Origin of the sequence: Nonomuraea sp. CA-143628 (genome assembly GCF_050942315.1) — a bacterium.
GTDB lineage: Bacteria > Actinomycetota > Actinomycetes > Streptosporangiales > Streptosporangiaceae > Nonomuraea.
The window spans coordinates 1,745,382-1,800,721 of the sequence record NZ_CP192072.1; the positions used below are offsets into that span (position 1 = coordinate 1,745,382).

Below are 55,340 nucleotides of genomic sequence, written 5' to 3' on the forward strand. Positions count from 1 at the left end.
CCGCAGTCGCGGCGGGCATCCCGGAGACGCAGCTCAAGCAGCACGAATCGGCCGCCACGTTCCCGCTCGGCGTCGCCTCGCTGAGCGCCGTGCAGAACGCCTCCGGCTTCTCCTCCTTCGCCAACGGCGGCGTCCATATGGAGGCGCACGTCGTGAAGTCGGTGACCGCCCCCGACAGCAAGAAGAACGTGATCAAGGGCGCGTCCACCCAGGTGGTCAGCGAGCAGGCCGCCGCCGACACCACGTACGCGATGCAGCAGGTCGTCAAGTACGGCACCGGCACCGCGGCCAGGCTGTACGACCGTCCGGTGGCCGGCAAGACGGGCACCACGGACAACTCCCAGGCGGTCTGGTTCAACGGCTTCACGCCGCAACTGGCCGTCGCCGTCGACATGTTCCGCGAGGACAACAAGCCGGTGGAGATCCCCGGCTACGGGGTGCAGTTCGGTGGTCAGCTGCCCGCCCAGGTCTGGCGGGCCTTCATGACCGAGGCCATGGCGGGCAAGCCGGTCATCGAGTTCCCCGAGCCGTCCGACTACGGGTACGGCGACGACTGGGGCCGTCCCGACCCGCGCCAGGACATGCCGCAGGAACCGCAGCACACCCAGGAACCCGACCCGTGGACCTCGCCCACCCCTGAGGCCACCGAGCAGCCGAGCACGGAGCAGCCCACCACGCAGGGCCCCGACACGCAGCAGGATCCGCCCCAGCAGAACGACACCGGAGGCCCGCCCACCGGTCAGCCGGACGTCCCCACGACCGGACCCGACGAGAACAACGGCCGGTGGAGCGACACCGGCCGGTCACCAGTCGGCTAGGGCTCGCCCAAGCCGATCGTCGGTCGGCTTGGGCGGTTACCCGTCGGCTAGCTCGGCCCGCAGCTCCTCTGGGGTGGTGACGGGCATCCGGCAGGTGAAGCCCCGGCACACGTACGCGGCGGGTGCGCCGCCGACCGGTCCGCGGCCTTCCAGCAGCTCGGGCCCGCCCAGCGGCACGCCTTCGCCGTCGCCCAGCGCGACCACCAGACCGGGAACGTCGGCCAGCAGCGCCTCGCGGTGCAGCGCCCGCGTACGTGGGTCGTCCATCGGCCCGACGACCGCCACCTCGACGGGGCCACTGAGCGCCGCCCGCGCCACAGCCAGCCCCCAGCCGGCGAACCGCGCGTGCCCGGTGGCCAGCACGGACACCGTGCCCAGCGCCGCGTAGGCGGCCTCACGGTGCCGTGTGGACCCCGTCAGTGCCGAGTAGGACAGCAGCGCCCCGGCGGCGGCGTACTGTCCCGACGGGGTCGCGTTGTCGGTGGGATCCTGCGGCCGCTGGAACAGCCGCTCCGCGTCGTCGGCCGTGTCGTAGAACCCGCCCTCGCCGTCCCCGAACCGGTCGAGCACGGTGTCGAGCAGCGAGCCCGCCAGCCGGTGCCAGCGCGTCTCCCCGGTCACGCCGTAGAGGGCGATCAGCCCCTCGGCCAGATTCGCGTAGTCCTCCAGGACCCCGGCGTTGCGGCCCGCCCGCCCGTCGCGCGAGGTCCGCAGCAGTCTGCCGCCGTCCATGTGCACGTCTTCGAGCAGCTCCGCCGCCTGCCGGGCGGCCGCCACCAGGTCCGGCCGGTCGAACACCGTGCCGGTCTCCGCCAGGGCGGCGATGGCCAGGCCGTTCCACGAGGCCACGACCTTGTCGTCACGACCCGGCCGGACCCGCAGCTCCCTGGCGGCGAGCAACCGCGCCCGTACGTCGTCGAACCGCGTCGCGTCATCCGCGCCAGGCTCGGTGAGCAGCTGCAGCACCGACGTGCCGTGCTCGAACGTCCCGTGCGCCTCGAAGAGCCGCGTGGCCCAGTCCCCGTCGTCCTCGCCGAGCACCTCACGCAGTTGCTCCGGCGTCCAGACGTAGAACCGGCCCTCCTCGCCCTCACTGTCGGCGTCGAGCGCCGAGGCGAACCCGCCCTCGGCGGTACGCAGCTCACGCAGCAGCCACTCGGCCGTCTCCAGCGCCACCCGCCGGGCGAGGGGCGCCCGGCTCGCCTTCCACCAGTGCGTGTAGACCCGCAGCAGCAGCGCGTTGTCGTACAGCATCTTCTCGAAGTGCGGCACCACCCAGCCCGCGTCTACGCTGTAGCGCGCGAAACCGCCGCCGAGCTGGTCGTACATCCCGCCGCGCGCCATCGACTCCAGCGTGCGGCCGCTCATCTCGGTCTCGCCGGAGCGCAGCAGGAACTCCAGCACCATCGACGGCGGGAACTTGGGCGCCCCGCCGAACCCGCCGCGGACCTTGTCGAACGACTCCCGCAGATTCCGTACGGCCAGCGCCAGCGTCTCCTCGCCGGGCAGCGGCCCGGTGGGCAGCGTCGTGTGCGCGTTGAGCGCCTCGACCACCTTCGACCCCTGCTCGGTCACGCTCGCCCGGTCACCGGCCCACGCGTCGCGCACACCACGCAGCAGCCGCTGGAACTGGAGCCGCGGGAAGTAGGTGCCGCAGTAGAACGGATGGCCCTCGGGCGTGGCGAACACCGTCATCGGCCAGCCGCCCTGGTGGATCATGGCCTGGGTGGCGCTCATGTAGACGGCGTCGACGTCGGGCCGCTCCTCGCGGTCCACTTTGACGTTGACGAAGTGCTCGTTCATCAGCCGCGCGGTGTCGGCGTCCTCGAAACTCTCGTGCGCCATCACGTGACACCAGTGGCACGCGGAGTAGCCCACGCTGATCAGCAGAGGTACGTCCCGCCTGCTCGCCTCTCGCATCGCCTCCTCCCCCCATGGCCACCAGTCAACGGGGTTGCCGGCGTGCTGTAGGAGGTAGGGGGAGGTTTCGCCACCCAACCGGTTCATAGCTTCATCCTGTCAGAACAGGACAATGCGAGTCAGGATGACCTGCTGGTCCTTCCGACTGACGCGATACTCGGCGATGCCGTGACCACGGGGGATGAGGATCTCTCGTCAGTCGGGATCGGGTCCGACCTGCTCGCTGCCCGACAAGCAGGGATCTTCGCAGATCGCGACTGTGAGAGCTGCCACGGCTGAGAACACGTCGGCTGAGACCGCTGGGTCAGCGAGAGTCTCGGCCACGATCTCGGAGGGGACGACCGGCCACAGGTCGTCATCGTCCTCGTTCACTGAGTCGCGTGCTCCTGCCGTCGGCGGGTGATCTCCTCCATGGAGGTGGTCGACAAGCTACCGTTTTCGGCCGCGGATCGGATCCAGTCGCGGTCGGGATCGGTATCGAGCATCGCGCGACCCCACCATGCGTTCAGGACACCGTCCAACTCGGGGCCCTGCTGGGCCTCTAGTAGTTCGGCGAAAAACTGAGCTCTCCGTGCACCTCGGAGCGCGTTGGAGATGCCGCCGATAGTCTTCGGCACTCTGGTCTGCCGCTGATGGATGGGCTGAGCACTCATCTCTACCGCCTTCCTCACACCAGAGAATAGGACCAGTTCTTTGATGGGGTCCGGGCATCACCTGGCACCAGTTGGCCCGCAGAGTAGCCACGACCACGCCCGGCCGGCACCGGGTCGGTGGCAACGCGTGTGGTGGGGACGGCGGGGGCGTAGGTTACGGAGCGTGGATCTGGACTTCGTGTGCACGCATGCCGGCCGCCCCGCCGCCGCCCTCACCCGCAGGGACGTGGCCCGCGCTCTGCTCGCCGTGCCCTCCGGGGTGGCGCTGGTGGCGCTGCCCGACCTGCGGCGCGCGTTGATGGCCGCGGGCAACCCGCTCTCCCTGGCGTTCTGGGAGTCGGCCAGGGCGACGCTCGGCGCGATCGAGTCGGGTGTCGCCACGGTCGGCGACGTGCAGCGCTGGGTCGAGTCGACCGGCACCGAGCCCATGCTGATGACGCCCGGTTACTTCGTCTGGCCGGAGGAGGACGAGCGCGGGCCGGTGGCCGAGGAGATGTTCTCGCTGCTCGTGCGGTATCTGGAGGAACGCGTCAGCGCGGGGGAGATCGATCCCGACGCGCTGGTCGCCGGTGACTCGGGGGCCCGCAGGACGTACGAGGAGCTTCAGGAGCGCTGGCTGAGCGAGCCGCAGCCCGACGGCCGGGTGCCCGGGTTCGCGGTCAGTGACGAGCAGGACGAGGAGCTGTTCGCCGCCTGGGACGAGGAGGAGGCGTTCGCGCTGGCCGAGCTGCGGCGGATCGTCGGCGAGCTGCCCAAGCCGCCCGAGTTGCCCGCCGAGGAGCTGCGGCGGGCCGGGGCGCTGCTGCGTGAGCTGGTCGGCCTGCCCGGCTACCCGGCGAACGTGCTGCGGGCCTGCGCCGGGCTCGACGACCGGCCGATGCCCGAGGACGACGGCGAGCTCTGGCTGTCGGTGGCGGCCGGCATCGCCGGGCCCATCTCCGATCTGTCGGAGGCCGGCGACAGCCTGGAGGAGTTCGCGGACATCGACGGCGACCTCAGCCACGAGGACACCGTGCTGGCCAACCTGTGCGCCATCCAGCACGCCGACTGGCTGGCCGCGGTGGCGGCCCTGACCAGGCTGGGTCCCGGCGTGCTCGCCTCGCCCGAGCGGCTGGCCCGGCTCATCGCCGAGTCGGAGGACATCGACATCGACGACCAGGACGCCGACGACCTCGACGCGACCGAGCGGCTGTTCGTGCCGGTGGTCACCTTGTGGGGCTATCTGGGCATCGTCGACACCGAGGACGTGCTCACCCCGCTGGGCTGGTGGGGCCTGCCCAAGGCGCTCGAACGCGCGTGGTCCCCTAGCGACTGACGCGCCCGGTCACTCAGCGGCTGAGTCGTCGACCAGGTCCTTGTACTGGGGGTGGCGCTCGATGTACTTGACGACGTACGGGCAGAGGGGCACCACCCGCAGGCCGGTGTCCCTGCTCGCGTCGAGCGCGTGCCCGACCAGCTTGCCCGCCAGGCCCTGCCCCTCATGCTCGGGCAGCACCTCGGTGTGCGTGAAAACGATCTTCGTGGGCAGCAGGCGGTAGTCGGCGAACCCGGCGACCTTGCCGTCCACGAAAATCTCGAACCGGCTCTTCGCCACGTTGTCGACTATTTCGACCGGCATCTATTCGGCCTTCTTGTCGTCGATGTCGGCCGCCCGGGGCACCTGGATCTTCGACATCTGCTTGTTCATCGATTTGATCAGGATGTACAGGGCGACCCCGATGAGGGCGACGACGACGAAGCCGAGCAGGCCCGGACTCACATCACCCGCTGCGAGAGTTATCACTCCTCCAGTCTGCCACCGGGGGGTCATGCTCCGGTCAGTGGCAGGCGGGAGGCGTGGATTCGGGTCAGTGGCAGGCGGCGGAGACCTCGTCGGCGTGGATTCCGGCGAACAGATCGTCTTCCGGCAGCTCGGTGTCGACCAGGGAGCGCGCCAGGTGGTAGTCCTCGGTCGGCCAGATCTCCTGCTGGAGCTCGCGCGGGCAGACGAACCAGAAGCCGTCGGGGTCGACCTGGGTGGCGTGCGCGAGCAGCGCCTCGTCGCGCAGCTCGAAGTAGTCGGCGCAGGGCACCCGGGTCGTCACCGGCCACTTGGCGGGCCGGTCCTCCCAGCGGGAGATCCAGTCGGAGTAGGGGGAGCCCATGCCGCGCGAGGTCATCGCGTCGTGCAGCGCCTCGAACCGCTCCTTGGTGAAGCCCATTTGGTAGTAAAGCTTCAGCGGCTGCCACGGGTCGCCGGTGCCCGGGTAGCGGTCGGGGTCGCCGGCCGCCTCGAACGCCTCCACCGAGACCCGGTTGGTCATGATGTGGTCGGGGTGCGGGTAGCCACCGTCGTCGTCGTACGTGACGATGACGTGCGGCCTGAACGCGCGCACGGCGGCGACAAGGGGCGCGGAGGCGTCTTCGAGCTTCTGCACCGCGAAGCAGCCCTCGGGCAGCTCCTCATCCTCGTTCTCCGGCAGGCCGGAGTCGACGAAGCCCATGAACTCCTGCTGAACTCCAAGAATCTCCCGCGCGCGGGCCATTTCCGCTTTGCGGACCTCGCCGATGTTGTCGACGATCTCCGGCCGGTCCATCTTGGGGTTGAGCACAGAGCCTCGCTCACCGCCCGTGAGCGTACAGACCAGCACGTCAACGCCTTCACGGACGTAGCGCGCCATCGTGGCGGCGCCCTTGCTCGACTCGTCGTCGGGGTGGGCATGGACGGCCATCAGCCTCAACGGTGCACTCACGGGCTCGATGTCTCCTCAGTTGGACCGATCACTTGCCCAGAGAGGTTAGGTTCAGCTGGGCGGTCGCGAGGGCGTGACCCCCGCAGGGAACAATTGTCTCGGATAACGCTGAGGGAGTGCAGGGAGATTCCGCCATGGCCACCGAAGATGTCGAGAGCCGTCCAGTTCTCGGCACACCCGACGACTTCCCCGATCGTCCTGAGCGCCGGGGCCGCTTCGTCGTGCACGTCGTCATCGGCGTGCTGGTGGCCATCATCGCAGGTGGCTGGGGCTACGTGATGTGGTCGATGACCGGCGGCAACACCGGGGCCATCCCCCAGGTGGTGTCGTTCCAGGCCAATCGCCCCGACGAGGCCGAGATCACCTTCGAGGTGAGCAAGCCGACCGACCGGGTCGCCGTATGCCGTATCAGGGCCACAGATGTCAACCACGCAGAAGTGGGCAGCAGGGAAGTAAGAATTCCGGCTGGTGGGGGTAGTAAGCAGCTCAAGGAGCGCCTGGACACGAGTGCCCAGGCCACGTCCGTCCACATCCAGTACTGCAATCTCGTAGAATGAGACGTTTGAGGAAGCGTACGAGCTGTTGAGTTGTTAGCCTTTCGCAATTCAACCGCACGCAACCTCAAGTGATCTCAGGGCCCCCTAGGCAAGCAAGGAGAACCCGTGGCCGACTCTCGCGATGAGAACGTCACATGGCTGACGCAGGAGGCGTACGACCGTCTCAAGGCGGAGTACGAATACCTCTCGGGCCCAGGGCGCGTCGACATCGCCAAGAAGATCGAGGCCGCCCGTGAGGAAGGTGACCTGAAGGAGAACGGCGGCTATCACGCGGCCAAGGATGAGCAGGGCAAGATGGAGGCCCGCATCTTCCACCTCCGGCAGATCATCGACAACGCCCAGGTGGGAGAGGCACCGAAGACCGAAGGGGTCGTCGGCCCCGGCATGACCGTGACGATCCGGTTCGTCCGTGACGACGACGAGGTGACCTTCCTGCTGGCGTCCCGTGAGGAGAGCGGCGCCCCGATCGACGTGTACTCGCCGAAATCGCCCCTTGGTGCGGCGATCAATGGTAAGAAGATCGGCGAAAAGGCGACCTACTCCATGCCCAACGGTCGCCAGAACACCGTCGAGATCCTCGAGGCCGTTCCGTACATCGGCAACTGACTTCCGAAGACACGACCCGCCGGGCCCACGATGGTCCGGCGGATTTTTCGCGTTCCTCCGGTATCCGGCAGGATCTCAGCTTCCTGGTCCGCTCCAGGAAGCGGCGTGACCACCACAAACTGGTCCCGTTCATCGTGGTGTCGCTCGTCGCGGTGCTGACCGCCGACCTGCTGCTGCTCGCGCAGGTGGGCCAGCGGCAGGCGGTCGGGCAGCTGCCCGCGGCCGCCGTACGGCCGCAGCACCGCCCCGCGCCCCAGCAGACCCTGGCGGCCGAGGCCGGCAAGACCGCGCAGCCGGTGAAGCCGCTCGGCCAATTACACAAGCCCAACCTCTTCGTGGTCACCCGTAAGCCGCTGACCAACGAACTGCTGCGCAAGGTGGCGCGGCTGCGCGGGGTGACCGCGCTCGAACTCGCCGACGCGGCCTCGATCATGCTCGACGACAAGCGGGTGCAGACGCTCGCGGTCGATCCCTCGACCTTCCGCGCCTACACACCCAAGGTCACGGCGGCCTCCGACGCGCTGTGGAACAACGTGGCGGCCGGCGACGTGGCGGTCTCGTTCGTGCTCGGCAGCGACGGGGGCCTCAGCCTGCACAGCCGGGTGCGCGGCCCCGCCGGGCCGCTGCGCATCGGGGCCTACGCCACGACCGGCTTCGGTGCGGTCGACGCCGTCGTCTCCCGGGAGGTCGGACGTACGCTCGGCCTGCCGCGCGACAACGCGCTGATCGTGAGCGCGCCCAAGGCCAACTCCGACAAGCTGCGCAAGGCCCTGCTCAAGGTGCTGCCCAAGGGCACGCAGACGGCCATGGTCAACCCGGTGCTGCCCCCCGCGCAGGCCAAGGTCCGCACCTGGGCGGCCGGCTCGTTCATGAGCGGCGAGCAGATCACCGTCGCGCTCAGGGCCGCCGCCACCAAACTGGGCAGGCCGTACGTGTGGGGCGCGGAAGGCCCCGACACCTTCGACTGCTCGGGCCTGGTCCAGTGGGCCTTCGCGCAGGCGGGCGTACGCATGCCGCGCGTGACGCACCAGCAATGGATGGCCGGGCCGCAGGTGCCGCTCGCGCAGATCCAGCCGGGTGACCTGATCTTCTGGCGCCTGGACCCGACCAATCCCGGCTACATCTCGCACGTGGCGATCTACTGGGGCGACGGCAAGATGGTGGTGGCCCCGCGCACCGGCGACGTGGTCAAGATCGCCCCGATGAGCACCCGGGGCCTGGCCGGAATCGTCAGGGTCAGCCCGACGATCGCGGCGCGCGTTCGCTGACGGCTTCATCGCGAAAGAGACGCTCCTTCGACGCGTGCTTTTTCTCCGCAACCGTGTAATTCTAATTACATGGCAAGTGAGGAAGCAGCGGCCCAGATCAAGGGCTGGTTCACCGGGCGGTTGCCCGAGGAATGGTTCACCGAGGCGCCGGAGATCGTCCGGGACCGCGAGGAGATCGCGGTGCTCGGCACACTGCCGGAGCCCAGCTCCGAGGGATCGGACGCCGAGCAGGCGGCCCTGATCGAGGGGCTCATCGGACGGTTCAGGGAAGAGACGCGCGAGCGCCGCATCGAGATCGCCAAGGAGGCCGAGCGGCGGTTCCGGCAGAAGGTGTCCTGGGGGGTCGTCTGCGGCGACACCACTGTGATGTTCACCACTCTTTCGGTGCCCGTCATGACACGCCTGCGACAGCAGGAACGCCAGGTGCTCGACACGCTCGTCGCCGCGGGCGTGGCCCGCAGCCGCAGCGACGCGCTGGCCTGGTGCGTACGACTGGTCGGAAAGAACACCGACACCTGGCTGTCCGAACTGCGAGACGCGCTGCAACACGTCGACCGAGTTCGCTCCGCCGGGCCGGACGTCAATTCCTGAGAGTACGCAGGAGAAACTCTCCGGCGAATGGACTAAACCTCTCGCGAAATTGGTTTAGACCAACTTCATTCGCCGGACGGTGAGCGAGTCGATTTCTTTTGAAACCGCTTCTTCGGGGTAGGCTCCCCCAATCATCGAGGCCGCAGCCTGCGGCGACGGCCGGATCCGGGCATAGGTCTATGCCAATTGGCTTTTTCGCGCCGTCGTCGTGAATGATGTTTGGGCCCTGAAGAGTGGAGGAGCCGCCGCCGTGTCCGTTTCCGTGGAAGTACCCGCCCCGACGAGCAATGCCGAATTGGTCGCCTGGGTGAACCAGATCGCCGCATTGACCCAGCCCGACCGGATCGAGTGGTGCGATGGCTCGGAGGAGGAGTGGACGCGCCTGACCAACCTGCTCGTCGAGCAGGGCACGTTCACGCGCCTGGCCAAGCGGCCCAACAGTTTCTACGCCAAGTCCGACCCGACCGACGTGGCCCGGGTCGAGGACCGCACGTTCATCTGCTCCGAGCGCGAGGAGGACGCCGGGCCGACGAACAACTGGGTCGCGCCCGCCGAGATGCGCCGGACGTTCGGCGAGCTGTTCGCCGGCAGCATGCGCGGCCGGACCATGTACGTCGTGCCGTTCTGCATGGGCCCGCTGGGCGGGGAGATCTCCCAGCTCGGCGTCGAGATCACCGACTCGCCGTACGTGGCCGTCTCCATGCGGGTCATGACCCGGATGGGGGAGCGGGCGCTGCGCCTGATCGAGGAGCGCGGCGAGTTCGTCAAGGCCGTCCACTCCGTCGGCGCCCCGCTGGCCGACGGCCAGGACGACGTGCCGTGGCCGTGCAGCTCGACCAAGTACATCAGCCACTTCCCGGAGAGCCGCGAGATCTGGTCCTACGGCTCCGGCTACGGCGGCAACGCGCTGCTCGGCAAGAAGTGCTACGCCCTGCGCATCGCCAGCGTCATGGCCCGCGACGAGGGCTGGCTGGCCGAGCACATGCTCATCCTCAAGCTGACCCCGCCCTCGGGCGAGACCCGCTACATCGCGGCCGCGTTCCCGAGCGCCTGCGGCAAGACCAACCTCGCCATGCTCCAGCCGACGATCCCCGGCTGGAAGGTCGAGACGGTCGGTGACGACATCGCCTGGATGCGGTTCGGCGACGACGGCCGCCTCCACGCCATCAACCCCGAGGCCGGCTTCTTCGGCGTCGCGCCCGGCACCGGCGAGGTCACCAACGCCAACGCGGTCAAGACGCTCTGGGGCAACAGCATCTTCACCAACGTCGCGCTGACCGACGACGGGGACGTGTGGTGGGAGGGGCTCACCGCCGAGCCGCCCGCACACCTGACCGACTGGAAGGGCCGCTCCTGGACGCCGGAGTCCGACGAGCCCGCCGCCCATCCGAACGCGCGCTTCACCACCCCCGCCGCGCAGTGCCCGACCATCGCCCCCGAATGGCAGGACCCCAAGGGCGTGCCCATCTCGGCGATCCTGTTCGGCGGCCGCCGCGCCACCGCGGTGCCGCTGGTCACCGAGTCGCTGAGCTGGGAGCACGGCGTCTTCCTCGGAGCCAACGTCGCCTCCGAGAAGACCGCCGCCGCCGAGGGCAAGGTCGGTGAGCTGCGCCACGACCCGTTCGCGATGCTGCCGTTCTGCGGCTACAACATGGGTGACTACTTCGCCCACTGGCTGGAGATCGGCCGCCGCGAGAACGCCAGGCTGCCGCGCATCTACTACGTGAACTGGTTCCGCAAGAACGCCGACGGCAAGTTCATCTGGCCCGGCTTCGGCGAGAACAGCCGCGTGCTCAAGTGGATCGTGGACCGGCTCAATGGCGAGGCCGAGGCCGTGTCCAGCCCGATCGGCCTGCTGCCGGACGCGCTCGACGTCGAGGGCCTCGACCTGGCGGAAGAGGACCTGCGTACGCTGCTCACGGTCGATCGCGAGGTGTGGCGGGAGGAGGCGGCGCTGATCCCGGCCCACTTCGACAAGTTCGGCTCGCACCTGCCCAAGGAGCTGTGGGAGGAGTACAACGCCCTCCTCGACCGGCTGAGCTGACCCACCGGCACCGACCGGCAGCCACCGGAACCAAACCGGCACCGACCGCGCCGGCCGTCATCGCGACGGGCGGCGCGGTCGCGCGTCAGGGCGGGGCGGGGTGGAGTGGTCGCCCGTCAGGGCGGGGCGGGGTGGAGTGGTCGCCCGTCAGGGCGGCCGAGGCGGTCAGCCGCGCGCGTCAGGCTGGGCGCCCGGGTGGCTGGTGCCTCTTGATCTGATATATCCAGACATCCTAGGTTTGCCGGGTGATAGTGGATGCGCACCAGCATTTCTGGAATGTCGAGACCGGCTGGTACACCTGGCTGACCCCCGACCTAGGCCCCCTGCACCGCACCTACGCCCCCGAGGACCTGCGGCCGGAGCTCGCCGCCACCGGCATAGAAGCCACGGTCCTGGTGCAGGCGGCCGACTGCTATGAGGACACCGACGCCATGCTGGCCCAGGCCGAGGCGCACGACTTCATCGCCGCGGTCGTCGGCTGGGTGCCGCTGGAGCGCCCGGAGGAGGCCGCGGCGGCCATCGACCGCTACGGGAGACATCCGAAGTTTGCCGGTGTCCGCCACCTCATCCACGACGAGCCCGACCCCGACTGGGTGGTCCAGGAGCGTGTCCTGGAGTCACTGGGACTGCTGGCCGATGCCGGTCTGACCCTCGACGTGCCGTCGCTGCTGCCCCGCCACCTCGACCACGTGGTCACCCTCGCCGAGCGGCATCCGAACCTGAAGATCGTCATCGACCACCTGTCCAAGCCGCGGATCAAGGACCACGAGTGGGAGCCGTGGGCAGCGCAGCTCACCCGGGCCGCCGCGTGCCCCAACGTGTACGCCAAGGTCTCGGGACTGGTCACCGAGGCGGACCACCAGGAGTGGACCGTGGAGGACCTCAGGCCGTACGTGGAGCACGCGGTGGAGGCGTTCGGACCCGGGCGGCTGATGTACGGCAGCGACTGGCCTGTGGCCCTGCTGGCGGCCGACTACCGGACGGTCTGGGAGGTGGCCACGGCCCTTCTCGGCGGCACCGATCGCGACCAGGTATTCGGTGGTACAGCTGGGTATTTCTACGGGTTTGCCGTGGTTTGACGGGGGATACCCTCTTGACATGGGAGGACTCCGCTGTGTTGACGGCTCATACCTGACCGTCACGCCCGTGGCGTGCACGGACAGCGTCGGCACGCCGTACGAGATCACCCTCGAACTCCGCCGCGACGGCGCGCCGTACGGGATCGTCGGCGAGCGGTGCGGCTGGTTGCTGGAACGGCTGGCGCGCGGCGTCAGCCGGGCACGCGAGGAGCAGGAGCAGGGCGAAGCGGGCAAATGGCCGGATCCTGATGACAGGTTCCCCGGCGACGAAGGCGGGAGCGAGCTGTTCTCGTTCCGATATCGCGCGAGGTCCGGCGCGGTGAACGGCGGGGAGCTACGCTGCCAGCTCAGGACCATCCCCATCTGGCTACCCGCCCAGGGCGAGTGGCGGGTGACCCGCAGGGCCTACGTCGAAGCCTGGGGCTCCAGCGGCGTGGGGATGCGGGCGGTCCTGACATCGTCCGAGTTGGCCACGTTCGTACGCGGTCTGGTCGACGAGGCGGAAGACTGCCTGGGCGGCCGGGATTCCGGTTGAGGGGGCAGGCTGGGGTGAAACGCGGTGATAATTGCCTGTTGGGTCATTCGACCATAGGCACGGCACCGATGGGGAGGACTCCGTGGGCCTGCGCGATCTGGTCTACCGGCTGTACGAGCACCGGCTGGAGACCAAGCTGTCGAAGGACAGCGTCCCCCGGCACGTGGGGGTCATCATCGACGGCAACCGGCGCTGGGCGCGGGCCATGGGCATGCGTGATGTCGCGAGTGGTCACCGCAAGGGTGCCGACAAGATAGCCGAGCTGGTCACCTGGTGCCGCGAGACCGGCGTCGAGGTGGTCACCATCTGGATGCTGTCCAACGACAACCTCAACCGGCCGAGCGAGGAGCTGGAGCCGCTCCTGCGCATCATCGAGGACGTGACGCGGGAGCTGGTGGAGGCGGGCTGGCGGATCAGCCCGGTCGGCGCGCTGGATCTGCTCCCCGACCGGACGGCGAATGTCCTTAAAAACGCAAAAGAAGTCACATCGCACCGTCCCGGCCTGATTGTGAACGTTGCAGTTGGGTATGGAGGAAGGCGTGAGATTGCCGATGCGGTGCGCTCACTCCTCCAGGAGCACGCCAGCAAGGGTGCCAGCATCGAGGACCTCGTCGAGGTACTCGATGTCGAGCACATCGCGGAGCATCTCTACACTCGCGGCCAACCCGACCCGGATCTTCTCATCCGGACCTCAGGCGAGCAACGCCTGTCGGGCTTCATGCTGTGGCAGAGCGCTCACTCAGAGTTCTACTTCCACGAGGCATACTGGCCCGACTTCCGCAGGGTGGACTTCCTGCGGGCGCTGCGCGACTACGCCGCGAGACACCGACGTTACGGTTCCTGACGGGACAACTGGGTATCCAGGACGTAACGTGATAAGTGTCCGGTCACAGGCCGGACACTCCGGAGAGGGCCCGCCTTTGCACCAACACCTGCCGCGGGGGGCCGGAATCCGGCGCCGCCGACAGGTCTTGGTCGGGGACGCGGGTCCGGTCCGGTTCCCACCTCGTCTGCAGGGTGCCCGTTTCGATGGGCGCCCGGGGGAGAACGTGTGGCAGTGTCCTCGAGCAACCCTTCGACCAACCTGGCCAAGCGCACGTACGTGCTGGACACCTCGGTCCTGCTAGCGGACCCGGCGGCCATGACCCGGTTCGCTGAGCACGACGTGGTCCTCCCGATCGTGGTCATCACCGAACTGGAGGGCAAGCGACACCACCCCGAACTCGGCTATTTCGCGAGGAAAGCTTTGCGCTACCTCGACGATCTACGAGTTCAGTACGGCCGGCTGGACGAGCCGATGCCCACGGGAGACGGCACGATCAGGGTTGAGCTCAACCACAGTGATCCATCCATCCTGCCCGTCGGGTTCCGCCTTGGCGACAATGACACCCGCATCCTGACCGTGGCGCGCTCGCTCGCCGCCGAGGGCTGCGATGTCGTGCTGGTCTCCAAGGACCTGCCCATGAGGGTCAAGGCCGCCTCGATCGGCTTGTCCGCGGAGGAATACCGCGCCGAGCTGGTGGTCGAGTCGGGCTGGACCGGGATGGCCGAGGTCCAGGTGACCACGGAAGATGTGGGGACTCTCTTCGAGCACGGCACGGCCGATCTGGAGGAGGCCAGAGACCTGCCGACGCACACGGGCCTCCGGATGCTGTCGGCCAAGGGCTCGGCCCTCGGCCGCGTGCTGCCGGACAAGTCGGTGCGGCTGGTGCGCGGCGACCGGGAGGTGTTCGGCCTGCACGGCCGCTCCGCGGAGCAGCGCATCGCGCTCGACCTGCTGATGGACCCGGAGATCGGGATCGTCTCGCTGGGCGGGCGCGCGGGCACCGGCAAGTCGGCGCTGGCACTGTGCGCGGGCCTGGAGGCCGTGCTGGAGCGCCGCCAGCACCGCAAGGTCGTCGTCTTCCGCCCCCTGTACGCCGTCGGCGGCCAGGAGCTCGGCTACCTGCCCGGCTCCGAGGGCGAGAAGATGGGCCCATGGGCCCAGGCGGTCTTCGACACCCTGGGCGCGGTCAGCTCTCCCGAGGTGATCGAGGAGGTGCTCGACCGCGGCATGCTGGAGGTGCTCCCGCTCACGCACATCCGCGGCCGGTCGCTGCACGACGCGTTCGTGATCGTGGACGAGGCGCAGTCGCTGGAGCGCGGGGTGCTGCTGACCGTGCTGAGCAGGATCGGCGCCAACTCCCGGGTGGTGCTCACCCACGACATCGCCCAGCGTGACAACCTGCGGGTCGGCCGGCACGACGGCGTCGTGGCGGTGGTGGAGAAGCTGAAGGGCCACCCGCTGTTCGCGCACGTCACGCTGACCAGGTCGGAGCGCTCGCCGATCGCCGCACTGGTGACCGAGATGCTGGAGGACATCACGCTGTAGGTCGCTGAAAGCTGTAGGTCACTTCAGGTCGCCGCAGATGAACCGTCCCTCCGTCTTGGAGGGGCGGTCGTCCGGGTACTGGTGGATGATCTTGACCTGCTCGAACGCGGCGTCCTGCTGGGCCGTACAGACGATCTGGGCCTTGGCCAGCCTGCTGAGCGTGCCCTCGCCCCTGACGAAGACGGTCAGCGTCGAGGTGCGCGGCAGCTGGACCTCGTCGCGCTGGATGGGGTTCAGCGAGTCCTCGATGCGCTCGAAGGTGAAGCCGCGCAGGGCGGTGTCCCGGTCGCCGAGCGGCATCCCGGAGGCGTCGAACAGGGCGGTGAGCAGGCTGCTGACCGTGTCGGAGTCGACGTCGGCGGGCTCCAGCGTCAGCTTGCCGTTCTTGAGCAGGTAGATGGTCTTCGAAGGCGGCGGCACCTCGATGACCGGCGGCGCGGCCCGTTCCTCGACGTCCGTGGGGGAGATGCCGCAGGCGGCCACCGCGAAGAGAGCGAGGAGCGCGGCTACGAGGGCGCGGCGCCCATCTACGCGACGCCCACCCACGCGACGCCCACCCACGCGACGCTCAGCCATGGGGCAGCCAGACCGTGAAGAGCGTGCCCGGCTCCTGCCGGCGCACCGAGATGGTGCCGCCGTGCAGGTGCACGTTGGCCCGCGCGATGGCCAGGCCGAGACCGCTGCCCTGGCTACGCGCCCGGCCCGCGCCGGCCTTGAAGAAGCGGTCGAACACATGGGGCATCGCCTCGATCGGGATGCCCTTACCGTGGTCGCGTACCTTGACCTCCAGCCCGTTCTTGGTGGCCCTGGCGTTGACCACCACCGGCGGCAGTCCGTGCTTGAGCGCGTTGCCGACGAGGTTGGCCACGATGACGTCGAACCTCCTCGGGTCGAGGTTGACCGTCAGGATGCGGGAGGTGTGCACCTCCACCTGCTCGCTCCAGCCGCGTACCTCCAGGCAGTCATGGATGGCGTCGCACACGTTGACCGGCTCCAGGTTGAGCGTCGCCGTGCCCGCGTCGAAGCGGCTGATCTCGATGAGGTGCTCGACCAGGCCGCGCAGCCGCTCGATCTCCCGCAGCACCAGGCGTACCGCCTCCGCGGGCTCGCTGGGCAGGCGCTCGGCCTCCTCGGAGAGCATGTCGGCCACGGCGGTCATCGCGGTGAGCGGGGTGCGCAGCTCGTGCGAGACGTCGGCGACGAAGCGGCGCGACAGCGCCTCCAGCGAGCGCAGCTCCGACACGCTGAGTTCCAGCGCCGCCGCCGCGTCGTTGAACCTGGAGGTGAGCTCGGCCAGCTCGTCCTGACCGTGGACGGGCAGGCGCGTGTCCAGGCGGCCCTGGCCGAGCGCCTGCGCGGCGGCGCTGAGCCGCCTGACGGGCAGCAGCACCTGCCTGGCCGACAGTAAGGCCACGACCAGGGCGATCAGCAGGATGACCGCGCCGCCCTGGGTGAGCTTGCCCCTGAGCGTGGACAGCTGGCGCTCGTCGTCGCGTAGCGGGAAGAACACGAAGGCCCGCAGGCCGGTGGCCTCGGGTCCGGCGTCGGTGCTGCGGTAGACCTCGGCGCCGACGATGAGCCACAGCTCGTCGTGGATGAGGGTGCGCTGGGTGACGACGTTCCGCTTGGCGCGGCCGTACAGCTCGTTGGGCACGTCGTTCATGTTCAGCGGGCCTTCGGCGTAGGCCAGGTTCTTGTACTCGACGACGACGCTGCGGCCGGGACCGTTGAGGGACTGGGCGACGTTCTCCAGGTTCTTGGTGGTGGGCGGGGCCTCGCCCTGCCGGAGCGTGCCGACCGGGAAGGTGATGCGGCCCAGCTCTCTGGTCACCAGGTCGACGGAGGTGTCCTCGGCCCGTTTGATGAGCGCCGACTTGGCCAGCTCGAAGCCGATGGTGGCGACGAGGAAGGAGGCGGTGACGGCGACCAGCGTGAACGTGATGACCAGGCGTGCGCGCAGCCCGGTGGGCAGCGGGATCACGGAGGGCTGAACCGGTAACCGAACCCGCGCACGGTGTGGATGAACACCGGCTCCGCCGGTCTCGGCTCGATCTTCGCGCGTACCCGCTGCACGCAGGCGTCGACCAGGCGCGAGTCGGCCACGTGCGTGTGGTCCCAGACGGCCCGCAGCAGGTAACGCCGGTTGAGCACCTGGCCGGGATGCCGTACGAGCTCCAGCAGCAGCCGCAGCTCGGTCGGCGTCAGGTGGATCTCCTTGCTGGCCAGCGTGACCTTCAGCGCGCCCCGGTCGATCATGAGGTCGCCGAAGGAGATCCGGTCGGAGGCGGCGGACTCGGCCCGGCGCAGGATGGCGCGGATGCGGGCGTCCAGGACCCGGGGTTCGACCGGTTTGACCACGTAGTCGTCGGCGCCGGCCTCCAGCCCGACCACCACGTCCAGGTCGTCGCCGCGCGCGGTGAGCAGGATGACCGGGAGCTGGTCGAGCCGGCGGATGCGCCGGCACACCTCGACCCCGTCCATGCCGGGCAGCATGACGTCGAGGATCGCGATCTCGGGGCGGCGGGACCTGACGTGGTCGAGGGCTTCCTCGCCGGTCGCGTACGACGTGACGGAGTGCCCCTGCCTGGTCAGCGCCAGCTCTAGAGCCGTGCGGACGGAGGGGTCGTCTTCGACGAGGAGGATGCCAGCCACGCGGACATTATTCTTCCCAGCTGCGACTATCTGCGTTCTGTCATGAAACTGTGACATGGCGCGCACAAGACCCAAAACAACGCCAGGCACGCTAGAAGCGGCCCTCCCTTCGGTGACGGGCGCCCGAAGGGCGGGCCGGCTGATGTGATGAAAATCACACCGCTGGTAAATCTGGGCGCCAACCAGCCCGTTAGTAAATGTGGCGCCAATCGGATATCCCGTTTCGGTTGCGGACCACCCCCCATGACAGGGCAAGCTCATGGGTCGTGAGCCCTGGTCCGCAGTTGAGTGAGCGCCCCGCGCCGGAAACCCCCCGCTCGGCACGTCGACCGGCCCGTTCGTCCTCGCGGACAGTGAAGCGCGTGGTGGTCATCGGGTTGTCCGTCGTGGTCGTCTGTGGCGGCGGTGCCTTCGTCGCCTACCGAGCGATCCAGAACGCCAACACGCCGCCCACGCCGATCTCGGCGGAGGACTTCGGCCGGATCGCCAGCGGCGACCTCTACGCGCCCGACCCCGAGAGCGACGCGCTCAAAGAGGCGGGGGTCAAGGCCTACCAGGCGCGCAAGCTCAAGGAGAGCCGCGAGGGCGGCAAGACCGACGACCTCGACTGGATCGTGGTCAAGAAGAAGTCACCGGGCGGTGACGGGTTCCCGCCCGCCGACTTCCCGCCGGGCAGCAACCCCTCGCCGGGCAGCAACAAGGCCGTCGCCAAGCAGATGCTGTCCGGGGCGGGCTTCGGCGCCGACCAGTGGGGCTGCCTGGAGCGGCTCTGGCAGAAGGAGAGCGGCTGGAACGAGCGGGCCATGAACCGCTACTCCGGCGCCTACGGCATCCCGCAGTCCCTGCCCGGCAGCAAGATGGCCAGCGCGGGCGGCGACTGGCAGACCAACGCGGCCACGCAGATCAAGTGGGGTCTCGGCTACATCAAGGGCCGCTACGGCACGCCCTGCGGCGCCTGGGGGCACTCGCAGGCCAGTGGATGGTATTAACGAGCCATCTTTTCTTCTGCAATCGGCAAGCCGTCGCGCCCCATGAGATAGGTCGGCGCACGCTGACCACATGGGTGTGAAGGTCAGTGTGATCGTTAATGTCCACAACCCGGGAAGCCGCGCCGACGCGTGCATCCGCTCCGTCCTGGAGCAGAGCATGCCCGCGGACGACTATGAAGTGATCTTCGTGGACGACGGTTCCATGGACGGGATCGCGGAGCGGCTCGACACGGTCGCCGCAGTTCGCAGGAACGTCCGGGTGCTGCACCTGCCCCACACCGGCTCACCGATGCGGGGACGCAACGTCGGCATGGCCGCCGCCAAGGGCGACTACATCTACCTGATGGACCAGGGCGACCGGCTGGAGCGCGGCACCCTGCTGAGCATGCACGACCGGGCCGTGGAGACCGACGCCGACGTGCTGGTCGGCCGCCTGGTGCGGGACGTGGGGCCGCCGGTGACCGCGTTCGTGCGCAGCCGGGGGCGCGCCGATCTCCTGCGCGACCGGCTGCTCAGCCTGCTCACCCCGCACAAGCTCTACCGCCGCGCCTTCCTGGAGGAGCACGAGCTGGGCTTCGCCGTGCCCGGCGGGCAGGTGGCCGAGCAGGCGTTCGCCGTACGGGCCTACCTGCAGGCCAAGATCGTCGCCGTGCTGGCCGATCAGATCTGCTGCCACGTCGGCGAGCGCGAGGAGGTCGTGGAGGACCCGCGCACCACCGTGGCCGAGCTGCGGATCCTGCTCGCCGACATCGACGCCTACGTGAGCGACGGGCGCCAGCGCGACCGCATGTACGGCCACTGGCTCCGCACCACCGTGCTCAAGCCGTTGCTGAGCAGCCGGTTCGTCGCCTCGTCCGTGGACCGGGGCATGCACTTCAGGTTGATCAGGCAGCTCGTGCTCGACAGCTTCCCCGAGCGCCTCGACCGCTACCTGCCGGTCCAGCTGCGGGCCGTGGCCACCTTCGTCCGCACCGGGCGGCTGGACCAGCTCATCGTCCTGGCCAACTCCTCCGGGCGGGCCGGGCTGCGGGCGGACCTGAGCGAAGTCCGCTGGGACGCGCAGGTGCTGGTGCTCGGCCTGTCCGTGGAGGTCCTGGGCGGTGACGGGTGGCCCACCAGGTTCCGTACGGACGGTGACCGGCTGCTCTGGCAGCCACCCCGATCGGTCGACACCAGGCTGCTGCCCGACAGCGTCCTGGACGTCACCGCCGCCATCGAGCGGGCCCGCATCGAGGTGTACGTACGGCACAGCGAGACGAGCGTCATCCACTACCTGCCGGTCGCCTACCAGGTCGAACAGGTCCAGGACGGGCGCCGTCATGTCCGCGTACGGATCGTCGGCGAGGCCAGGGTCGACGTGACGGCGGCGGCGCACGGCGAGCCGCTCAAGGCCGGCCAGTGGGAGGTGCACGTCCGCATGTTCGGCGGCGCGCACCAGGCCAGGAGCCGGGTCCGCCGTCCGGACGGCCCGCTGAACTGCCTCGGCGTGCTCGCCCAGCGGCCCAGGATGCGCCTGGTGGTGCCCTGCTGGAGCGACGCGGGCGAGCTCGGGCTGGCCGTCGAGCCGCGCTCGTTCTCGGAGTCGATCGCGCTGGTGTCGCCCGGCGTGATCATCCGGCGGCAGGAGGGGCACCTGTACGTCGTGCTGCCCGTGCCGTACGTGCCGCCGAGCGGCGGTCCCGCGCTGGAGCTGGTGCTGCGCAACACCGCGCGGCGGCCACGCGAGGTGAGCGCGCCCGCGCTGGTCGAGCCGGGGGTGCCGGGCAAGATCGCCGGCCAGTTGGTGGCCAAGGTGCCGGTCAAGCGGATGATGCCGGGAAAGGACAGCCTCGGTCCCGGGGCCTGGCTCTCGTCGCTGCGTACCGACGACGACGAGATCGGCCTGCGGTTCGGGCTGGAGGTGCGCAGGGGCAGGATCGAGGTGCGGCCGTCGGCCGCCGTGGACCCCGAGCGGCGCTCGGCGATGGGCACGGACACGCTGCTGCACCGGATCGGCCGCCGCCTGCCCGGCGCGCGGCACATCGTCCGGCTGGCGCGCGCGGGCAGGCATCGCTACCTCAGGGACTGACCCAGTCCTCCAGCTCGGTGAAGGAGTCTCTGAAGACCGGCAGCATCGGCTTCAGCTTGCCGGGGTAGACGTCCACCAGGCTGTCGAGGTGATTGCCGCCCTCGACCCGGTGATAGCGGAACGGCCGGTGCGGGCCGACCATCTTGGCGTAGACGTCGGAGTCACGCGAGATCGGCAGCAGCGAGTCGAGTGTGCCGTGGATGGTGATGAGCGGCTTGGTGATCCGACCGGTCAGCGCGATCTTGGCGACGGCCGCGTACGGCTTGCGCGCGTCGTAGTCGTAGTCCGCCGGGGCGCCCTCGTAGGAGGGGTCGAGCTCCTTCTGGTAGAGCCGCTGGGTGAGCTCCCAGTAGTACTGGCGGTGGAAAGGCCACAGGAACTCCGAACCCGCGGCGAAGCCGGCCTGCTCCGGAGACCCCTTCAGCGCATGGGGCAGGAAATTGAGCAGGTTGTCGCCCTTGACCCGCCAGAGTGTGCCTTCCCAGTCGACGCCGCCGTCGTAGAGCCAACCGCGGTTCTCCAGCTGCCAGCGGACGAGGTAGCCGCCGTTGGAGATGCCGGCCATGAACGTGCGCCGGGGCTGGCGGCCATACCGCTGCCTGACGACGGCCTTGGCGGCGACCGTGAGCTGGGTGACACGCTCGTTCCACTCGGCGATCGCGTCTCCGGGGCGGTGGCCGTCGGCGTAGAACTCCAGGCCGGTGTTGCCCTTGTCCGTGGCGGCGAACGCGTAGCCCTTCGACAGGACCCAGTCGGAGATCGTGAAGTCGTTGGCGTACTGCTCCCTGTTGCCCGGGGTGCCGGTGACGACCAGGCCGCCGTTCCACTTCTCGGGGAGTCTGATGACGAACTGGGAGTCGTGGTTCCAGCCGTGGTTGGTGTTGGTGGCCGAGGTGTCGGGGAAGTAGCCGTCGATCTGGACGCCGGGGACGCCGGTGGGGTTGACGATGGCCGCCGAGTGCAGCCCGGCCCAGTCGGCCGGGTCGGTGTGGCCCGTCCCGACGGTGCCCGCCGTGGTCAGGTCGTCGAGCCGGGCGCTGATCGTGTGCTCGGCGCCCGGCACGGTGATCCCGCCTTGGGCGGGTGTCAGCAGGCCGGCCACCAGGGTTAACGCGACTAACATCAGGACTCCGCGAGATGGTCGGCCAGCAGGCGCTGGAAGTCGGCGGGACGCTCCAGGTGCGGGCTGTGGCCGCACTCCGTCAGCACGGCCTCCCGGTAGCGGCCGTAGCGGTCGAGCACGGCCCTGGTCTGGGTCACCATGGGTTGCGCGGTGGTGCCGGGTGAGCCGGGCACCACGCCCAACCGGCCGAGGTGGGCCAGGTCGAACAGCGAGGCGTCGGAGACGATCACGTCGTCGGCGCCCCTGATCCACAGGATGGGCGGCTTGGGGTCGATCTCGTGCAGGTCGTCGAGCCGGAAATGGGTGGGGGCCAGGGCGTTGAGCACGCCGTGCTTGCCCGGCGCCACGCCCGGCCACTGCGCCGAGCCGACGGGGTCACCCGGGTAGTGGGCCTCGCCGACGCGGGTGGTGAGCATGGCGCGGACGTAGAAGTCCTCGTCGGGGACCGGGTGCTTCACGTACGTGCTCCGGAACACCGAGCGAGGGGACGTGGGGGATTCGTCCGACATGTCGCCCGCCTTGAGGCGGGACACGAAGTCGGGGTTGGCGGCTCCGGCGCCCGCTCCCGTGCCGTCGGCGTGGGTGAGGCGGCCGTCCGCGCCCTCCGTGCCGCCGTAGCCGTACGGCGAGACGGGGTTGACCAGCGTGACGCTCCTGACCAGGCCGGGACGGTCGCGCAGCAGCCGCAGGACGATGCCGCCGCCCATGCTCCAGCCGACCAGGTGGACCCGCTCCAGGCCCAGCCGGTCGATCAGCTCGCTCAGGTCGTCGGAGTAGTCGCGCAGGCCCCGCGTGGCGTCCACCGGCTCGGGGTCGGTCTCGCCGAACCCGCGCAGATCCACCGCGAGCGGCCGGTACGCCTCGGGCAGCGCGGCCATGGTGTCCCGCCAGAACGCGCCGGAGGAGACGTTGCCGTGCACGAACAGCACGGGCTCGCCGCTGTCCCGGCCCGCCACGGTCAGGACGTGCTGGGTGAGCCGGGGCGTGGTGACCTTCACGCGTTCACCTTCTCCGCCAGGTCGCGGCCCTGGGTCTCCCTGGCGGCATAGACGGCGACCAGGGTGAGGACGGCCGCCAGGCCGAGGTAGACGGAGATCGGCAGGCCGCTGCCGTAGCTCTTCAGCAGCGCGACCGCGATGATCGGGGCCAGCGCCCCGGCCACGATGGCCGACAGCTGGGCGCCGATCGACACCCCGGTGTAGCGCATCCTGGTGCCGAACAGTTCGGCGAAGAAAGCCGCCTGCGGGCCATACATCATGCCGTGGAAGAGCAGGCCCACGGTGATGGCCAGCGTGATCGCCAGGAAGTTGCCGGTGCCGACGAGCGGGAAGAACGCGAAGATCCACAGCCCGATGCCGGCGGCCCCGGCCAGGTACATCGGGCGGCGGCCGATCCGGTCCGACAGCGCGCCCCACATCGGGATCGTGACGAAGTGGATGGCCGAGGCGATCAGCACGGCGTTGAGCACGGTGGTGTTCTCGATCTTGTTCGCCTTCGCGTAGGTGATGACGAAGACCGTGAGCAGGTAGAACGAGATGTTCTCGGCCAGCCGCGCGCCGATCGCGACGACGACGTCACGCCAGTGGTGGCGCAGCACCCCGATGATCGGCGCGGTCTCCTCCGGCTCGGCCTGCTGGAACACCGGCGACTCGGTGATCGACAGCCGGATCCACAGGCCGATCAGCACCAGCACGCCCGACAGCAGGAACGGCACCCGCCAGCCCCACGCCAGGAACGCCTCGTCCGACTGCGCGGCGGCCAGCACCGCCAGCACGCCGGTGGCCAGCAGGTTGCCGCCCGGCGCGCCGGCCTGCGGCCAGGAGGCCCAGAAGCCGCGCCGCGCCGCGTCGCCGTGCTCGGAGACGATCAGCACCGCGCCGCCCCACTCGCCGCCCAGCGCGAAGCCCTGCACCAGCCGGAGCAGGGTCAGCAGCAGCGGCGCGGCGGCGCCCACGCCCGCGTACGTCGGCAGGCAGCCGATCAGGAACGTGGCGGCGCCCATCAGCAGCAGGCTGACCACCAGCAGCCGCTTGCGGCCGAGCCGGTCGCCGAAGTGGCCGAAGATCAGGCCGCCGAGCGGGCGGGCGACGAACCCGACGGCGTAGGTGAGGAACGCCAGGAGCGTCCCGGTCAGGGGGTCGGCGGTGGGGAAGAAGAGCTTGTTGAAGACGAGGGCGGCTGCCGAGCCGTACAGGAAGAAGTCGTACCACTCGATGGTGGTGCCGATCAGGCTCGCGGCGACGATCTTCTTGATGGAAGTGGCCATGCCGTCACGCTAGGGAGTGACCGGCGTCACTCATATGGCGTCGCAACCCACAGTCTGTGGCGCTGATGTGTGGCCGAGCCGGTGCAGGCGGAGGGCGAGCTGGATCTCCAGCGCCCGCTCCGGCTCCAGCCAGCCGTCGCCCAGGAGCTTGCCGACGCGGTCGAGCCGTTGGGTGACGGTGTTGACGTGGATGTGCATGGCCTCGGCCGTACGGGAGGGCGAGCCGCCCGAGCCGAAGTAGGCGGCGAGCGTGTCGGCCAGGACGGTGCCCCGGCGGGCGTCGTACTCGACCACCGGGCCGAGCACCGAGCCGACGAAGCCGCGCACGTCGCGGCCGTCGCCGACCAGCAGGCCGACGAAGCCCAGCTCGCTCGCGCTCGCGCCGTCACCCGCCCGGCCCAGCGCGATGAGCGCCTCCGCGCAGCGCCTGGCCTCCTGGTAGGCCGCGGCCACATCGCTCTTGCGCGAGGCTCCGGCCGTGGCGGGCGTGTGCAGCGACGTGCTCAGCTCGGCCGCGACGCGCTGCGCGATGGCGCCCGCGTCGCCGCCGGGAAGCAGCAGCACGACCTCATCGGCCCGCCCCGCCGCCAGCCCATGGCGTACGGCAGCCTGCGACGACGCCCAGAACGCAGCCCGCTCGCGCTGCCCGTCATGCCGGACCACGACCACGACGTGCGGCGCGGTCAGGTCCACGCCCAGCCGGCGGGCCCGGTCGGCCAGGCCGGGGGAGCCGGGCCTGGAGATCAGGTCGTCGAGCAGCTCGCCCCGCACCCGGCCCTCCGCCTCGGCGACGCTCCTGCGGAACAGCAGCAGCAGCGCGCAGACCAGCGCCGCCCGCTCCAGGATGCGCTCGTCGGCGTCGTCACTGCGCAGGATCAGCGTGCAGAGCGGCTCACCGCCGACGTCCACCGACGCGATCAGCAGATCCGCCCTGCGCACGGTACGGCCCAGCGCCCTGGACGCCTGCGCGGCCTCGAACACGCCCGCGTCCAGCTCACCGACGTCTCCGGTGATCGGCCGGCCCAGGTCGTCGAGCACGGCCAGTGAACCGCCGAGCACGTCCGTCACCACGGCGGCCACGTCCTCGATGCCGCCGCCGCGCAGCACCAGCGAGGTCATCCGGTCGTGGGCCAGCGCGGCCCGCTCGACGGCCTGGCCGTGCTCCCTGACGGTGCGGTGCGCGGTGGACAGCTCTTCGAGGGCGTTCCTGGTCTCCTGCAGCAGCCTGGCGTTGTCGATCGCGACGGCCGCGTGCGCCGCCAGGCTCGCCAGCAGCGACACCTCTTCCTGGAGGAACGGCCGGCGGCTGCGGTTGGCCGCGAACAGCACGCCGATCACCCGCTGTCCCAGCCGCAGCGGCACACCGAGGATCGCGACCAGGCCCTCCTCGGTGACGGCCTCGTCGATGTGGTTCTTGTGGTGGAAGCGGGCGTCGTCGAAATAGTCGGCGGTCGCGTACGGCGTGGCGCTCTGCGCCACCAGCCCGCCGAGCCCCGCCCCCATCGCCAGCCTGAGCGCCCGGAACTTCGCCGAGATCGAGCCGTCGGTCACCTGCATGTAGGTGTCGCCGCGGGCCGGATCGTGCAGCGTGAGGTAGGCGGTGTCGGTCGCGAGCAGCTGCCTGGCCCGGTGCACGATCGCCTCCAGCACCGCGTCGAGGTCGCGCAGCGCGGCCAGGTCGTTGGCGGTGTCGTAGAGGGCCGACAGTTCGGCTTCCCGCCTGGCCCGGCGTTTGAGGAGGGCGCGCACCTTGAGGGCGTCGACCTTGGCCAGCTCCAGCTCCTCGACCGTGGCCGCGTCAGCACCGGCGGCCCTGGCCTGGATGATCGGCCCCTCGAACTCGACCGCCGACGCCTCCCTGGCCAGCAGTTCAAGGAAGCGCCTGCTCACTAGCGGGCTGTCCAGCCGCCGTCGAGGGGCAAGGAGACCCCGGTGATGAACGATCCGGCCGGGCCGCACAGGTAGGCGACCAGTTCGGCCACCTCGTCGGGCTCGATCAACCGCTTGATCGCGGCGGGCTGCAGCATGATGTCCTCGACGACCTCGCCCGGGTCGATGCCGTGCATCTTCGCCTGGTCGGCGATCTGGCCCTCGACCAGCCCGGTCCGTACGTAGGCGGGACACACGCAGGTGGAGGTCACCCCATGGGGCGCCCCTTCGAGCGCGAGGGCCTTGGAGAACCCCTCCAGCCCATGCTTGGCCGCCGTGTACGCCGACTTGTACGGCGAAGCCCGCAACCCGTGCACCGAGGAGATGTTGACGAACCGCCCCCAGCTCCGCGCGTACATGCCTGGCAGCACGTGCCGCGCGATCCGGAACGGCGCCTCGACCATGACCCGCAGCATCGAGGCGAGCACCTCGGGCGGGAACTCCTCGATCGGCGCCATGTGCTGGAACCCCGCGTTGTTGACCACGATGTCGACGGGCCCGTCCGGCAGCACGCCGACGAACTCCGGATCGCTCAGGTCGGCCACCACCGGCACCCCGCCGACCTCGGCGGCCACCTTCTCCGCCGACTCCGCGCTCCGGTCGACGACCAGCACCTTCGCCCCGCCGGCGGCCAGCCGTCTCGCGCATGCGGCCCCGATGCCGGCTCCGCCCCCCGTGACCAGCGCCGTCCGCCCCGTCAGCTCGTTCGCCATGTCTCCGAGCCTAAGCGCTCGCGGGCCGGGGGCGGCATGGGTGTTCACGACATAGATCGCCGACCCCTTATGTGGTGTGTCCCGGCGGCCATGGCACCCGCGTGCCTGGTACGGTTTCTCCCATGCACGCGTATTCGTACTCCTGGTGGCCCGCCTTCTAGGCGGTCCTCCTAGCGCATACGCACCCCGGCCGCCTCGACGAGGCGGCCGTCGTCATGTCAGGACCCCCTTGTCGAGCACCTCAGACGAAAGGGCGTCCAGTGACAACCTGGCCAGCGCTGCTCAGCACCCTCCTCGATGGCACCTCGCTCACCTCGGGCCAGGCCGCCTGGGCCATGGACCAGATCATGTCCGGCGCCGCCACGGACGCCCAGATCGCCGCGTTCGCCATCGCCATGCGCGCCAAGGGCGAGACCGTGGCGGAGGTGTCGGGCCTGGCCGACGGCATGCTCGCCAGATCGGCGGCCATCAGGATCCCCGGCGACCCGGTCGACCTGGTCGGCACCGGCGGCGACCGGGCCAACACGGTCAACGTCTCGACCATGGCGGCCATCGTGGCGGCGGCGGCCGGGGCCAAGGTCGTCAAGCACGGCGGCCGGGCCGCCTCCTCGACCACCGGAGCCGCCGACCTGCTGGAGGAGCTCGGCGTGGTCATCGACCTGTCACCGGCCGGCGTCGCACGGGTCGTGGAGGAGGTCGGCATCACGTTCTGCTTCGCGCCCACCTTCCATCCGGCGCTGAGACGCACCTCGGGGGCGCGGCGGGAGCTGGGGGTGCCCACGGTCTTCAACTTCCTCGGCCCCCTCACCAACCCCGCCCTGCCGGCCGCCCAGGCGGTCGGCGTCTTCCACCCGGACCTGGCGCCGGTCATCGCGGGCGTCCTCGCGGAGCGCGGCGGCTCCTCGCTCGTCTTCCGCGGCGACGACGGCCTCGACGAGCTGACCACCTCCGGCCCCTCGGCCATCTGGCTCGTCCGCAAGGGCACGGTCACCCGGACCCGCTTCGACCCGGCGGACCTGTCGATCCCACGAGCCCGCCCATCGGACCTGGCCGGCGGCGACGCGGCGCACAACGCGGCGGTGGCACGGGCGGTCCTGGCGGGCGAGCGGGGGCCGGTCCGCGACATCGTCCTGCTGAACGCGGCCGCCGCCCTGGTCGCGGCCGACGGCACACCGCCCGCCGCCGACCTCACCGGGGCTCTGGCCCACGCCTACAAGCGGGCGGGGGACGCCGTCGACTCAGGGGCCGCCGCGACCCTGCTCACCCGCTGGGCCCAGGCCACCCACAGGGCGGCCTGAGGCCCGTCGTCACTTCGGCGGGTGGTCTTGGGGCCCGTCGTCACTCGGCGGGCGTTTCGAGGTTGTCGTCACTCGGCGGGCCGGGTCATGGAGAGTACGTCCAGCAGGGCATCGAGTTGCTCTTCCGTGAGCCGGCCGGCCGACACGTGGCCGCGTTCGATGACCACCTCGCGGATCGTCTTGCGCTCGGCCAACGCCTGCTTGGCGATCTTCGCCGCCTCCTCATAGCCGACGTACCGGTTCAACGGCGTGACGATCGACGGCGACGACTCCGCGTACTCCCGCAGCCGTGGCACGTTCGCCGTGATCCCCGACACGCACCGGTCGGCCAGCAGTCGCGAGACGTTGGCCAGCAGGCGGATCGACTCCAGGATGTTCCGCGCGATGACCGGCAGCTGCACGTTCAGCTCGAAGCTGCCCGACGCGCCCGCGAACGTGATCGCGGCGTCGTTGCCGATCACCTGCGCCGCGACCATGGCCGTCGCCTCGGGGATCACCGGGTTGACCTTGCCGGGCATGATGGACGAGCCCGGCTGCAGGTCCGGCAGGTTGATCTCGCCCAGCCCGGCGCGCGGCCCGGAGCCCATCCACCGCAGATCGTTGGCGATCTTGTTGAGCGAGACCGCGACCACCTTCAGCTGCCCCGACAGCTCGACGATGGAGTCCTGCGCGCCCTGCGCCTCGAAGTGGTCCATCGCCTCCCTGAACGGGATCCCCGTCGCCTCGCGCAGCTTCTCGATCGCCTGCTTCGCGAAGCCCGGCGGGGTGTTGATGCCGGTGCCCACCGCCGTACCGCCCAGCGGCAGCTCCAGTACGTGGCCGAGCGCCGTCTTCACCCGTACGGAGCCGTGCTCGATCTGCGTGGCGTAGCCACCGAACTCCTGCCCCAGCGTCACAGGCGTGGCGTCCATGAGGTGCGTCCGCCCGGACTTCACCACCTGGTCGAACTGGATCGCCTTGGCCCGCAGCGCCGCCGCCAGGTGTTCCAGGGAGGGCAGCAGGTGGTAGGTCACCTCCGTCGCCGCCGCCACGTGGATCGAGGTCGGGAACACGTCATTGGACGACTGCGAGGCGTTGACGTGGTCGTTCGGGTGTACGGGACGGCCCAGTCGCTCCTCGGCCAGCGTCGCGACGACCTCGTTGGCGTTCATGTTGGAGGAGGTGCCGGAACCGGTCTGGAAGACGTCGATCGGGAAGTGATCGTCGTGCTCGTTCTCCGCGACGTCGGCAGCGGCCTGGGCGATGGCCTCGGACATGTCCTTCTCCAGCACGCCGAGCTCTCCGTTGACCTCGGCGGCGACCGCCTTGATCAGGCCGAGCGCGGCGATGTGCGACGGCTCCAGCGGCCGTCCGGACACCGGGAAGTTCTCCACCGCCCGCTGCGTCTGCGCGCGCCACCTGGCTCCGACCGGAACGCGCACCTCACCCATGGAGTCATGTTCAATGCGGAACTCGCTCATGCCTCCCAGTCTGGCTCACGCATCCCGGAACAGCCCGAAAGGGCGCCACGACGAGGCCGTGCCAGCTTGGCTCGACAGGACGCGGCCGTCTCGGCTCAGCTGGACAGCAGCGCCACGATGAGGACGGCGATCACCACGGCGGCGGCCGCGGCCACGGCCATCAGGACCAGCATCCCGTTGCGGTTGCCCGTGGGGCCCTGCTCGGGCTCCTTCGCGATGGCGAACAGGTCCGTTCCCAGCCCCTGCCCGGCCTGGCGCTCCTGCCCCGGCTGCCCCGCCGGGCGCGGCGGGCCCGCGTGCGGGCCGGTCGGCGGCCCCTGCTGCGGCCCCATCGGCCCCATGGGGGGTCCGGCCTGCGGTCCCATGTACGGCGGCCCTGCCTGCGGCCCACCGGGCGGCGGTCCGGGCTGGGGGCCGCGCGGGTTCTGCTGGGGCGGGGGCACCGGGTAGACCTGCTGCCCCGGAGGGTGGTGGATGCGGGTGGTGACGGTGCTCTGCTCGTCGGAGCCACGCCGCGACGGGTCCTGGGGCATGGGGGTCTTCGGCCGCGCCACGCTGATGGTCCGCTCGGGGTCGTACGCGCCGCTCGGGCGAGGCCCGGTCGGCGCACCGGGCCCTCCGGCACCACGCTGAGGTCCACCGGGTCCGGACGGGCCGCCCACAGGGCCGGACGGCGTGCCCGTGGATCCAGGAGCTCCGTGAGGGGTGCCTGCGGGCCCGGATGGCGCACCCGCAGGTCCGTGTGGCCGCGCTCCGGTCGCCCCGTCTGTCCGTGCGGCCTGTGCTCCTGCCTGGGGGCCCTGCGGGGGCGTGCCGAACGCGTTCGGACCGGGCCCGGGGCCCTGCGGCCCGCCCATCGGCCCCTGCCCGCGCGGACCGGCTTGCCCGCCGGGACCGAACGCCCCGCCCGGCTGCCCGCCGGGACCGAACGCCCCGCCCGGAGCCTGCCCGCTCGGGCCCGCGCTGCCCGGCGTCATTCCGCCCGGCCCTGCCGCGGCGTGCGGAGCCCCCGCACCACGACCGGCCGGAGCCTGCGCTCCACGGCCGGGGGCGGCGGGTGGGGGACCCCACGTCCCGGCCGCCTTGGGGGGTTGTACGGCGGGCGCCGTGTCGTTCGAGTCGGGCACGCCGGCCTCCTGGGCGATCAGGGCCTCCGCCGTGATCGCCGGCATCTCGCTCGTGGGCGTGTCGGCGATCATCCTGAGCAAGGTCTCCGCCTTGGCCGCCGACAGTCGCCGCTTGTGGTCCTTGTCCAGCAGCCCGGTCAGCACCGGCCGCAACTGCCCGGCCTGGGTCGGCGGGTCGGCGTTCTCGCTCAGCAGCGCGGCGAGCGTCTCCGCGATCGTGGACCGCTCGTACGCGGGACGGCCCTCGACCGCGAAGTAGAGCGTCGCGCCCAGCGACCAGACGTCGGACTCGGGGCCGGTGTATTCGCCCCTGGCCCGCTCCGGCGCGGTGTATCCGGGCGAGCCGATGACCATGCCGGTCTTGGTGAGCCGGGAGTCGCCCTCGGCCTTGGCGATGCCGAAGTCGGTCAGCACCACCCGGCCGTTCTCGGTGATGAGCACGTTGCCCGGCTTGACGTCGCGATGCGTGATGCCCTGGGAGTGCGCCGCGCGCAGCGCGCCGAGCAGGTCGACGCCGATCTCCGCCACCAGCCGGGGCGGCAGCGGGCCCTCTTCGTCGATCACCTGCTCCAGGGAGCGGGCCTCGATGAGCTCCATGATGATCCACGGGCTGCTGTCGTGGATGAGCACGTCGTGGATGGCGGCGACGGACGGGTGCTGGATCCGGGCGGCGATGCGCCCCTCCCGGACCATGCGCTCGCGCAGCTCAGACCGCTGTTCCTCGGTGAGACCCGGGTCCTGGCGGATTTCCTTGACCGCCACCTCGCGCCCGAGCGCGCGGTCGCGGGCGCGCCATACGGTGCCCATGGTCCCTCGGCCGAGGGGCGCGATGAGCTCGTAGCGCTCCGCGAGCAGGCGTGTCTGCTGTTCCGGCATGAGAAGAAGATATCGATTCTCGCTTGGGAAGTGCTTTACCCTCGCTTGCGAAGTTCTCTTGGCCAGAACCGTCGAGGAAGGCACAACTTTATCACCGTCGCTTTGAAACGGGCATAAGCGGATGGTGTAGGTCGGGGTTCGACCCGTTTCCGATGGGACCCTTCACCCGGTTTACGTTCCTGACGTGGTGGCGGGACCGCCAAAGCGGCCGCGGTGGCCTCTGCTCGGTGCAGTCCGCGGTGTGCGGGCCTGCGCGCGAAAGAGGGAGTGGTGATCACCGGTGCCGGCCGTACCGATCTGGTCGGGGCCAGCGGCTCCTCGGCGGAGCCGCCCGCCGCGACCCTGGCCAGCATCAACGAGGCGCGTACGGAGTCGAGCCTGGTCTGCGGGTCGATGCGCAGCAGCGCGTCGAGAACCGGCGCCAGCGGCCCGGCCTTCGTCATCGGGATCGGCTCGCCGCTGGTGAGCGCGGCCAGCGCGGCGGCGGCAGTGCGGCGCCCGTGCAAACCCCGGCCCTCGACGGCGGTGTAGAGGGTCGCGCCGAGCGACCACAGATCACCGGCCGGACTGGCCTTCGACCCCAGCACCCGCTCTGGAGCGATGTATCCCGCGGAGCCCAGCACGATGCCCGCCTGGGTAATAGAAACGTCACCTTCCAGTGCGGCCAGCCCGAAGTCCGTCAGGACCGCGCGGTCCTCCATCACCAGCACGTTGCTGGGCTTCACGTCGCGGTGCAGGATCCCCTTGGCGTGTACGGCCCGCAGCGCCCCGAGGATCTGCCGCCCGATCTCGGCCGCCTTGCGGGGATGGAGCGGTCCGCCCTCAAGGATCAGCTGCTCAAGAGACTTGGCATGGAGCAGCTCCATCACGATCCACGGCCGGTCGTCCTCGGTGACCACGTCGAACACGGTGATGACCGACGGATGCGCGACCATCGCGGTCGCCCTGCCCTCGCGCTCGGTGCGGGCGCACAGCTCGGCCCGCAGCTCCTCGTCGAGCACGGCCGGCAGTCGGACCTCCTTGACCGCCACGTGCCGGTCGAGCAGCTCATCGTGCGCTCGCCAAACGGTACCCATGCCGCCGCGGCCGACCGGCTCCAGAAGCCGGTAGCGCGCGGCTAGTAGGTAACCGGAGGGCGCACGCATGGCAGGCAGCTTACCTATTTGTCTAAACCGACCAGTAGAGGCGGGGCCGATAAAATGTTGCGAAGTTAAGTCAACTGGTCTGACTCGTGACGTCAGCAAACCTGCCGTCCACATCGGTCCGGTTGATAAGGAGTAGGCGTGCTCCCGGGCATCGAACACCAGCGGCGATCCCATGATGGTGGTAAACACGCTCGATGGCCAGCCGTTCACCCAGAGGCTCCCGGCCCCCCCGCACCCCCGGCCCTGAACCTCGGCTTGGCACCCTGACAGCGCCGCGCACCGCCCTCCGCTTGGGAACGCGCCAAGATCCACGGCCACCGAACCCGCCCTAGGGCCTCGGCAGGGTGCCCGTCCGAATCTGTCTCTGGCCGCTGACCTGCGGATATGGCATCTGGCCCAAGTTGGTCACCAGGATTGTGCGCGATGCCCCGCAAGAAGCTCGCGGGCGTTCGGCAGAGTTGCTCATAGGGGCTGACCCAGCCGTAAGCGAGTTGTAAGGGTGTGGTAAGGGCCGAGGGGCAGAGTGAAGTTAAGGGGATCGGATGAACCCGGAGGCGGCCGAAACTGTCAGTGGCGGCGGTCACACTGGGGACAAACGCCCTGGTGCTTACCGGAACCAATAACCGAGACGAGTTCGTTGAGGGACGTGATGAGGATGTGCCAGAGTCAGGTTCGTCGCCGACCGGCAAAGAGGCCGGTCGCACCCGCACTGGACCTTCGCACGCCGTCGGGGCGACAGCTGCCCTTTTGAAACCCATACAGGAGCGCCACCTGAGAGGTGCACGATGTGCAGTCACTACCCGCTTTGTCCCACCGCCGACTCACCCGACCGTGAGGCTTCACACGTGATCTCGGCTCACCCTGATCAGGGCTGGAGCCTGCTGTGCAATGGCGTGGTGCTGTTCGAGGACACCGGGTTGCTCCTTCCAGACGGCTCCGTCGTCGCGCCCCACCGCGGCCTCGTGGCCGCTTGAGTCGTCAATTACCAGTCTGAGCCTCACCTGACGGGTGCCGCCTGAGCGTCATCCGACCGCCGGTGCCGAGCGGCCGGAGACGGCTCACCCGGCACCCTTTCGGCGACCGGTTCGCGAGAGTGTCAGCGGCGGCCGATCGACAGGACCGGCCCGGTGCGATCGGTGAAGAAGTCGTCACCCTTGTCGTCGACGACGATGAACGCGGGGAAGTCGACCACCTCGATCTTCCACACCGCCTCCATCCCCAGCTCCGGATATTCCAGGACCTCCACCTTCTTGATGCAGTCCTGGGCCAGCCTGGCCGCGGGCCCGCCGATGGACCCCAGGTAGAAGCCTCCGTGCTCCCTGCAGGCGTCGGTCACCTGCTTCGACCGGTTGCCCTTGGCCAGCATCACCATCGAGCCGCCGGCGGCCTGGAAGCGCTCCACGTAGGAGTCCATCCGCCCCGCGGTCGTGGGGCCGAACGAACCCGACGCGTAACCCTCCGGCGTCTTGGCCGGGCCCGCGTAGTAGACGGCGTGATCCTTCAGGTATTGCGGCATCTCGCCGCCCTCGTCGAGCAGCTCGGCGATCTTGGCGTGCGCGATGTCGCGGGCGACCACGAGCGGGCCGGTCAGCGAGAGCCGCGTCTTCACCGGATATTTCGACAGCTCGGCCAGGACCTCCGGCATGGGCCGGTTGAGGTTGATGGTGACGACGTCGTCCGAGAGGTGCTCGTCGGTGGTCTCCGGCAGGAAGCGGGCCGGATCGGTCTCCAGCTGCTCCAGGAAGACGCCCTCCGGCGTGATCTTGGCCAGGGCCTGCCGGTCGGCCGAGCAGGACACCGCGATGGCCACCGGGCAGGACGCGCCGTGCCGGGGCAGCCGGATCACGCGGACGTCGTGGCAGAAGTATTTACCGCCGAACTGGGCGCCGATGCCGAGCTTCTGCGTCAGCTCGAAGACCTTGGCCTCCAGCTCCAGGTCACGGAAGCCGTGCGCGGAAGGGGAGCCCGAGGTGGGGATCGAGTCGAGGTAGCGGGCGCTGGCGTACTTGGCCGTCTTCAGCGCGTACTCGGCCGACGTGCCGCCGACCACGATCGCCAGATGGTACGGCGGGCAGGCCGCGGTGCCGAGCGAGCGGATCTTCTCCTCCAGGAAGGCCAGCATCCGCTTCTCGTTGAGCACGGCCTTGGTCTCCTGGTACAGGAACGACTTGTTGGCCGATCCGCCGCCCTTGGCCATGAACAGCAGTTTGTACTCGTCCGCGTGTCCGTAGGGGTCCTCGGCGTACAGCTCGATCTGGGCGGGCAGGTTGCTGCCGGTGTTCTTCTCCTCCCACATGCTCAGCGGCGCCATCTGCGAGTAGCGCAGGTTGAGGCGCGTGTAGGCGTCGTAGACGCCGCGCGAGATGTGCTCGGCGTCGCGCCCGTCGGTGAGGACGTGGCGGCCGCGCTTGCCCATGACGATGGCGGTGCCGGTGTCCTGGCACATGGGCAGGACGCCGCCGGCCGAGATGGAGGCGTTCTTCAGCAGGTCGAGGGCGACGAACCGGTCGTTGCCGCTGGACTCGGGGTCGTCGACGATCTTCCGCAGCTGGGCGAGGTGCGAAGGACGGAGGAAGTGGGAGATGTCGTGGATCGCGGTCTCGGTGAGCAGCCGCAGGGCCTCGGGCTCCACTTCGAGGAAGCTGCGCCCGGCGGCCTCGACCCGCCGCACGCCGTCCGGCGTGATGAGCCGGTATTGCGTCTCGTCGGCGCCCAGCGGCAGCAACTCGCTGTAATCGAACTCGCCCATGATCCTCCCCATTCGCCGCACAGAGCCTATCTGTTCTACCAGTCTCTTTTACGGCTGGCCCGGTGGAGGTGGCTGGGCGCCGTCGCACACGGCCTTCAGGCTCTTCACGCTCTTTTACGGCCGGCTCGGTGGGCCCCACCCGCCGACCGTGGCCGGGCCCTGTCCAGGGACACGCTCCTCCGGTGGAGGTGGCCGACCGCCGTGACGTGCGCGACGTCGGCCATCTGGGTGGTCTGTGCGGCGGCGTTGGCCGTCTGGGTGGTCTGTGAGACGGAGCCGGCTGTCAGGAGACGGAGACCGGTTCCCGCTTCCGTGTGGTGGTCAGCCCGATCAGGATGCCCGCGATCACCAATGAGGCGCCCAGTAGGTCGAAGACCGTTGGGGTGGCGATGCCCAGCGCGAGCCCGGTGGTGATCGCGCCGACCGGGATGAGCCCGGCGAACAGCCCGGCGTGACCGGGGCCGAGCTTGGGCAGCGCGGTGTACCAGAGGAAGAAGGCCAGCACGGTCACCACGGTCGCCAGGTAGGCCAGCCCGAGCGCCTGCGCCGGGCTCGGCGTCTGGAGCATGCCGGTGCCCTCCTTGACCAGGCCGATCGTGGCCAGCATGGGGACGGCCAGCACCGCCGAGTACGCCGACAGCCGGATCGCCCCCAGCTTCGGCAGCAGGGGGATGGCCAGCATCGAGAAGCTGATCTCGCCCACCAACGCGCCCAGCGCCCACAGCAGGCCGGGCAGGTCGCCGCTGCCGAGCCCGGTCGCCAGCGTCGCGCCCGCCACCACGACCACCGCGCCGGTCAGCAGCCGGGGCGCGGGGCGGCCGCCGAGCAGCGCCAGGGCGAGCGGCACGGTGCCGAGCACCGTCCCGACCAGCGCGGGGCCGGAGGTGCGGGTCGACTCGATCACGCACATGTTGAACAGCACCAGCCCGAGCAGCGTCAGGCCGACGAGCAACAGCGTCTCGCGCCGCGTCAGCCGGACGAACCGCAGGCCGAGCGCCCGGATCACGACGAGCCAGATCACCGCCGCGACCAGGTAGCGCACCGCCTGCCCGCCGTACACGGGGTAGTCCTGGATCAGGCCGGACACGCCCGCCAGCGTCCCCACGAGGAACATGGCGGCGGCGGCCCCGGCGACTCCGCTTCTCATGGAAAGGAGACTAGGGACACAATGGCTCATAGCAGCAGTCCAATGTCCCGCTAAAAGGATGGACCAATGTGGCTGACCTACATGTCCCGATAAATCGTGATCAAGGGGGCATTGCCGGGCAGATCGCGGCGGAGATTCGCGCGTCCATCCGGCATGGCCGCCTCGCTCCGGGCACCCGGCTGCCCGCCAGCCGCGACCTGGCCGCCGACCTCCAGGTCTCGCGGGGCGTCGTGGTCGAAGCGTACGAGCAGCTGGTGGCCGAGGGGTTCCTGATCTCCCGCGTCGGCGCGGGCACCCAGGTGGCCCCCACCTCGGCCCGCTCGGCAATGGACGTGGTCCCCGCGAGTGGCCCGGTCTACAGCCCTCACTACGGCCACCGCCCCACCTCTCCCGACCTCGGCTGCTTTCCCCGGGAGCGCTGGCTGGCCTCCGTACGCCATGTGCTCACCACGATGCCCTCGGACGTGTTCGACTACGGCGACCCCGGCGGCGTCCCGGAGTTGCGCGACGAATTGGCCGGTTACCTGCGGCGGGTCCGGGCGGCGGACGTACGCGCCGACAACCTGGTGATCGTCGGCGGGGTGGCCCAGGGGATCAGCCTGGCGGTCCAGGTGCTCACCCAGAGGAGCCGCCGCCTGCGCCTGGCCGTGGAGGACCCGAACAGCCACCGCCAGGTTCCCCTCCTCCTGCGGGCGGGCGCCGAGCTCGTCCCCGTCCCGGTGGACGACCAGGGCCTCGTCGTGACGGAGCTGCGGGCGCGCGGCGCGGACGCGGTCCTGATCACCCCCGCCCACCAGTACCCCACCGGCGTCGTGCTCTCCCCGGCCCGGCGGGCCGCCCTCATGGAGTGGGCGGCCGAGACCGGCGGGGTCGTGCTGGAGGACGACTACGACGCCGAGTTCCGCTTCGACCGTGATCCCGTCGGCTGCCTTCAGGGCCTCGCCCCCGCCCGGGTGATCCTCTCCGGCAGCGTCAGCAAGGCCCTGGCTCCCGGGCTGCGGCTCGGCTGGGTGGCGGCCCCCGCCGAGCTGGCCGAGTCCATGCGGCAGGCGAGAGGCGAGCTGGACCTGGGCTCGCCGGTCATCGACCAGTACGCCCTGGCCCACTTCCTGCGTACCGGCGGCTACGACAAGCACCTGCGCCGGATGCGCCGGGAGTACCGGCGCCGCAGGGACGCCCTGGTCAAGGCGGTGGCCGAGCACCTGCCCGAGGTGCGCGTCCGGGGCATCGCGGCGGGCCTGCACGCCTACCTGGACCTGCCGCCGGGCTCGGACGAGGACGCCTTCGTACGGCCGGCGCGCGAGCTGGGCCTGGCCGCCGACCCGGTCGGCCCGACGCGCCTCACGCCTGGACCGCCCGGGGTCGTGGTCGGCTTCGCCCGCCTCCCGGCTCACCGTGCCGCAGAGGTCATCCAAGGCTTAAAGGTCAGAATGTCAGGACAAAATATTGACTGATGGAGAAGGTCGCGCTTAGAAAGAAATCCCCACTTCATTGGAGGCGCCATGCGCGTGGGACTGCTGGGCTTGGGCAGGATCGGCGCGTTTCACGCGGCCACCCTGGCCGCACATCCGCTGGTGGACGAGCTGATCGTCTCGGATCCCGTACGTGAGTCGCCGTACGGCAGGCCGGGCGACCCCTTCGAGGCGGACGTGCTGGTCATCGCCTCGCCGACCAGCACGCACGCCGAGCTCCTGCTGAAGGCATGCGGGCTGGGCATCCCGGTGTTCTGCGAGAAACCGGTCGCGGGGAGCGTCAAGGAGACCGTGGAGGTGCTCGCGGCCAGCCGGGGCAACCGGGTGCAGATCGGCTTCCAGCGCAGGTTCGACCCCGGTTACATCGACGCGGCGATGGCGCTGCGCGGGGGTGAGCTGGGGGAGTTGCACCGGGTTCACCTCATCACCGCGGATCCGGCGCCGCCGCCCGCCGAGTACATCCCGCTGTCCGGCGGTCTCTACCGCGACTGCCACATCCACGACTTCGACATCCTGCGCTGGGTGACAGGACGCGAGGTGGTGTCCGTGTACGCGACCGGCGCGAACCGGGGCGCCGCCTTCTTCGGCGCGGCGGGCGACGTCGACACCAGCGCCGCGCTGCTCACGCTCGACGACGGCACGCTGGCCACGCTGCAGGGCTCCCGCTACAACGGCGCCGGCTACGACGTGCGCATGGAGCTGGCCGGTACGAAGGGCACCCGGGCCGTCGGCCTCGGGCCGCGCGCGCCCCTGACCAGCTCGGAGGGTCTGCAACCGCCCGGGGAGCCGTGGCCCGACTTCGTCACCCGCTTCGCCGACGCGTACGCGGCCGAGATCGACTGCTTCCTCCGCAGCGACGTGAGCCTGTGCACCATCGAAGACGCACTGGCGGCCCTGTACGTCGCCGAGGCCGCCGAGCTCTCCCGCCGCGAACACCGTCCGGTCGAGGTCGCCGAGGTGACGCCATGAACCTGGCTATCGATTTGGAGGTAGCGCCATGAACCTGGCTGGAGCGCCCATCTCGTGGGGCGTGTGCGAGGTGCCCGGCTGGGGCTTCCAGCTTCCGCCCGAGCGGGTGCTCGCCGAGATGCGCGACCTCGGCCTCACCGCGACCGAGCTGGGCCCGGACGGCTTCCTGACGCCCGCCCTCATCGAGGAGTACGGCCTGAGCGTCGCGGGCGGGTTCGTGCCCGTGGTGCTGCACGATCCGGGCCACGACCCGCTCCCCGGGCTGCCTTCCGACCCGCCGGGCATGCTCGTGCTGGCGGCGGCCACCGGCGCCGACGGTTACGACACCAGGCCGGTCCTCGACGAGAAGGGCTGGGCGACGCTGCTGGCCAACCTCGACCGGATCGCCGCGGCGTACGGCCGTGGAGTGTCTCTCCACCCGCACGTCGGCACCATGATCGAGACCCGCGAGGAGGTCGGCCGGGTGCTCGGCGGCAGCTCGATCCCGCTCTGCCTGGACACCGGGCACCTGCTGATCGGCGGCACCGACCCGGCCGCCCTGGCCGCGGCCGAACCCGGCCGCGTCGCGCACGTCCACCTCAAGGACGTCGACGCGTCGCTCGCCCGGCAGGTCGCCCGCGGCGAGCTCACGTACACGCAGGCCGTGCGCGCGGGCGTCTACCGGCCGCTCGGGCAGGGCGACGTGGACATCGCGGGCATCGTCTCCGGCCTCGAGAGCAGCGGCTACCAGGGCTGGTACGTCATGGAGCAGGACGTGGTCCTGTCCGGGCCGGGGGACGAGCCGGTCCACGACGTAGGGCGGAGCCTCGCCTATCTAGGGGTCATGCGATCTCTTTGACCCGTCGCGGCTCGAATCCCCTGGCCAGGACGATGATCACGGCGGACAGCACCAACGGCGCGGCGAACGCCACCTGCATGTCACTGGCACTGGCGATGCCACCGACCAGCGCCGCGCCCACGATGAAGCCGACGTAGTTGAACATGTTGACCCGCGCGATGGCCACCCCCGTCCCCGCCGGGTCGAGCCGCCCCGCCGCCGAGAACGACTGCGGCGCGATCACCGACAGCCCCACCCCGGTCAGGCCGAACGCCAGGATGGCCAGCGGCTGACTGGGCGCCAGGACGATGCCCAGGAAGCCGAGGGCGGCGATCCCGCCGCCGATCCTGACGATCGCCGCCGGTCCGTACTTCCTGACGGCGACGTCGCCGCCGAGCCTGATCAGCAGCGTGGTGGCCTGGTAGGCGGCGTAGGCCAGCGGGACGACCGCGGGGCTCGCGGCCAGCACCTGCTGCATGTAGACGGTGCTGAAGTTGGAGACCGAGGCGTCCCCGACGTACAGGAAGGCCATCGCCAGGCAGAGCGGGATGATCGGCTTCCACGGGAACCCGCCGGTGGCCGTCGCGGTGGTCTCCTCGACCTTCTCCTCCTCGACGGTGCACAGCTGCGGCCCGGCGTACAGGGAGCCCGCCACCGCCACGACCATCGGAACGGTCATCGTGACGATCAAGGGAAGCTCGGCCGCGACCGATGCCCACAGCGCCCCGGCCGTGCTGAACACGCTCCACATGCAGTGGAAACCGTTCAGCACGGCCCGCCCGTAACGACGTTCGACCGCCACGCCCTGCATGTTGATGCCCGCGTCGACCGCGCCGAGCCCGAGGCCGAACAGCAGCAACGCGAGCACCAGCAGCGGCACGCTCGGCGCGAGGGCGATGAGCACCACGGCGGCGGCCACGACCGGCTGCGCGATGCGGAGCAGCGGCTTGCTGCCCCGGCGCGAGGCGAACCAGCCGGCGCCCGCGCTGCCCATCCCGGCGAAGACCGGCACGATGAGCAGCAGGATCGTCAGGGCGCCCTCGTCGAGCCGGTGTTTGGTCTGCAGGTTCGCGACCTGGGCGAGCAACGTGATGAACGAGAGGCCCTGCACCGCGTACACGACGAACGTGGCTATGCGGGCCTGGCGATCACGAGGAGTCGGCACGGCGGCCTCCTGATGGGGGGAACGTGAGGCGGGGTCAGGTTAGCCGCTTGGCCAGCCCTTTCGCCACCATCCCACGGCCCTGTCGCGGATCAGCCCAGCGCTCGCCGTACGAGATCGTCACTGAGCTCGCGCAACCGCTTGCGCGCCGCGAGGTCGTACGCCTGGGCGTCGGCCCGGCTCTCCCGCAGCCCGTCGAAGTAACGCCCGCTCACGCCGTCGAGCCCGTCGATCAACTGCCGCGTCGCCGCCACGCCCTCGTCGACCGTGCTCATCACCGGCGCGCCCGCCTCACGGACCATCGTGGTGTCCATGTACGTGGCCGGATGCAGGGCGTTGACCGTCACGCCGCGCCCGGCCAGTTCCTCGGCCAGGTCGAAGGTGAACATGATCTGCGCGAGCTTGCTCTGGTTGTACGCGCGCCGACGCTCGTAGCCGCGGGTCAGCATCGGGTCGGCGAAGTCGATCGCCTGTTGTCCGATCGAGGCGACGTTCACCACCTTCGACGGCGCCGACCGGACGAGCAGCGGGAGCAGCCGCCGGGTCAGGTGGTATCCGGCCAGGTAGTTGACCGCGAAGCGGAGCTCGACGCCGTCTTGGCTCTCCGCGCGGCCGGAGCCAGGCGGACCGCCGCCCACCCCGGCGTTGTTGACCAGCACGTCGAGCCGGTCGAACCGATCGAGCACCTCGTCGGCCAGCCGATCCACCTGGCGCAGATCGGCCAGATCGGCCAGAACGCCCTCGGTAGTGCCACCCGAGTCAGCCCTGGCCCGCTCCGGGTCGGCCCGCTCTGCGCCGGCCCGTGTCCGCTTCGGGTCGGCCCGCGTCTGCTCCGGATCGGTCCCCTCTGCGTCGGCCCGCGCCCGCCGTACCCGCTCCGGGTCGCGTCCGTGCACGATGACGCGGTCGCCGGCGGCGGCGAGCCGTCGCGCCAGCTCCCGCCCGAGCCCGTCCGTCGCGCCGGTGATCAGGATCGTCCTCATGCCTTCAGCCTGCCCCCTCCGTCGACGGTCAGCACCGTTCCGGTGACGAAGGAGTTGCCCACCACGTAGGCGATCGTCGCCGCCACGTCCTCCGGCCGGCCCACCCGGCCGACCGGCGAGCTCCCCGCCGCGTGGGCGAACAGGGCCTCCCGCGCCTCGTCGGGGAGCCCGGACCACCACTCGGTGTCGATCACGCCGGGGGAGACGGCGTTCACCCGGATCGGGCCGAGTTCGACCGCCAGGCCGGGCACCGCGGCCTCGATCGCGCCGTTCACCGCCGCCAGAGCGGACACGCCGGGGAAGGCCGAGCCCGCCGACGCCGCGGTCACGAACGTGATCGAACCCTTGGGATCGAGTACGTCCAGAACGGCCTGCGCGGTCAGCAGGTGCGGGATCAGCTTGTTCTGTACGGCCTCGACCAGCGCCTCCCGCGTCAGTGAGCGCAGCGGCCCGGCGGGCCCGCGGCCGGTCACGGTGATGATCAGGTGGTCGATGGCACCGGTACGGGCGAAGAGATCGCGCATCGCCTCGGTGTCACGGGCGTCCACGGCCTCGCCCGAGGCCCGGTCGCCGAGCAGCTTCACCGCGGCCGCCACCCGCTCGGGGGACCGGCCGGTGATGACCACCTCGGCGCCGTCGGCCGCCAGTCGGGCCGCCGTCGCCAGCCCGATGCCCGTGGTGCCGCCAATGATCACGACTCGCATCGTGTTTCCTCCTAATTCAAGACATCTTGCCTCGAAACTATATCGAGGCATAGTGTCTTGTAAAGTGGCGGGCATGGTAGGCAGACCGCGTAGCGAGGTGGCCAGGAAGGCGATCCTCAAGGCCGCGCTCGACCTGTGCGAGCGCGACGGATACCCGAACGTCACCCTGAAGGGCGTCGCCGCCGTGGCGGGCGTCGGCAGGCAGACCCTCTACCGCTGGTGGCCGACCAAGCGCGAGGTGCTGCTGGAGGCGATGACCGACCTGGTGGGGGCCGAGATGCAGCCACCGCCCGTCAGCGGGGACGCGGGGGCGGACCTGGTCGTGTTCCTGCGCGAGACGTTCGCGGTGGCCCATGGCGTGGCCGGGCGGGTGGTCGTGGGCCTCATGGCCGACGCCCAGGCCGACCCCCGGTTCGCCGAGGAGCTGCGGGCCAGGCTCATCGGCCCGCGCCGGCAGGCATTGAGGTCGGTGCTGGAGCGCGGCGCGCTCCCGGCCGACGTGGACGTGGAGCTCGCGGTCGATCTGATCTTCGGCGCCATGTGGTACCGCCTGCTCAACCGCCACGCCGAAGTCGACGAGAGGCTCGCGGAGGAGATAGCGGCCCTGGTCGCGCGGCTCGGCTGACGCTCGGCTGATTCTCGGCTGACTTTCGGGGCACTTTCGGCTGGCGCGGCGACCGAGGCGCGAGCGAAGTGGCCGACTGCCGGATATCGTCAGAAGTGTGAATGAACGCCCGGGATCCTGGTTGCCACGCCTGCAAGAGGTCGGAGAACGGCTGGCCGAGGAATGGGTCTCGGCACGCCGCCCCAAAGAGGATGACAGCGCCCCGCGCCCGGCCGAACTACGCGCCTCCGACGACGATCGCGAGCGGTTCGTCCAGGTGCTCCAGGACGCCCACGCCGACGGCCGCCTCATGCTCGACGAGCTGGAGGAACGGCTCGGCGTCGTCTACGCGGCCCGGACGCTGGGCGAGCTCGCCGCGGTGACGGCCGACCTGCTGCCGGCGGAGCAGCAACCGCTGAACCTCGACGGCAGGCCGGTGTCGGCGTTCTTCAAACAGGAGCAGCGCGGCGGACGCTGGGTGGTGCCCGCCGAGCTGAGCGTGACCGCCATGTTCGGCACCACCAAGCTGGACCTCCGCGAAGCCATCCTGCAGAACCGGCGCGTCATCATCAACGCGACGCTGGTCTTCGGCGGCCTGGAGATCCACGTGCCCGAGGGCCTTGAGGTGATCCGCGTCGCCAAGGGCAGCACGGTCCGGCTGACCAAGCAGCCGACCGAGCCCGAAGCACCGGTGGTGGAGGTGCGCACCACGAACTTCGCGGGCGAGGTCAAGGTCAAAGAGCCGCCCCGCCGCAAGCGCCGCCGCTGATCCTTATCCCTATCCGGTCCCTATCCAGCCGTGTCGAAGTTGATCGCGCTGTAGGCGCGCAGCTTCGTGAGCTGGTGCTCGCTGTCCACCTTGCGGATGGTGCCGGAACGCCCGCGCATCACCAGCGAGTGCGTCAGCGCAACCCCGCCCCTGAACCGTACGCCCTGCATGAGCTCGCCCTGCGTGATGCCCGTCGCCGCGAAGAACACGTCCTCCGAACGCACCAGGTCGTTCGTGGTCAGCACCTGGCCGAGGTCGAGCCCGGCGTCGAGCGCCTTGCGCCGCTCGGCGTCGTCGCGCGGCCACAGCTTGCCCTGGATGACGCCGCCCAGGCACTTGAGCGCGCACGCGGCCACGATGCCCTCGGGCGTGCCGCCGATGCCCAGCATCAGGTCGATGCCGGTGTCGGCGCGGGCCGCCATGATCGCACCCGCCACGTCGCCGTCGACGATGAACTTGATCCGCGCCCCGGTCTCCCTGATCTCCTTGACCATCTGCTCGTGCCGTGGGCGATCGAGTACGACGACCGTCACGTCGGAGGACGAACAGCCCTTCGCCCTGGCGACCGCCTGGATGTTCGTGGCCACCGGAGCCTCGATGTCGACCACGTCAGCGGCGTCGGGGCCGGTGACCAGCTTCTCCATGTAGAACACGGCCGACGGGTCGTACATCGAGCCGCGCTCGCTCACCGCGATCACCGACACCGCGTCCGGCATGCCGAGCGCCGTCAGCCGGGTGCCGTCGATCGGATCCACGGCCACGTCGCAGTCGGCGCCGCTGCCGTCGCCGACGCGCTCGCCGTTGAACAGCATCGGGGCGTGGTCCTTCTCGCCCTCCCCGATGACCACCACCCCGTTCATCGACACGGTGTTGATCAGCTGGCGCATCGCGTTGACCGCGGCGCCGTCCGCGCCGTTCTTGTCGCCCCTGCCCACCCAGCGGGCCGCCGCCATCGCGGCCGCCTCGGTGACGCGTACGAGTTCCAGGGCCAGGTTGCGATCAGGGGCGCGCTCTCCCGTGGCCAGCGCTGCGGGTACGGACGTCTGATCGGACATGATGAAGGGCCTCCTCGTGGACAAACTGTCTCGATCGTAGTTGTCCCTGTATCCCCGGTCACCGGAGGATAATGTGCCTGCCATGAGCAGCGATGTGGAACAACCGGCGACAGCCCGCACCTCCGGGCGAGGCGCGGCCACGCGCAGCGCGCTACTCAAGGCCGCCAGAGACGTCTTCGTCTCCAAGGGTTTCGCCGAGGCCGGAGTGACCGATGTGGTGGCCAAGGCCGATGCCAGCGTGGGCAGTCTCTACCACCACTTCTCCGGCAAGGCCGACCTCTACCTCACGCTGTTCGAGGAGTGGCAGGGCAGGCAGGCCCAGCGGACCAAGCAGGCCGCCCGCGAGGCTCGCGCCGAAGGAGAGAACGACCCGATGCGGGTCTTCATCCGCGCCGCCCGCGCCTACCTCGACGGGTGCATCGAGGAACGCGAGCTCGCCGCGCTGTTCCTGCGCGGCGACGGGCCGCCCGGCTTCGAGCTCGTCATGCGCGCCCGCCTGCGCAAATGGGCCGAGCGCAACGCCGCGCTCTTCGAGGACCAGGAGGCGCTGGTGGTCGTCCTCACGGGCGCGCTCGCGGCCGCCGTCTCCGAGGTGGTGCTGTCGGACGACCCCGGGCTGGCCGAGGACGTGCTCGCCATCATCGGCCAGATCCGCCCGGCCGCTTCGTCGAGCGGCGGGTAGATCCGCCCGCCCGTTCGGTCGGGCGGCGGGTAGATCCGCCTGGCCGCTTCGTCGGGCGGCACCACCAGCGGGTAATCTCGCCAGTTGTGCGACGGTTCACGGAAGGTTTCTACGGCTACGCGGTAGCCCTGCTCGTCTGTCTCGTGGGGATAGGGCTTTTCCTGCTGGTCACGCCGCAGAGCCGGGAGGAGCACATCCCCAAGCTCGACTACTCCATCACCGTCGCCAACTTCGGGCATGACGTGCCCTACCAGGTGTGGGCGCCCGCGAAGGACCCTGCGGGCTGGATCCCCAACAGCAACAAGATCGCCAAGGGGTCCGGCGGGGCCAAGGTCCTCTACCTGGGCTATGCGACGGCCAAGAGGCAGCACGCCATGTTCGCGCAGAGCGACGAGAAGCCGGCCGCCGGGTTCGCCGACCGGATGGCCAACTCCAACCGGGCCGTGGGCACCCAGCAGGTGGCCGGGCAGCCCTGGGAGCAGCGCTTCCGCGAGGACAAGAACCAACGCTCGCTGATCCGGGTGCTGCCGGAGGTCACACTGGTCGTCACCGGCACGGCCGACTGGACCGAACTGGGCGAACTGGCCGCCATCCTCCAGCAGCGACCGAAGCCGACAAGCTGACCCGCGCCTCCGACCTGGAGGTGATGGGCCGACGACCCGCACCTTCGGCCGGGAGTCGGTGGCCGGAGGCGAGAGGCTGAGCCGCTCCTCGCCGCGGCTCCTCGGCGGGCCAGGGCGCGGGATGTCGGTGCCTGACTCTAGGGTGGTGCCCGTGGCAGAAGAGAAGGCACCCTCATACGAGCAGGCCCGCGAGGAGCTGACCGAGGTGGTGCGCCGCCTGGAGACGGGCGGGCTCACCCTGGAGCAGTCGATCGAGCTGTGGGAGCGCGGCGAGAAGCTGGCCGCCATCTGCGAGGAGTGGCTACAGGGCGCCAGGGTGAAGCTCGCCGCCGCCATGGCCCGCCGCGCCGACCCCACCACCAACCAGTCAGACGACGCCCCGTTCTAGCCGCCCGCAGCCGGACAACGCCCCGCAGTTGGACGATGCCCGCCAGCCGGTCGACGCTCGTTCTGGCCGCTGGTGCCCGTCAGGCGGCGCGGTGGAGGGCCACCACCGGGATGCGGCGGGTGGTCTTCTCCTGATACTCCGCGAAACCCGGGGCGATCGTGACCACGTGGGCATAGAGCCTGTCGCGCTCTTCCTCGCCCACGACCTCGGCCGTGAGCTCGTACGTCTCCGTCCCGATCTCGGCGGTCACCTCGGGGTTGGCCACCAGGTTGTGGTACCACGCCGGGTGGCGGTCCGCGCCGGCGTACGAGGCGATGACGATGTAGCGGCCACCGTCCTCGAAGTACATCACCGGGCTGGTCGTGCGCTTGCCGCTCTTGGCGCCCGTGGTCGTCAGAAGCACCAGGTTGGCACCCTCGAACGGGCCGCCGACCTTGCCCTTGTTGGCGCGGAACTCGGCGATGATCTGCTCGTTGAAGTCGTTCGCCATGATCGCTCCTCGAATCGGAAATTTCTCCATTTATGGCAGCCAAAGCCTAGCCGGAGAAATTTCCGTTTACCACGTTTATGCTCAGTCTGTGTGCGAGCGTCGATCCCTGCCGATCATCGGGCAGCCCCAGCCCGAACGGGCTGACGCGGCCCGCAACAGGCAGAAGATCATCGAAGTGGCCGCCAAGATGGTCGCCGACGGGTGTATCGGCCGGCTCTCCCTCGACGAGGTCGCCCGTGAGGCGTGCGTGGGGGTCGGCACCGTCTACCGTCGCTTCGGGGATCGGGCGGGGCTGGTGCTGGCGCTGATCGACGATCGCGAGCGGCGCTTCCAAGAGGACTTCCTGCGCGGCCCGCCGCCGATCGGGCCGGGCGCGCCTCCTGCCGAGCGGATCAGGGCGTTCCTGCACGCGCTGATCGATCGGGTGGTGGAGCAGATGGATCTGTTCCTGCTGCTCGGGCCGCCGACCGCGCAGCTCAGTGGGGCGTACAGGGCGCATCACACCCACCTGGCTGGCCTCCTCGCCCAGGTACGCCCGGAAGGCGCGAGTTTCCTGGCCGACGCGCTGCTGGCGCCGATCAACGCCCATCTGCTCCAGTACCAGCGGGACGGACGCGGCATGTCGATCGAGGAGATCAAGGCCGGATTCGACACCCTGACCCAGGCGATCAGGACCTGAGGCAGAGCAGGTCGCCCTCGGAGTTCGGTCCGGGCGGTTTCGAAAGCAGGCCGGCCTGGTAGGCGGTCTCGAGGGCGGATCTCCTAGGAGGTGTTCGAGAGCAGGCCGTCTTTGAAAGCCGGTTCAGGAGGCGGTTTCGTCGGAAGCCTTCTTGCGGGTGGTCTTGCGGGGTTTGGCGGGGTCTTCCGTACGGACGGTCAGGCGGTCGTCGCTGAGCCGGATCGTCAGCAGGGAGCCGGGGGCCACGTCCTTGGCCAGCCGGACGACCTCCCCGGACGGATCCTGGACGATGGCGTAGCCCCGTTCGAGCGTGGCGGCGGGTGAGAGGGCGACGAGCCGGGCGCGGAGATGCGACAGTGAGTCCTCCGCGCGGTCGAGTGAGCCGCCCAGCGAGCGCCTGGTCCGGTCGCGGAGCGCCTCGACCTGCTCGGCCCGGCGTTCGAGCTCGCGCACCGGGTCGGCCAGCGAGGGCCGGGAGCGCGCCGACGTCAGCCAGGACATCTCCCGGTCGAGCCAGCCGCCGAGCACCCTGCGACCCCTGTCACGCAGCTGGCGCACCAGCGTGAGCTGCTCGCCCACGTCGGGCACCACCTTCTTGGCGGCGTCGGTCGGCGTCGAGGCCCGTACGTCGGCCACCAGGTCGAGCAGGGGACTGTCCTGCTCGTGGCCGATCGCGCTCACGACAGGAGTGCGGCAGGCGGCCACGGAGCGCACCAGTGTCTCGTCGGAGAACGGCAGGAGGTCTTCCAGGGAGCCGCCGCCACGGGCGATGACGATCACGTCGATCTCGGCGTCCGCGTCGAACTTGCGCAGCGCCTCGGTGACCTCGCCCACGGCGTACGGGCCCTGGACGGCCACCTCCTCGACCTTGAACCGCACGGCCGGCCAGCGGCGCCTGGAGTTTTCCAGCACGTCACGCTCCGCCGCCGAGTCGCGGCCACAGATCAGCCCGACCGTGCCGGGCAGAAACGGCAGCCGCCGCTTCCTGTCGGCGTTGAACAGGCCCTCGGCGGCCAGCAGCTGGCGCAGTCGTTCGAGCCGCGCGAGCAGCTCGCCCACGCCGATCGGCCTGATCTCCAGCGCGGTGAAGGCGAACGAGCCCTTGTTGACCCAGAAGTCGGGCTTGACGTGCACCACGACCCGCGCGCCGTCGGCCGGGCGGGGCATGGTCGCTTCGTAGACGCCGCGCGGGGCGGTGACCCGGGCCGACACGTTGGCCACCGGGTCGCGCAGCGTCATGAACACCGTGCCGCCACGCGCGCTCAGATCGGTGATCTGGCCCTCGACCCAGACCGTGCCCAGCTTGCCGATCCAGCCGCCCACCATCTGCAGGACGGTGCGGATCGGCAGCGGAGACTCGGGCGAGGTCTTCGAGGTCATGGCGGAAGACTACGGTGCCAGGACGACTTATTCCCCGGCCTGCAGCTTGACCAGGCGGTTCTCGAACATCCGGACGACCTCGGGCCGCCCGCTCGTTGCCTTCTCGTACGCGATGAGCTCGGTGATCTGCTCGGCCGACTTGCCGCGCATCCTGGCGCGCAGGGAGGCGACAGTCAGCTCGGAGTAGCCGGGCAGCGGCTCGTCCAGGTCGGTGGCGGCCTTCGTGTCGGTGGCGGCCGCTGCCTCGGCGGTGGCCTTCGCCTTGGGGCTGGCCTCCGCCTCGGTGGTCGCCTTTGTCTCGTCGGCGGTCACCGTCTCCGTGGCGGCCTTGGCCTTGGGGGCGGCCTTCGGCTTGGCGGCGGCCCGGGGCTTGGCAGGGGTGCGCGGCTTGGTGGCCCGCGCGGGCTTGACCTCGACGGGCTCCGGCGCGACGACCGGCTCCGCCCCGGCCACCGGCTCGACGGCGACAGCGGGCTCGACGGTGGCGACTTCAGGCTCGGTGGCGACTTCAGGCTCAGGGGCGACCGCAGGCTCGACGATGGCGGCCTCGGGCTCGGGCGCGATCTTGGGCTCAGGGACGGCGACGGGTTCGGGCGCGACAGCGGGCTCAACGGTCGCGGCCTCGGACGTGGCAACCGGTTCGGTCGCGGCCACCGGCTCGGGGGCGGCGGTCGGCTCGGGGGTGGTCACCGGGGCGGGCGCGGCGGCAGCGGTCTCGGTGGTGGTTGCCTCGGGCTTCGGCTTGGCCGCCGGGGCGAAGATGACCGGGTCCGGCTTGGTCTTGGGGGAGCCGTTGGACGCGGGAGTGTCGGACGGCGTGGGACGCGGCGCGAAGATGACCGGCTCCTTGCGAGCGGGCTTCGCCACCTCTTCATCCGCAGAAGCAGGCGTCACCTGGTCGGCGGCGGACGGGCGGGAGTCGTGGTCCGCCTCCTTGTCCTCCTTGCCGCCGATCCCCTTGATCGAGTTCTTCATCCGGTCGACGAGCAGCAGCGCCTGACCAGCCGCGCTCAAAGTGGTCTGGATCACGAGGAGGGGAAGGTCTTTGGCCTTCTCCTTCAGCTCGTCCTTGTTGGTGATGGTCTTCGTGATGTTGCGTATCACGTCGCTGAAGGACATGACGTCTCCCTGGGAGGTCTGTATTGGACGGCTAGTCTGGCACGGCGGGCAACCACGCACGCGCGGGCCTGCTGGCCGCTCCACGTAGCATAAGAAGTATGGAGCCCCAGACCCCCACTTCCCGCCGAGTACTCGTTGCCCGGCCACGCGGCTACTGCGCCGGAGTCGATCGAGCCGTGGTGGCGGTCGAGAAAGCCCTGGAACAGTACGGTGCGCCCGTCTACGTGCGTAAGCAGATCGTCCACAACACGCACGTGGTCAAGACGCTGGAGGCCAGAGGCGCGATCTTCGTCGAGGAGACCGAAGAAGTGCCCGAGGGCGAGATCGTGGTGTTCTCGGCCCACGGTGTCTCACCCGCGGTGCACGACGAGGCCAGGCAACGCGGATTGCGCACGATCGACGCTACCTGCCCGCTGGTCACCAAGGTGCATAACGAGGCAAAGAGGTTCGCGGGTCAGGAATACGACATCCTGCTGATCGGACACGAGGGGCACGAAGAGGTCGAAGGCACCGCCGGTGAGGCGCCCGACCACATCCAGCTCGTCGACGGCCTCGACTCCGTCGACCGGATCCAGGTCAAGGACCCGTCCAAGCTGGTCTGGCTGTCGCAGACCACGCTCTCGGTCGACGAGACCAACGAGACGGTGGCCAAGCTCAAGGAACGCTTCCCCACGCTGATCGACCCGCCTAGCGACGACATCTGCTACGCGACGCAGAACCGCCAGGTCGCGGTCAAGGAGATCGCCGCCGAGTCGCAGCTGGTCATCGTGGTCGGGTCGGAAAACTCCTCCAACTCCAAGCGCCTGGTCGAGGTGGCCAAGGACTACGGCGCCGACGCCTCCTACCTGGTCGACAACGCCGCCTTCATCCGTGACGAGTGGCTGGAGGGCGTGACCACGGTCGGCGTGACCAGTGGCGCCTCGGTGCCGGAGGAGCTGGTCGCCGAGGTGCTGGCCCGGCTGGCCGAGCACGGGTTCGACGACGTCGCGGAGGTCGAGCCGGTCCACGAGAGCGTGCGCTTCGCACTGCCGCACGAGCTCCGCAAGGACCTCCGAGCCTCCTGACCTCGGGCGCGCGTAGCCTCGTCAGCGTCCCCGGGGCGTCACCGGCGCCCCGGGCCTGGTCAGGCTCTCGGCGTTCCCGGCGGCCGGGTCACTCCTCGGTGCGCGCCGTGCCGTACACCTTGGGCTCGAAGTAGCCCTCCGGCTCCGGTACGAACGACTGGCGCGGGCGTGGCGCTTCGGTGTCCGCCCGCAGCTCCTCGCGCAGATCCCGTACGTTGTCGCGCAGCCCGCGACGCCAGGCGACGACCAGCACGATCGCCGAGCCCGCGAACAGCCAGGGCGCCCCGCGTGACAACGAGCTGAACAGGCCGACCAGGAGCGACTGCATGATCGACAGCGCGCCGAACGCCCTGCCCAGCTCGACGAAGAACGTCGCGACGAAGAACACCAGCGGCGGCGTCACCACCAGCGACAGCAGCTCGCGCGGGTTGACCAGGAGCACGCCGAGCAGGCTCGCCACCACGAACACCGGCCCGACCACGATCGGCAGGTTGATCACGGCGGCCACGACATAGGCCGCCAGTGTGGCGATCAAGGCGAGCGCGATGGCACCGCGAGCGGTCAGCCTGACGGCTGATCGCTTGCCTCTCTCACTCATTGGCCCCCGCCCCCTTACTGCGACCCGTTGGCCAACTTACCGTTCGCGTGCGAGATCAGAGACGAGGTTTCCAGCAGTTCGGGCGAGGCCAGCGGCCTGGGCAGGCCGTCCAGCATCTCCGGAGCGTCGAGTTCGCGGTCGACGACGCCCAGATCGTGCAGCTTGCGCGCGCTGACCAGCACGCGGCTTTCGAGCGATCCCACAGTCTTGTTGTACGCCTCGACGGCCCGGGTCAGGGACTTGCCCAGGGACTCGACATTCCTTCCCAGCGACGAGAGCCGCTCGTACAACTCCTTGCCCAGCTCGAACACCGCGCGCGCGTTCTCGCTCAGCGCGGCCTGCTGCCAGGCGTATTGGGCGGTGCGCAGCATCGTGATCAGCGTGGTCGGGGTGGCGATGTGCACGCGCCGCGTCATCGCGTACTCCAGCAGCGCCGGATCCCGCTCCAGCGCGGGCGCCAGGAACGCCTCGCCGGGGATGAACAGCACCACGAACTCCGGCGACGGGTTGAACCCCTGCCAGTACGACTTGGCGGCCAGCCGGTCGACGTGCTCGCGTACGTGCCTGGCGTGCGCGTCCAGCCGCACGGTGGCCAGCGACTCGTCGGACGCCTCCGCGGCCTCCAGGTAGGCGGCCAGGGACACCTTGGAGTCGATCACGATGTTCTTGCCGCCGGCCAGCCGCACGATCATGTCGGGCCGCATGGCGCCCTCGGTGACCTGCTCGTCGAAGTCGCAGTAGCGCTGCATCCCGGCGATCTCGGCGACCCTGCGCAGCTGCAGCTCGCCCCAGCGGCCACGGGCCTCGGGCCGTTGCAGCGCCCGGACCAGCGCCGTGGTCTGCGAACGCAGCTCCGCGCTGCTCTGCCGGACGAACTCCATCTGCTTGGCCAGCTCGGCCCGGCCGGCGCGCTGGGCCGACTCGGTGTCGCGCAGCTGGGCCTCCACCCGCGTGAGCGCGTCCTTCAGTGGTTCGACCAGGTGCTCGACCGCCTGCCTGCGCTGGTCGAGGTCGCCGCTGGCCTCGGCGCGGCTGGCCGCCAGCCGGGTCTCGGCCAGCTCCAGGAAGCGGAGGTTGTTGACGTCGAGCGCGCGGGTGGACAGTGCCTGGAAGCGCTCGGCGAGCTGCTCCTCGACGTAGACGAGCTTGTCGGCGGCCGATCTGGCCTTGGCGTCGGACTCGGCCAGCCGCACCGCCGCCCGGGTGCGGGCGATCATGAACCCGATGGCCAACCCAACGGCGAGGCCGATGAGAAGCGAGACGACATCCACTCCTTCGCTGTCCACTCCAACGATGATTGCAGGTCATCGATCGCGGATCTCTCCGACACGCTTGGGCATTCCGCTTGTGCGCCTCATCGTCGGTCACTCACAGTACTTGTATGATTACCCGATGGCGGCCGACGCTGTCGCTCGTGGCGGCGCTCGCCGTGGCGGCCGGCGTGGTCGCGCTGGCGGTGGTGGTCGTCCGCGCCGGCTCCCCACGCCCCGTCGCCGCCCTGAACCCCCGGCCGGCGCTGCGGTGGGAGGCCGGCGCGTGCGTACGCCGATCCGCCGAACGCTACGACCTGACGCCCTGCAACGGCGGCGACTCCGAGGTGGTGGCCGTGTCCGCCGACCCGCCGGGGGCGGGCGCCTGCCCCGATGACGTGGACGACGTCCTGCTCATCGGCGGAGGGCGGGCCGCCTGCGTACGCAACTTCCTCGAACCGCACCCTGGCGCGCCGGGCGGTGGCGGGGGAGTGCTCAGACCGGGCGACTGCGTCGCGCTCGACGGCCGCGAGCGGCCGTGTTCGGGATCAGGCTGGTACGGCAGAGCCGTCGCCCTCGTCCGTTCACCGTCGAGTTGCCCCGCGACCACGCTCGACACGCTGACTTCGGCCGGTCCGGCACCCGGCACACCGTCCGGCGACGCCGTGATCTGCCTGGGCCGCGGCGGCAAGGTGCTCGGCCGGGGGATGTGCGTGGCCGAGCCGGGCCCCGGCCCGGTGAGCAGGTCGGCGATCGACCGGGTCGCCTGCGCGTCGCCGAGGGCCTGGGCGCGGGTGACCGCGTTCGCCGAGTCCGGCGCGAGCTGCCCGGGCAGCTCCGAACGCTACCTGGAGGCACGGGGCGCCTATCGGCCCGTGACCTGCCTGAGTCTTGTGAGCAAGTAAACTCGGCGAACGTGAGCCTCTCCATCGGCATTGTCGGTCTGCCCAACGTCGGCAAGTCCACGCTGTTCAACGCGTTGACCAAGACCGGCAACGCCCTAGCCGCGAACTACCCGTTCGCCACCATCGAGCCCAACGTGGGCATCGTGGGCGTGCCCGACGACCGGCTGCCCAAGCTGGCCGAGATCTTCTCCTCGGCGAAGGTGCTGCCCGCCAAGGTGGAGTTCGTCGACATCGCCGGCCTGGTCAAGGGCGCCTCGGAGGGGCAGGGGCGGGGCAACCAGTTCCTCGCCAACATCCGCGACACCGACGCGATCTGCCAGGTGATCCGGGTCTTCACCGACCCCGACGTCACGCACGTCGACGGCGAGATCTCCCCCAAGCGCGACATCGAGACCATCAACACCGAGTTGATCATGGCCGATCTGCAGACGGTCGAGAAGGCCGTGCCGCGCCTGCAGAAGGAGGCGCGCCACAACAAGGACAAGAAGGCCGCTCTGGAGGCCGCGGAGGCCGCTCTGGCCGTGCTCGAGACCGGCAAGACCATCTTCGAGAGCGGCCTCGACCGCGAGGAGCTGCGCGAGCTCCACCTGCTGACGGCCAAGCCGTTCCTCTACGTCTTCAACCTCGACGCCGACGAGCTGATCGACTCCGCGCTCAGGGAGCAGCTGTCCACCCTGGTCGCCCCGGCCGAGGCGGTCTTCCTCGACGCCAAGATCGAGTCGGAGCTGGTCGAGCTCGATGACGAGGAGGCGCTGGAGCTGCTGCAGTCGGTGGGTCAGGAGGAGTCCGGCCTGTCGCAGCTGGCGAGGGTGGGCTTCGAGACGCTCGGCCTGCAGACCTACCTGACGGCCGGGCCCAAGGAGACCAGGGCCTGGACGATCCGTAAGGGCGCCACCGCGCCCGAGGCCGCC

General features: G+C 70.2%; 55 protein-coding genes (2 of these 55 cut by a window edge). 27 read left to right on the plus strand and 28 right to left on the minus strand.

The window, feature by feature from the left end; genetic code table 11:
* Positions 1 to 818, plus strand: the end of a protein-coding gene (locus ACQP2T_RS08150) for a transglycosylase domain-containing protein (RefSeq protein WP_433515570.1). The gene continues 1,300 nt to the left of window position 1, outside the view; the window shows 818 of its 2,118 coding nt (coding positions 1,301-2,118); its start codon lies off the left edge, out of view; its stop codon occupies positions 816 to 818.
* A 36-nt stretch (positions 819 to 854) separates the two neighbouring features.
* On the opposite strand, the gene ACQP2T_RS08155 is transcribed toward ACQP2T_RS08150, so the two are convergent.
* The 3 genes from ACQP2T_RS08155 to ACQP2T_RS08165 all read right to left on the minus strand — a co-directional run bounded on the left by ACQP2T_RS08155 (position 855) and on the right by ACQP2T_RS08165 (position 3,391).
* Entirely contained in the window at positions 855 to 2,825 is a 1,971-nt protein-coding gene (locus tag ACQP2T_RS08155) for a thioredoxin domain-containing protein (RefSeq protein ID WP_433515571.1), read from the minus strand.
* Between the two features lie 108 nt (positions 2,826 to 2,933).
* A complete protein-coding gene (locus tag ACQP2T_RS08160; RefSeq protein WP_433515572.1) occupies positions 2,934 to 3,110 on the minus strand; it encodes a hypothetical protein in 177 nt (58 codons plus the stop codon).
* Positions 3,107 to 3,391, minus strand: a complete 285-nt coding sequence (locus ACQP2T_RS08165) for a hypothetical protein (protein WP_433515573.1) — start codon at positions 3,389 to 3,391, stop codon at positions 3,107 to 3,109. Before ACQP2T_RS08165 ends, ACQP2T_RS08160 begins: the two co-directional genes overlap by 4 nt.
* A 163-nt stretch (positions 3,392 to 3,554) precedes the next feature.
* Here ACQP2T_RS08165 and ACQP2T_RS08170 point away from each other — a divergent pair, with 163 nt between their 5' ends.
* Complete coding sequence (locus ACQP2T_RS08170; protein WP_433515574.1) at positions 3,555 to 4,706, plus strand: hypothetical protein; 1,152 nt, start codon at positions 3,555 to 3,557, stop codon at positions 4,704 to 4,706.
* A 9-nt stretch (positions 4,707 to 4,715) separates the two neighbouring features.
* On the opposite strand, the gene ACQP2T_RS08175 is transcribed toward ACQP2T_RS08170, so the two are convergent.
* From ACQP2T_RS08175 to mca, 3 genes are all read right to left on the minus strand, one after another.
* Positions 4,716 to 5,009 carry a GNAT family N-acetyltransferase gene (locus tag ACQP2T_RS08175; RefSeq protein WP_433515575.1) on the minus strand — a complete coding sequence of 98 codons (294 nt, stop codon included), beginning with the start codon at positions 5,007 to 5,009 and terminating at the stop codon, positions 4,716 to 4,718.
* Positions 5,010 to 5,174 carry a hypothetical protein gene (locus ACQP2T_RS08180; RefSeq protein WP_358448767.1) on the minus strand — a complete coding sequence of 55 codons (165 nt, stop codon included), beginning with the start codon at positions 5,172 to 5,174 and terminating at the stop codon, positions 5,010 to 5,012.
* 64 nt (positions 5,175 to 5,238) lie between these two features.
* Complete coding sequence (gene mca, locus ACQP2T_RS08185; protein WP_433515576.1) at positions 5,239 to 6,123, minus strand: mycothiol conjugate amidase Mca; 885 nt, start codon at positions 6,121 to 6,123, stop codon at positions 5,239 to 5,241.
* A 134-nt stretch (positions 6,124 to 6,257) separates the two neighbouring features.
* Between mca and ACQP2T_RS08190 the strand changes: the two genes are divergently transcribed.
* From ACQP2T_RS08190 to ACQP2T_RS08230, 9 genes are all read left to right on the plus strand, one after another.
* Entirely contained in the window at positions 6,258 to 6,680 is a 423-nt protein-coding gene (locus ACQP2T_RS08190; protein WP_433515577.1) for a DUF4307 domain-containing protein, read from the plus strand.
* Between the two features lie 105 nt (positions 6,681 to 6,785).
* The gene (greA, locus tag ACQP2T_RS08195) at positions 6,786 to 7,286 is read left to right on the plus strand and encodes a transcription elongation factor GreA (RefSeq protein WP_225296428.1); all 501 of its coding nucleotides are present in this window, start codon (positions 6,786 to 6,788) and stop codon (positions 7,284 to 7,286) included.
* Positions 7,287 to 7,423: 137 nt separating this feature from the next.
* Entirely contained in the window at positions 7,424 to 8,554 is a 1,131-nt protein-coding gene (locus ACQP2T_RS08200; RefSeq protein WP_433515578.1) for a C40 family peptidase, read from the plus strand.
* Between the two features lie 69 nt (positions 8,555 to 8,623).
* Positions 8,624 to 9,145, plus strand: a complete 522-nt coding sequence (locus ACQP2T_RS08205) for a hypothetical protein (RefSeq protein ID WP_433515579.1) — start codon at positions 8,624 to 8,626, stop codon at positions 9,143 to 9,145.
* A 250-nt stretch (positions 9,146 to 9,395) separates the two neighbouring features.
* Positions 9,396 to 11,189 carry a phosphoenolpyruvate carboxykinase (GTP) gene (locus ACQP2T_RS08210; protein WP_433515580.1) on the plus strand — a complete coding sequence of 598 codons (1,794 nt, stop codon included), beginning with the start codon at positions 9,396 to 9,398 and terminating at the stop codon, positions 11,187 to 11,189.
* Between the two features lie 245 nt (positions 11,190 to 11,434).
* A complete protein-coding gene (locus ACQP2T_RS08215) occupies positions 11,435 to 12,268 on the plus strand; it encodes an amidohydrolase family protein (protein ID WP_433515581.1) in 834 nt (277 codons plus the stop codon).
* A gap of 19 nt (positions 12,269 to 12,287) precedes the next feature.
* Positions 12,288 to 12,803, plus strand: coding sequence for a hypothetical protein (locus ACQP2T_RS08220; protein WP_433515582.1), 516 nt, complete (start codon positions 12,288 to 12,290; stop codon positions 12,801 to 12,803).
* A gap of 82 nt (positions 12,804 to 12,885) precedes the next feature.
* On the plus strand, positions 12,886 to 13,647 hold the full coding sequence (locus ACQP2T_RS08225; RefSeq protein ID WP_214639665.1) for an isoprenyl transferase: 762 nt from the start codon (positions 12,886 to 12,888) through the stop codon (positions 13,645 to 13,647).
* A gap of 297 nt (positions 13,648 to 13,944) precedes the next feature.
* Positions 13,945 to 15,174 (plus strand): PhoH family protein, encoded by a 1,230-nt coding sequence (locus ACQP2T_RS08230; protein ID WP_433519736.1) that lies wholly within the window; start codon positions 13,945 to 13,947, stop codon positions 15,172 to 15,174.
* Positions 15,175 to 15,192: 18 nt separating this feature from the next.
* Here the strand turns inward: ACQP2T_RS08230 and ACQP2T_RS08235 are convergent, their stop codons facing one another.
* From ACQP2T_RS08235 to ACQP2T_RS08245, 3 genes are read right to left on the minus strand one after another with little or no spacing between them, the layout of a single operon-like run.
* Complete coding sequence (locus tag ACQP2T_RS08235) at positions 15,193 to 15,720, minus strand: hypothetical protein (RefSeq protein ID WP_433515583.1); 528 nt, start codon at positions 15,718 to 15,720, stop codon at positions 15,193 to 15,195.
* Between the two features lie 22 nt (positions 15,721 to 15,742).
* On the minus strand, positions 15,743 to 17,155 hold the full coding sequence (locus tag ACQP2T_RS08240) for an ATP-binding protein (RefSeq protein WP_433515584.1): 1,413 nt from the start codon (positions 17,153 to 17,155) through the stop codon (positions 15,743 to 15,745).
* Positions 17,152 to 17,826: a response regulator transcription factor gene (locus ACQP2T_RS08245; protein WP_358448785.1), complete on the minus strand. Its 675-nt coding sequence runs from the start codon at positions 17,824 to 17,826 to the stop codon at positions 17,152 to 17,154. Before ACQP2T_RS08245 ends, ACQP2T_RS08240 begins: the two co-directional genes overlap by 4 nt.
* 362 nt (positions 17,827 to 18,188) lie before the next feature.
* Here ACQP2T_RS08245 and ACQP2T_RS08250 point away from each other — a divergent pair, with 362 nt between their 5' ends.
* Together ACQP2T_RS08250 and ACQP2T_RS08255 are read left to right on the plus strand one after the other, a co-directional pair.
* Positions 18,189 to 18,815 (plus strand): lytic transglycosylase domain-containing protein, encoded by a 627-nt coding sequence (locus ACQP2T_RS08250; protein ID WP_433515585.1) that lies wholly within the window; start codon positions 18,189 to 18,191, stop codon positions 18,813 to 18,815.
* A gap of 70 nt (positions 18,816 to 18,885) precedes the next feature.
* Positions 18,886 to 20,883 (plus strand): glycosyltransferase family 2 protein, encoded by a 1,998-nt coding sequence (locus ACQP2T_RS08255; RefSeq protein WP_433515586.1) that lies wholly within the window; start codon positions 18,886 to 18,888, stop codon positions 20,881 to 20,883.
* On the opposite strand, the gene ACQP2T_RS08260 is transcribed toward ACQP2T_RS08255, so the two are convergent.
* Genes ACQP2T_RS08260 through ACQP2T_RS08280 form a run of 5 tightly spaced genes read right to left on the minus strand, consistent with a single transcriptional unit; the run spans position 20,873 to position 26,914 of the window.
* Positions 20,873 to 22,006 (minus strand): alpha/beta hydrolase family protein, encoded by a 1,134-nt coding sequence (locus ACQP2T_RS08260; protein WP_433515587.1) that lies wholly within the window; start codon positions 22,004 to 22,006, stop codon positions 20,873 to 20,875. The two genes, ACQP2T_RS08255 and ACQP2T_RS08260, sit on opposite strands and share 11 nt — an antisense overlap.
* The gene (locus ACQP2T_RS08265) at positions 22,006 to 23,004 is read right to left on the minus strand and encodes an alpha/beta fold hydrolase (RefSeq protein ID WP_433515588.1); all 999 of its coding nucleotides are present in this window, start codon (positions 23,002 to 23,004) and stop codon (positions 22,006 to 22,008) included. Before ACQP2T_RS08265 ends, ACQP2T_RS08260 begins: the two co-directional genes overlap by 1 nt.
* On the minus strand, positions 23,001 to 24,272 hold the full coding sequence (locus ACQP2T_RS08270) for an MFS transporter (protein ID WP_433515589.1): 1,272 nt from the start codon (positions 24,270 to 24,272) through the stop codon (positions 23,001 to 23,003). Before ACQP2T_RS08270 ends, ACQP2T_RS08265 begins: the two co-directional genes overlap by 4 nt.
* 30 nt (positions 24,273 to 24,302) lie before the next feature.
* A complete protein-coding gene (locus ACQP2T_RS08275; protein ID WP_433515590.1) occupies positions 24,303 to 26,162 on the minus strand; it encodes a helix-turn-helix domain-containing protein in 1,860 nt (619 codons plus the stop codon).
* Positions 26,162 to 26,914: an SDR family NAD(P)-dependent oxidoreductase gene (locus tag ACQP2T_RS08280; RefSeq protein ID WP_433515591.1), complete on the minus strand. Its 753-nt coding sequence runs from the start codon at positions 26,912 to 26,914 to the stop codon at positions 26,162 to 26,164. Before ACQP2T_RS08280 ends, ACQP2T_RS08275 begins: the two co-directional genes overlap by 1 nt.
* A gap of 260 nt (positions 26,915 to 27,174) precedes the next feature.
* Here ACQP2T_RS08280 and trpD point away from each other — a divergent pair, with 260 nt between their 5' ends.
* Positions 27,175 to 28,212, plus strand: a complete 1,038-nt coding sequence (trpD, locus tag ACQP2T_RS08285) for an anthranilate phosphoribosyltransferase (protein WP_433515592.1) — start codon at positions 27,175 to 27,177, stop codon at positions 28,210 to 28,212.
* Between the two features lie 68 nt (positions 28,213 to 28,280).
* On the opposite strand, the gene ACQP2T_RS08290 is transcribed toward trpD, so the two are convergent.
* From ACQP2T_RS08290 to ACQP2T_RS08300, 3 genes are all read right to left on the minus strand, one after another.
* Positions 28,281 to 29,672 carry a class II fumarate hydratase gene (locus ACQP2T_RS08290; RefSeq protein WP_433515593.1) on the minus strand — a complete coding sequence of 464 codons (1,392 nt, stop codon included), beginning with the start codon at positions 29,670 to 29,672 and terminating at the stop codon, positions 28,281 to 28,283.
* Between the two features lie 95 nt (positions 29,673 to 29,767).
* Entirely contained in the window at positions 29,768 to 31,675 is a 1,908-nt protein-coding gene (locus tag ACQP2T_RS08295; RefSeq protein ID WP_433515594.1) for a protein kinase domain-containing protein, read from the minus strand.
* Between the two features lie 35 nt (positions 31,676 to 31,710).
* Entirely contained in the window at positions 31,711 to 32,820 is a 1,110-nt protein-coding gene (locus tag ACQP2T_RS08300) for a protein kinase domain-containing protein (RefSeq protein WP_433515595.1), read from the minus strand.
* Positions 32,821 to 33,605: 785 nt separating this feature from the next.
* Here ACQP2T_RS08300 and ACQP2T_RS08305 point away from each other — a divergent pair.
* A complete protein-coding gene (locus ACQP2T_RS08305) occupies positions 33,606 to 33,794 on the plus strand; it encodes a DUF5999 family protein (RefSeq protein WP_214639679.1) in 189 nt (62 codons plus the stop codon).
* A gap of 122 nt (positions 33,795 to 33,916) precedes the next feature.
* On the opposite strand, the gene ACQP2T_RS08310 is transcribed toward ACQP2T_RS08305, so the two are convergent.
* A complete protein-coding gene (locus ACQP2T_RS08310; protein WP_433515596.1) occupies positions 33,917 to 35,569 on the minus strand; it encodes a fumarate hydratase in 1,653 nt (550 codons plus the stop codon).
* A gap of 283 nt (positions 35,570 to 35,852) precedes the next feature.
* Positions 35,853 to 36,716 carry a DMT family transporter gene (locus tag ACQP2T_RS08315; RefSeq protein ID WP_433515597.1) on the minus strand — a complete coding sequence of 288 codons (864 nt, stop codon included), beginning with the start codon at positions 36,714 to 36,716 and terminating at the stop codon, positions 35,853 to 35,855.
* 68 nt (positions 36,717 to 36,784) lie between these two features.
* Here ACQP2T_RS08315 and ACQP2T_RS08320 point away from each other — a divergent pair, with 68 nt between their 5' ends.
* Genes ACQP2T_RS08320 through ACQP2T_RS08330 form a run of 3 tightly spaced genes read left to right on the plus strand, consistent with a single transcriptional unit; the run spans position 36,785 to position 39,995 of the window.
* Complete coding sequence (locus ACQP2T_RS08320) at positions 36,785 to 38,170, plus strand: PLP-dependent aminotransferase family protein (RefSeq protein WP_433515598.1); 1,386 nt, start codon at positions 36,785 to 36,787, stop codon at positions 38,168 to 38,170.
* Positions 38,171 to 38,218: 48 nt separating this feature from the next.
* A complete protein-coding gene (locus ACQP2T_RS08325) occupies positions 38,219 to 39,157 on the plus strand; it encodes a Gfo/Idh/MocA family protein (protein ID WP_433515599.1) in 939 nt (312 codons plus the stop codon).
* A gap of 28 nt (positions 39,158 to 39,185) precedes the next feature.
* The gene (locus ACQP2T_RS08330) at positions 39,186 to 39,995 is read left to right on the plus strand and encodes a TIM barrel protein (protein ID WP_433515600.1); all 810 of its coding nucleotides are present in this window, start codon (positions 39,186 to 39,188) and stop codon (positions 39,993 to 39,995) included.
* On the opposite strand, the gene ACQP2T_RS08335 is transcribed toward ACQP2T_RS08330, so the two are convergent.
* The 3 genes from ACQP2T_RS08335 to ACQP2T_RS08345 all read right to left on the minus strand — a co-directional run bounded on the left by ACQP2T_RS08335 (position 39,979) and on the right by ACQP2T_RS08345 (position 42,823).
* Positions 39,979 to 41,139: an MFS transporter gene (locus ACQP2T_RS08335; protein WP_433515601.1), complete on the minus strand. Its 1,161-nt coding sequence runs from the start codon at positions 41,137 to 41,139 to the stop codon at positions 39,979 to 39,981. The genes ACQP2T_RS08330 and ACQP2T_RS08335 overlap by 17 nt on opposite strands.
* Before the next feature lie 89 nt (positions 41,140 to 41,228).
* Positions 41,229 to 42,119 carry an SDR family NAD(P)-dependent oxidoreductase gene (locus tag ACQP2T_RS08340; protein WP_433515602.1) on the minus strand — a complete coding sequence of 297 codons (891 nt, stop codon included), beginning with the start codon at positions 42,117 to 42,119 and terminating at the stop codon, positions 41,229 to 41,231.
* Positions 42,116 to 42,823 carry an SDR family oxidoreductase gene (locus ACQP2T_RS08345; protein ID WP_433515603.1) on the minus strand — a complete coding sequence of 236 codons (708 nt, stop codon included), beginning with the start codon at positions 42,821 to 42,823 and terminating at the stop codon, positions 42,116 to 42,118. Before ACQP2T_RS08345 ends, ACQP2T_RS08340 begins: the two co-directional genes overlap by 4 nt.
* Before the next feature lie 73 nt (positions 42,824 to 42,896).
* Here ACQP2T_RS08345 and ACQP2T_RS08350 point away from each other — a divergent pair, with 73 nt between their 5' ends.
* Positions 42,897 to 43,448 (plus strand): TetR/AcrR family transcriptional regulator, encoded by a 552-nt coding sequence (locus ACQP2T_RS08350; protein WP_433515604.1) that lies wholly within the window; start codon positions 42,897 to 42,899, stop codon positions 43,446 to 43,448.
* 97 nt (positions 43,449 to 43,545) lie between these two features.
* Positions 43,546 to 44,196, plus strand: a complete 651-nt coding sequence (locus ACQP2T_RS08355; protein ID WP_433515605.1) for a DUF1707 SHOCT-like domain-containing protein — start codon at positions 43,546 to 43,548, stop codon at positions 44,194 to 44,196.
* A 20-nt stretch (positions 44,197 to 44,216) separates the two neighbouring features.
* Here the strand turns inward: ACQP2T_RS08355 and glpX are convergent, their stop codons facing one another.
* Positions 44,217 to 45,251 carry a class II fructose-bisphosphatase gene (gene glpX, locus ACQP2T_RS08360; RefSeq protein ID WP_433515606.1) on the minus strand — a complete coding sequence of 345 codons (1,035 nt, stop codon included), beginning with the start codon at positions 45,249 to 45,251 and terminating at the stop codon, positions 44,217 to 44,219.
* Between the two features lie 82 nt (positions 45,252 to 45,333).
* On the opposite strand from glpX, the gene ACQP2T_RS08365 reads away from it, so the two are divergent.
* From ACQP2T_RS08365 to ACQP2T_RS08375, 3 genes are all read left to right on the plus strand, one after another.
* The gene (locus tag ACQP2T_RS08365; protein ID WP_433515607.1) at positions 45,334 to 45,933 is read left to right on the plus strand and encodes a TetR/AcrR family transcriptional regulator; all 600 of its coding nucleotides are present in this window, start codon (positions 45,334 to 45,336) and stop codon (positions 45,931 to 45,933) included.
* 86 nt (positions 45,934 to 46,019) lie between these two features.
* Entirely contained in the window at positions 46,020 to 46,556 is a 537-nt protein-coding gene (locus ACQP2T_RS08370; protein ID WP_433515608.1) for a DUF4245 domain-containing protein, read from the plus strand.
* 121 nt (positions 46,557 to 46,677) lie between these two features.
* The gene (locus ACQP2T_RS08375; RefSeq protein ID WP_225296495.1) at positions 46,678 to 46,944 is read left to right on the plus strand and encodes an exodeoxyribonuclease VII small subunit; all 267 of its coding nucleotides are present in this window, start codon (positions 46,678 to 46,680) and stop codon (positions 46,942 to 46,944) included.
* A gap of 79 nt (positions 46,945 to 47,023) precedes the next feature.
* Here ACQP2T_RS08375 and ACQP2T_RS08380 read toward each other — a convergent pair whose 3' ends face one another.
* Positions 47,024 to 47,434 (minus strand): nitroreductase family deazaflavin-dependent oxidoreductase, encoded by a 411-nt coding sequence (locus tag ACQP2T_RS08380; RefSeq protein WP_433515609.1) that lies wholly within the window; start codon positions 47,432 to 47,434, stop codon positions 47,024 to 47,026.
* An 88-nt stretch (positions 47,435 to 47,522) separates the two neighbouring features.
* Here ACQP2T_RS08380 and ACQP2T_RS08385 point away from each other — a divergent pair, with 88 nt between their 5' ends.
* The gene (locus ACQP2T_RS08385) at positions 47,523 to 48,113 is read left to right on the plus strand and encodes a TetR/AcrR family transcriptional regulator (protein ID WP_433515610.1); all 591 of its coding nucleotides are present in this window, start codon (positions 47,523 to 47,525) and stop codon (positions 48,111 to 48,113) included.
* 123 nt (positions 48,114 to 48,236) lie between these two features.
* On the opposite strand, the gene xseA is transcribed toward ACQP2T_RS08385, so the two are convergent.
* Both xseA and ACQP2T_RS08395 read right to left on the minus strand, forming a co-directional pair.
* The gene (xseA, locus tag ACQP2T_RS08390; RefSeq protein ID WP_433515611.1) at positions 48,237 to 49,493 is read right to left on the minus strand and encodes an exodeoxyribonuclease VII large subunit; all 1,257 of its coding nucleotides are present in this window, start codon (positions 49,491 to 49,493) and stop codon (positions 48,237 to 48,239) included.
* 27 nt (positions 49,494 to 49,520) lie between these two features.
* Complete coding sequence (locus tag ACQP2T_RS08395) at positions 49,521 to 50,612, minus strand: hypothetical protein (protein WP_433515612.1); 1,092 nt, start codon at positions 50,610 to 50,612, stop codon at positions 49,521 to 49,523.
* A gap of 98 nt (positions 50,613 to 50,710) precedes the next feature.
* On the opposite strand from ACQP2T_RS08395, the gene ACQP2T_RS08400 reads away from it, so the two are divergent.
* Positions 50,711 to 51,676 carry a 4-hydroxy-3-methylbut-2-enyl diphosphate reductase gene (locus ACQP2T_RS08400; RefSeq protein ID WP_433515613.1) on the plus strand — a complete coding sequence of 322 codons (966 nt, stop codon included), beginning with the start codon at positions 50,711 to 50,713 and terminating at the stop codon, positions 51,674 to 51,676.
* An 88-nt stretch (positions 51,677 to 51,764) separates the two neighbouring features.
* Here ACQP2T_RS08400 and ACQP2T_RS08405 read toward each other — a convergent pair whose 3' ends face one another.
* The gene (locus ACQP2T_RS08405; protein WP_433515614.1) at positions 51,765 to 52,274 is read right to left on the minus strand and encodes a DUF6542 domain-containing protein; all 510 of its coding nucleotides are present in this window, start codon (positions 52,272 to 52,274) and stop codon (positions 51,765 to 51,767) included.
* A 14-nt stretch (positions 52,275 to 52,288) separates the two neighbouring features.
* Complete coding sequence (locus ACQP2T_RS08410) at positions 52,289 to 53,491, minus strand: DNA recombination protein RmuC (RefSeq protein ID WP_433519737.1); 1,203 nt, start codon at positions 53,489 to 53,491, stop codon at positions 52,289 to 52,291.
* Positions 53,492 to 53,655: 164 nt separating this feature from the next.
* On the opposite strand from ACQP2T_RS08410, the gene ACQP2T_RS08415 reads away from it, so the two are divergent.
* Positions 53,656 to 54,429: a hypothetical protein gene (locus ACQP2T_RS08415; protein ID WP_433515615.1), complete on the plus strand. Its 774-nt coding sequence runs from the start codon at positions 53,656 to 53,658 to the stop codon at positions 54,427 to 54,429.
* A gap of 11 nt (positions 54,430 to 54,440) precedes the next feature.
* A protein-coding gene (gene ychF / locus ACQP2T_RS08420) for a redox-regulated ATPase YchF (RefSeq protein WP_357944103.1) crosses the window boundary here: on the plus strand, positions 54,441 to 55,340 show its 5' portion. The gene runs 177 nt beyond the window's last position; 900 of the gene's 1,077 nt are visible here — the first part of the coding sequence; its start codon is at positions 54,441 to 54,443; its stop codon lies beyond the right edge, outside the window.

Coding starts and splice junctions, on each gene's coding strand:
- ACQP2T_RS08155 (WP_433515571.1), bottom strand. CDS start 2,825: ATGAACCGGTTGGGTGGCGAAACCTCCCCCTACCTCCTACAGCACGCC.
- ACQP2T_RS08165 (WP_433515573.1), bottom strand. CDS start 3,391: ATGAGTGCTCAGCCCATCCATCAGCGGCAGACCAGAGTGCCGAAGACT.
- ACQP2T_RS08175 (WP_433515575.1), bottom strand. CDS start 5,009: ATGCCGGTCGAAATAGTCGACAACGTGGCGAAGAGCCGGTTCGAGATT.
- ACQP2T_RS08190 (WP_433515577.1), top strand. CDS start 6,258: ATGGCCACCGAAGATGTCGAGAGCCGTCCAGTTCTCGGCACACCCGAC.
- ACQP2T_RS08205 (WP_433515579.1), top strand. CDS start 8,624: ATGGCAAGTGAGGAAGCAGCGGCCCAGATCAAGGGCTGGTTCACCGGG.
- ACQP2T_RS08220 (WP_433515582.1), top strand. CDS start 12,288: ATGGGAGGACTCCGCTGTGTTGACGGCTCATACCTGACCGTCACGCCC.
- ACQP2T_RS08230 (WP_433519736.1), top strand. CDS start 13,945: ATGACCCGGTTCGCTGAGCACGACGTGGTCCTCCCGATCGTGGTCATC.
- ACQP2T_RS08255 (WP_433515586.1), top strand. CDS start 18,886: ATGGGTGTGAAGGTCAGTGTGATCGTTAATGTCCACAACCCGGGAAGC.
- ACQP2T_RS08260 (WP_433515587.1), bottom strand. CDS start 22,006: ATGTTAGTCGCGTTAACCCTGGTGGCCGGCCTGCTGACACCCGCCCAA.
- ACQP2T_RS08270 (WP_433515589.1), bottom strand. CDS start 24,272: ATGGCCACTTCCATCAAGAAGATCGTCGCCGCGAGCCTGATCGGCACC.
- ACQP2T_RS08280 (WP_433515591.1), bottom strand. CDS start 26,914: ATGGCGAACGAGCTGACGGGGCGGACGGCGCTGGTCACGGGGGGCGGA.
- ACQP2T_RS08290 (WP_433515593.1), bottom strand. CDS start 29,672: ATGAGCGAGTTCCGCATTGAACATGACTCCATGGGTGAGGTGCGCGTT.
- ACQP2T_RS08295 (WP_433515594.1), bottom strand. CDS start 31,675: ATGCCGGAACAGCAGACACGCCTGCTCGCGGAGCGCTACGAGCTCATC.
- ACQP2T_RS08300 (WP_433515595.1), bottom strand. CDS start 32,820: ATGCGTGCGCCCTCCGGTTACCTACTAGCCGCGCGCTACCGGCTTCTG.
- ACQP2T_RS08305 (WP_214639679.1), top strand. CDS start 33,606: ATGTGCAGTCACTACCCGCTTTGTCCCACCGCCGACTCACCCGACCGT.
- ACQP2T_RS08310 (WP_433515596.1), bottom strand. CDS start 35,569: ATGGGCGAGTTCGATTACAGCGAGTTGCTGCCGCTGGGCGCCGACGAG.
- ACQP2T_RS08315 (WP_433515597.1), bottom strand. CDS start 36,716: ATGAGAAGCGGAGTCGCCGGGGCCGCCGCCGCCATGTTCCTCGTGGGG.
- ACQP2T_RS08325 (WP_433515599.1), top strand. CDS start 38,219: ATGCGCGTGGGACTGCTGGGCTTGGGCAGGATCGGCGCGTTTCACGCG.
- ACQP2T_RS08330 (WP_433515600.1), top strand. CDS start 39,186: ATGAACCTGGCTGGAGCGCCCATCTCGTGGGGCGTGTGCGAGGTGCCC.
- ACQP2T_RS08340 (WP_433515602.1), bottom strand. CDS start 42,119: ATGAGGACGATCCTGATCACCGGCGCGACGGACGGGCTCGGGCGGGAG.
- ACQP2T_RS08345 (WP_433515603.1), bottom strand. CDS start 42,823: ATGCGAGTCGTGATCATTGGCGGCACCACGGGCATCGGGCTGGCGACG.
- ACQP2T_RS08350 (WP_433515604.1), top strand. CDS start 42,897: ATGGTAGGCAGACCGCGTAGCGAGGTGGCCAGGAAGGCGATCCTCAAG.
- glpX (WP_433515606.1), bottom strand. CDS start 45,251: ATGTCCGATCAGACGTCCGTACCCGCAGCGCTGGCCACGGGAGAGCGC.
- ACQP2T_RS08365 (WP_433515607.1), top strand. CDS start 45,334: ATGAGCAGCGATGTGGAACAACCGGCGACAGCCCGCACCTCCGGGCGA.
- ACQP2T_RS08375 (WP_225296495.1), top strand. CDS start 46,678: ATGTCGGTGCCTGACTCTAGGGTGGTGCCCGTGGCAGAAGAGAAGGCA.
- ACQP2T_RS08380 (WP_433515609.1), bottom strand. CDS start 47,434: ATGGCGAACGACTTCAACGAGCAGATCATCGCCGAGTTCCGCGCCAAC.
- xseA (WP_433515611.1), bottom strand. CDS start 49,493: ATGACCTCGAAGACCTCGCCCGAGTCTCCGCTGCCGATCCGCACCGTC.
- ACQP2T_RS08395 (WP_433515612.1), bottom strand. CDS start 50,612: ATGTCCTTCAGCGACGTGATACGCAACATCACGAAGACCATCACCAAC.
- ACQP2T_RS08400 (WP_433515613.1), top strand. CDS start 50,711: ATGGAGCCCCAGACCCCCACTTCCCGCCGAGTACTCGTTGCCCGGCCA.
- ACQP2T_RS08405 (WP_433515614.1), bottom strand. CDS start 52,274: ATGAGTGAGAGAGGCAAGCGATCAGCCGTCAGGCTGACCGCTCGCGGT.
- ACQP2T_RS08410 (WP_433519737.1), bottom strand. CDS start 53,491: ATGATCGCCCGCACCCGGGCGGCGGTGCGGCTGGCCGAGTCCGACGCC.
- ACQP2T_RS08415 (WP_433515615.1), top strand. CDS start 53,656: ATGATTACCCGATGGCGGCCGACGCTGTCGCTCGTGGCGGCGCTCGCC.